Source organism: Selenomonas sp. WCT3 (genome assembly GCA_900100835.1).
Lineage (GTDB): Bacteria > Bacillota > Negativicutes > Selenomonadales > Selenomonadaceae > Selenomonas_A > Selenomonas_A ruminantium_E.
The window spans coordinates 1-51,317 of record FNCM01000016.1; the positions used below are offsets into that span (position 1 = coordinate 1).

A 51,317-nucleotide genomic window follows, 5' to 3' on the forward strand; every position below is an offset into this window, starting at 1 on the left:
GCGCTTCGCGCCCACCGCCCGGGATGTCCACCGGACATCCGCAACTTCGTTGCCCCCAGAGGGGAAGGCAGTTTTGTGACGACTCTAACCGAGGCGGCGGGGGCCCCAGTACCATAAGCGTAGCCTTGACGTTCCGCGTGAAGCAAGAAATTTTTGCCTGCGTTCTCGTTGGAAAAGCAGTTTCGTCCAAACGAAGCGCGTTTAACTGTTTTCCAACTCTTAATTAAAAGGCAAAAATTTCTTGTAGCGGGTTGTCACCGGTGGAGCGTTGGTACTGGGGCCCCCGCCGCCGGCGACTTACCTCGAATACGAACTGGGTACTACTCCCCTGCAAACTGCAATTGGAAAAAGTGTGTGGATCATTTAGCAGACGCCCCCATAAGTCAGACTAATCAATCTAACTTATGGGGGCGTCCGTATTTGTGTCAACGTAAAGGGCTTTTTCACGATCGCTTTTGTTTCTATATAATAGGATCCTAACCGACAACCCAGCTGACAAAGTAGATAACCAGTGGAATCGTTACGCAGGCGATGCCGACGACATCGATAATGACGCCGGTATGAATCATTTTGGTAATGGGGATATATCCCGATGCATAGACGATGGCATTTGGCGGCGTCGATACCGGCAGCATGAAGCCCAAGGATGCGGAAAGGGCAATGCCCACGGAGACTGGAATCGGGCTGAGGCCGGCAGATACTGCCGCGGTAATGGCCAGTGGGCCAATCATGTTGGTGGCAGCCGTGTGACTGGTAAGTTCAGAGAGCAGCAGTGCCATAACCGAGAAGATGGCCACCATGCCAATTTGGGACGGTGCGCCGCCCATAGAACTGACGATAAGGTCGCCAACCCATTGGGAAAGGCCGGTTTTATACATCATACCGCCCATGGCGAGGCCGCCGCCGAAGAGAATCAGCGTGCCCCATTCGATGCCCTCCATGGCTTCCTGCCATTTGAGGGTAAACTGGCGTTTTTCAAAATTGACTGGCAGGATGAAGAGAATCAGTGCGCCAGCCATAGCGGCAACTGCCTCTGGGAACAGTTTGTTGTAGAGTTTCAGCGTTGGGTCCGTACTGCCCAGCGTGATGGAAAGAATACCCGGTGTTACCCAGAGGGTAACGGCGACGATGAAGCAGAACAGCGTGTTTTTCTGTGCCAGCGTCCAGCCGCCGAGCTCTTTGAGTTTGTTCTTGATGAAGGTATCCGCCCCGTCGATGCGTTCCACATCGGCCGGGAACATACGCGACAGGACAAAGGCCGCAATGAGGAAGTAAATGACCATGGCGATGAAGCCCCAGGTCATCCATTCGAAGAAGGATACGTGGATGTCACACATTTGGTCGAGAAAGCCGAGCATGATGAGGTTCGGCGGAGTGCCGATTGGCGTCAATACGCCGCCAATCGAGCAGGAGTAGGCAGTCATAAGCATAAGTCCTGTGGCATATTTGTATTCATGCAGGTCGATCTCACGGCCATTGGCGGCAAACATCTCCTTGATGGAGGTCAATAGGCCAAGGCAGATGGGGAACATCATGGCGGCGGTGGCCGTATTGCTGACCCAGCCAGAGCAGAGGGCAGCGGCAAGGCCAACGGCCAGGAAGATGCGTTTGGGGTTTGAACCTACCCAGGAGCGCGACAGCAGCCAATAAGCGAATCGTTTGTCCAGCCCGTGGGTCATCATGGCCTTAGCCAGGATAAAACCGCCCATGAACAGGAAAATCATCGGATTGGCAAACGCGGCAAAGGCGGTGCCTACTGGCACAACGCCGGTTACTACGGCAAGTGTCGGTCCAATCAGTGAGGTTACCGGTATTGGCACCGGCTCTGTGATCCACCAGAGAGCAACAAGTACCATGATAGCCAGTAGTTTATGGGCCGCTAAGGTAAGTCCTGCAATCGGGGTGAGAAATACCAGCAGAGCTAGTATCGGACCACCGAAGAGGCCAATCGTGCGGCGTTTGCGGTCAAAGGCTTGTTCCGCTCGTTTGACGGCAAGTGCTTCTTTACTCATCTTGTCCAAAATAAATGCGCCTCCTTTTATTGAAGTGGGTAAAAGCATAATTACTATAAATTATATCTACAATTTACTCTATTCCTATCATAAATAATATTCTGTCATTTTTCAATAGCTATTGAGAGGATTTACGATTCTATTTAGGAATGGTAGAAAAATTGTCGTAATTGAGTGGAAAATAATTTTAAACAAAAAAGAAGTCCGCAGCATTACGTCCAAGCTGCGGACCCCTAGGGAAGGGATGATAAAAAATTGAGAAATGGGAAGCAAGAAGGGTGGGATTAAATCCTTCTTGTTTAGGGATATCGATAAAAGCCTGCGACCTGGGGGATTGACCAGGCCCATCTCCTATCGACAACTTTATTATAGGGGAGATTTATGAAAACAGTATGTAACTTGGGTTACAAAAGGACAAAAAGTTAAAGAAAAGTGCCGATTCTCACGAAATTTTCAAGGGGGATATGGTAAAATACATATAGTTTTCTAACTCAAGTAAATGAGGTGATTCCTTTGAAATATAACAATCGATGGAAAAAGCGCATGCTGGCGCTGGCATTATCCGGCGCGTTGATGACTGGTGCGGTGCAGGCATCCATGCCCCGAGCCGAAGCCGTGGATGCCTGGGCGGCGGCTGCCCAGGCGCTGGGAGTCCTGGGGGCTTATAAATCCAGTCTGGCCAGTATCCTGGCCATGGGCAATAACGTCAGTGCCCAGTTGCAGAGTCAGCAGCAGGATATCAAACAAAATGGCATCGACCCGAATCAGAACGATGTACAGGTTGTCGATTTCGTTATGAATCAATTGGTAAATCACAGCGACTATGTGCTGAAGGTCAACAGCCTGCCCTTTTGCTGGACGGTCAACAACAGTTCGGATTTTAATGCGGCCTGCTATCCGACTAACTACGTGAGCATCAACAGGGCATTGGTGCGTGGACTCAATCTTGATCCCGATGAATTGGCGGCTGTTCTCGCCCATGAGATGACCCATGGCATCGAGCAGCACAGTGCCCACAACTATGCCAAAGCCGTAGCACAGTATTATGGAATGAGTTTCCTCAATATGGATACAGGTGTTATGGATTGGAACAAGCTCAATGCCTTGGCTAACTATTCCATTGCCAAGAATGTCACTTTGCCTACCGAGTACGATGCCGACGAAGGCGGTTTTTATCTCATGACAAGTGCTGGGTTCAATCCTGGCGGCGGGGCAGCAGCGATGGCCCGCATGTCCTACTATCTGACCTATCAAACCAAAAACGTCCTCGAATATCAGGATCTGGACCCGAAGAAAAAAGATCAGGAAAATTACAACGATCACCCGGATACGGAACTGCGGGAGCAAAAATTGGCCAAGATGATGTCGGATTACGGCTGTGGTCATGTGACGGTCAAGGATCGCCGGGACGTCTATATCGATGGGCAAAAACTATTAAGTGTGGATTGGACAGAGGATGACTACGACAATACGACAGAAAACGCCTATTACGTTGCCGGGGCAATTGCCAAGGCCTTCCATGACTTTGATTCCATAGGCGACTGGAATTTCCGCACCAAGCGAAATGGTGTTGTGACTTGCCTTGAGAATTCGCGGGTAAATGCAGTGCTCCAGGCCTTCTTGGATTCGGAACAGGCAGGGGCTCGGTTGCAGGAACTGGTGGCCAAAGCCTATGCAGAGGAAGCGTCCAGTGGTGCACGGGACAAGATGAAAGCGGCGGAGCAAAAACGGCAGAAGCAATTGCAACAGGCGCGGGATGCCGTAATCCAAAGCGATGCCAAAGCCGTCAAGAAGATGCGGGAAAATGCCGATGCCTATAGCGACTATGGGCAGGCCGCCAAAGCACTGTTCGAAATAAATCGCGTCTTTGCGGCTAAAAATCCCGAAAATGAAGCCGAAAATTACGCTGTCCGCGGCCGGGCCAAAGCCGTCAGCGGTGATTTTTCCGGCGCCTTGCAAGACTGCGATAAAGCCGTCGCCATGGATGCTAAGAATGTGTTCAACTTCCTCAATCGTGCCGATACCTATCGGATGATGGGGGAAAATGACAAAGCCCTGGCAGATTTGGATACCGCCAAGAAAATCAAGGCGGACAATCCCTATGGTTGGTTAATCAGCGCCGAAATATACGATGAACTAGGTCAGAGGGATAAAGCGCAGGAAAATTACCAGAAATTATACGCCTTGGATAACAAATACGTTCGTGCAATTCCCGATGATTATTTGCCAGCTATCAGTGATAAGGAATACAAGAAGCGCTTGAAGGATAAAGCCGAAGCCAAGAAACAGTATGAGAAAAAATGGAAAGAAGAGAAGAAAAATGCCGACAAAAAATCCGCAGTCAAAAAGACTGCGGATAAGAAGGACATAAAGAAAAATTAAGCCGATTCGATGACTTCGATGACCTCCACACCATGGGTGCGGAGGTTTTTTATTTCGTCGGGGCTGGCCCCGGGGCAGGTGATAAGCGTATCAATCTTGTCGATGGTGCCCGAGAGGAAGTTGTGTTCGCGGCCGATTTTTTGGCGGGCGGCTAGTACGTAGCAGCTGCCCTGACAGCGGCGCATCATCATTTCGTTGATGGCAGTTTCAGGCAGGACTGAGGTGGTGATACCGCTGGCAACGCTGATGCCACCGACGCCGATAAAGGCCTTGTCAGCATTGATTTTGGTCAGGGTCTGCAAGGCAAATTCTCCCACCAGGGATTTGCGGCGCTGATAGATTTCGCCACCGGTCAGGATAATGGTGACCTGTGGATCATGGGGGTAGTAGATGGCATTGCTGTTGTTGGTGACGAGGATGACGCGCTTATCTTTTATGTAGTCGAGCATCATGAGGGTGGTGGAACTCGAATTCATAAAGATGGTATCCCCATCCTCAATCAGCGAAGCAGCATATTGGGCGATGGCTTGTTTTTGCTCCACATCCACGCGGCTTTTGGGGTCGGCGGTGGGGGTATCTTCTTCCTTTAAGGTGCCTTCAATGAGTTTTGCTCCACCATGAAAGCGGGTGACCAGATGCTGCTGTTCAAACATCACAAGGTCGCGGCGAATGGTGGTGGCCGATACTGCCAGCTGCTCCGCTGCGGAATCGACATCGATGCTCTTGTTTTCTTTTAACAACTTGAGTAACGCCTGCTGGCGGCGGAAGACAACGCTTTTACTGTTTTTCATAATAATGGAATCCTTTCAAATGGGAGTGTGCGAAATAGGCAAAACAGATGTAATACGAGTATAGTTTTGATTCATAATAATCATATCCATATGATTTATGATTATATGGATATTATAACGAACTGCATAGGAAAAATCAAGCGTTAAATAATCATAAAGTGAGCGTAAAAAATATTACAAATGTCATTTTTTGATTATTTTATGAAAAAATGCTTGAAATGAGCATAACGCTGTGATATGATAAGAATGTCGATAGGAAATACGGCAAAACAATCATAAACGAAACATAAATATTTGTTTTAGGGGGATTATCATGAGTAAGATTTCCGAAATGACCCGCGAAAGCTGGATCATGAGCACCTTCCCGGAATGGGGAACCTGGTTGGTAGAGGACATCGAAAGCTACGAAGTACCGGAAGGCCAGGTCGCCATGTGGTGGCTCGGCTGCACGGGCACCTGGTTCAAGACGCCGGGGGGTGCCAATGTGACTGTGGACTTGTGGTGTGGAAACGGCAAGCGTACCCACGGCGATGGCAAGATGAAGGTTGGTCATCAGATGGCTAACATGTGCGGTTGCCGCTCGATGCAGCCAAACCTGCGCAACGTACCCTTTGTCATCGATCCATTCGCTTTCAAGCAGGTCGATGCGGTACTGGCAACCCATTACCATCAGGACCACATGTCAGCGGAGTGGGCAGCCCATGTGCTGCACAGCGGCATGACGACGACGGATGAGAAAGGCAAGGAGATCCCGGTTCCCTTCATCGGACCGCAGAAATCGGTAGATACCTGGGTCAAATGGGGCGTTCCGGTTGAGCGCTGCAAGGTTGTGAAACCAGGGGATGTCATCAAGATCAAGGACATCGAGATTGTCTGCCTCGACAGTTTCGACCGCACCTGCATCACGACGACGGATTCCACGGGCCCGGACCGTGAGGAACTCACTGGCAAATGCCCGACGGATATGGATGAGAAAGCAGTCAACTACCTGCTCAAGACGCCGGGCGGCAATATCTACCACTCCGGTGACTCCCATTTTTCCATTTACTTTGCGAAACACGGCAAGGATTACGACATCGATGTGGCCTTCGGCTCCTTTGGCGAGAACCCGATTGGCATGCAGGACAAGATGACCTCCATCGATATCCTGCGCATGGCAGAGAATCTTCAGTGCAAGGTGGTCGTACCCATCCACTGGGATGTCTGGACGAACTTCCAGGCCGACTGTAACGAGATCGAGCTCTTGTACAATTTCAAGAAGGACCGCAACGAGTACAAGTTCCATCCCTTCTTCTGGCAGGTTGGCGGCCGTTATGTCTACCCAATGGATAAGGATAAGATTTACTACCATCATCGCCGTGGTTTTGAGGATTGCTTCGAGCATCCGCAGAACATTCCATTCCGTTCCTGCCTGTAATCAGAGGGGAGAGCCAAGATGTTTAAAGAATTTGTCGAGTCAAAACACTATTCGTTCCATGAAGGCTTTGCTGATTGGCGGGATGCCGTGCGGGCAGCCTGTGCACCACTGCTGGCTGATGGCACCATCGAAAAGGAATATCCGGAAATCATCATTGAGAAGGTGGAGGAGCTGGGCCCCTACATCGTCATTGCCCCGAATATCTGCATTCCGCATGCAGAGCGTGGCCGCGGCGTCAATGGCACGGCCATGTGCTTTATGAAGACGGAAAAGCCCGTAAGCTTTGATAAGAGCGACCCGGATAAAGATGCCCGCATTTTTGTGGTGTTGGCAGCTACCGATGACGAAGTCCATCTGAACAATCTGATGGCCCTGTCCGAGACGCTTTCCGATGAGGACATCGTGGCCAAGGTTTTGGCAGCTAAGACGCCGGAAGACCTGTTGCAAATCGAAGCATAAGGAGAGCTTTAGTGAGGGAGTCTGGGGAGGCTCCCATAGGGAAAAAACGAAAGTGGGGAAAATCAAGTTATGGAAATGTTATTGTCCGTTTGGGAGTTCTTCCAGAACAATATCCTGACGAAACCGGCCTTCTTTATCGGTTTTATCGTCCTGGCTGGTTATGCACTTTTAGGGAAAAAATGGTATGAATGTCTGGCTGGCTTTATCAAAGGTACTGTCGGCTATATGATTTTGAACGTTGCATCTGGCGGACTCGTCGGCAACTTCCGTCCAGTGCTGGCAGGTCTCAAGGACCGATTCGAGTTGTCGGCTGCCGTTATTGACCCGTACTTCGGTCAGGCAGCAGCCCAGGCCTCAGTAGAGAATATCGGCCGTTCCTTCTCCATGATGATGATGGTCCTGCTGATTGCCTTTACCATGAACATCCTTTTGGTACTATTCCGTAAGTATACGAAGATTCGCACCTTGTTCATCACGGGTCATGTCATGGTACAGCAGTCTTCGACGGCATTGTGGCTCGTCCTCTTCTGCTTCCCAGGCCTTATGGACCCGCAGGTTGTGGTAATGCTCGGTATCCTCCTTGGTACCTATTGGGCAGTGGCCTCGAACCTCACCGTTGAGCCGGTGGCAAAGCTCACCGAGGGCGGCGGTTTCGCTACTGGTCATCAGCAGATGTTTGGTATCTTCCTGGTATCCAAGATTGCCAAGAAGATCGGCGATCCGAAAAAATCTTTGGAAACCCTCAAACTGCCGGGCTTCCTTTCCATCTTCAATGAGAACATGGTGGCAACCGGCGTGCTCATGACCATCTTCTTCGGTACGATCATCACGATTCTGGGCCCGGACCTCATGCATCAGATCGATAAGGGCTTTGGCAAGAATCAGAACTTCCTGTTCTATATCCTTGAGAAATCCTTAAACTTCGCTGTTTACCTGACTATCCTGCAGCTTGGTGTCCGTACCTTCGTATCGGAGCTCACGAACTCCTTCCAGGGTATCTCGGAAAAACTCCTGCCGGGTTCCGTTCCGGCCGTCGACTGCGCCGCAACGTATGGCTTTGGTCATCCGAACGCCGTAACCTTCGGCTTCTTGTTCGGTGCTTTTGGCCAGTTCCTGGCCATCATGGGTCTTATCGTTTTCAACAGCCCAATCCTCATCATCTCGGGATTCGTTCCGCTGTTCTTCGATAATGCAACCTTTGCTGTCTTTGCCAACCGTCTCGGCGGTATCCGCGCCGCAGCAATCATCCCATTCTGCAGTGGTATCATCCAGGTACTGGGTGGTGGTTTTGCCGCTTATCATTTCACGACGGGTAACTTCGGTGGCTGGCATGGCAACTTTGACTGGGATGCTGTCTGGCCCTTTATCGGCGTCATCATGGAGAACTTGCAATACGTTGGTGTGGTCGCTGTAGTCGTCCTGCTGCTGGCTATCCCGCAGATTCTCTACCAGCGCAACAAGGATACTTACTTCGTCATTGCCGAGGACTTTGATAAATACAAGGAAATCCTCGCCAAGAAACAGGGCGTACCTGTGGATGAAGTCGTCATTGATTGATTGTAGAAATTCGTTTTGTGATTATAAAGGAGTGCTTCAAAATGGCTAAATTGAAAGTTATCGCTGCATGTGGTTCGGGTATGGGTTCTTCTCAGATCATCAAGATGAAACTCGAGAAGGTCTTCAAGAAACTGGGCCTTGATGCAGAAATCTATCATACGAATGTTGGTGATGCCAAATCCCAGGCCAACAACTACGATGTGGTGTTCTGCTCCGAGTCGCTGGTGGGCACCTTCACGGGAACCAAGGCTACGGTCATCGGCCTCAAGAATCTGCTGGCCGAAAAGGAAATGGAAGAGAAAATCCAGGCAAATATCGTCAATGGCTAATAGCTGAGAATCAGCAGGGCTGCTGCAAAGTGCAGCAGCCCTTTTTATGCCTTTTTTGTGACTGGGGGAAGGAAAAATGAGCAAATATCAGTTAGGGCTTTACGAAAAATCCATGCCCGGTGATCTGACCTGGGCGGAAAAATTACAGGCGGCTAAGAACGCTGGCTTTGACTATGTGGAAATGAGTATTGATGAGACCGATGCGAAACTGGCACGGCTGGATATGACCGATGGGGAGATTGACGAAGTTCGCGCCGCCATGCGGGCAACAGGGGTGCCCTTCCGTTCCATCTGCTTAAGTGGTCACCGCAAGTTCCCGCTGGGTTGTCCTGACATGCAGAAACAGGACCGCAGCCTCGATATCATGCAGAAGGCGGTGGCCCTGGCGGCAAAGCTGGGCATCCGCACGATTCAGCTGGCTGGCTATGATGTCTACTATGAGGAAGGCACGGACAAGACGCGGGCAGACTTCCTGCAGAATTTGCGCAAGGCTGCCGACATGGCGGCGGCCGAAGGCATCCAGATGGGCTTTGAGACCATGGAGACGCCGTTTATGGACACAGTGGAAAAGGCCATGGATTACGTGCGGCAGGTGGATTCGCCCTATCTCGGCGTTTATCCGGATTCGGGTAACATCACCAATGCCGCCCTGCTCTACGATGGCGATGTGGCCGCTGACCTAGAGACGGGCCGCGGCCATATCGTGGCCGTCCATCTAAAGGAAACCGTACCGGGCAAATATCGTGAGATTCCCTTTGGCACCGGCCATGTGGACTTCCGGAAAATCGTCAATAAATCCTGGCAGCTAGGGGTCAGACGCTTCGTCGGCGAGTTCTGGTATGACCCGCAGACAGACTGGCGCGAAGAACTGCAGAAAGCCAACGATTTCCTGCGTTCGTATTTGGATAAGGCAGAATGAGAAAGAAGGATAATTATGTTCAATGTCAATAAAAAAGTAATCGGGGAACTGGAAAAATGCTATTCGCTGGCCATGCTCCACTATCAGGGCAAGGACCATTTCCTCTGCGCGGCGGAAAAGGTCAACAACTGCTATCTGATAAGCCTGGAGGGGGAAATCGAGGAGACGGTTTGGGAAGGCCCCGGCGGCGTCATGACCATGGTACAAGTGCCGGGCACCGATGGCCAGTTCCTGGCTACGCGCAAGTTCTACTCGCCGAATGATTCCAAAGAGGCCTCGATTGTCGTGGTCACGCCGAAGGGCAAGAATGACTGGGAAGTGCGCACCCTCTGCGATCTGCCCTTTGTCCATCGCTTCGACATCCTGCAGGCTGGCGGCAAGAACTACATCCTTGCCTGTGCTCTAAAATCCGACCATGAGTACAAGGAAGACTGGCGCTTCCCGGGCAAGCTCTTTGTGGCGGAGCTTCCTGATGACCTGTCGGCCTATAATGATGACAACCAGCTCCAACTGACGCCGATCAAGGATAATATGCTCAAGAACCATGGCTACTACCGCCATGTGGAAAAGGACGGCTCCACGAGCGGTATCGTATCCTTCGATGGCGGCGTGCTGCAGGTCTTCCCGCCCCAGACGGCAGGGGATGAGTGGCGCATTGAGGAGCTCATCACCGATGCGGCCAGTGATGCGGTACTCATGGATCTTAACGGCGATGGCGAGGAGGAACTTTGCGCCATTGCGCCCTTCCATGGCGACACTGTCAACATCTACGAGAAAAAGGATGGCAAATTCGAGCTGGCCTACACCCATCCGGAAAAACTCGAATTCCTCCATGCAATTTTCGGCGGCGCTATCTGCGGCAAGCCGACCTGGATTATCGGCAACCGCAAGGGCGACCGTCTGCTGCTGGCCTTCACCCATGGTGCTGATGGCTATGAGGCCCAGGAACTCGACCGTGGCCGCGGCTCGGCGAATGTGCTACACTATGTCTATGAAGGCAAGGACATCATCATTGGCGCGAACCGCGAGACCAATGAAATCGCGCGCTACGAGCTGACGGAATAATACCACCTTGGGAGGAAACACAATGCTAGAAGAACTCAAACAAAAAGTCTACGAAGCCAATATGCTGCTGCCAAAGCACCATTTAATTACCTTTACCTGGGGCAATGTCTCGGGCATCGACCGCGAGAAGGGCCTGTTTGTCATCAAGCCGTCGGGCGTCGAATACGACGTGCTAAAGCCAGAGGATATGGTTGTCGTTGACCTTGAGGGCAACAAGGTTGAAGGCGAGCTCAACCCGTCATCGGATACGGAGACCCATCGCATCTTCTATAAAGAATTCCCGCATATCGGTGGTGTCGTGCATACCCATTCCCGCTGGGCGACGATTTTTGCCCAGGCAGGACAGGGGGTGCGCGCCTATGGCACGACGCAGGGGGACTACTTCTACGGCGAGATTCCCTGCACCCGGGATATGACCGAGGAGGAAATCCAAGGCGAATATGAATACAACACCGGCGTGGTAGCGGTAGAGCGCTTCAAGAAGTACGGCATCAACCCCGACTACGTGCCCGCCGTTCTCGTCAAGAACCATGGCCCCTTCTGTTGGGGAACGGACTGCATGAATGCCGTCCACAATGCCGTCGTGCTCGAAGAAGTCGCCATGATGGCCTTCCACACGCAAATGCTTACCGGCGACCGCGACCCCATGCCGCAGGCCCTGCTCGACAAGCACTTCCTGCGTAAGCACGGCCCAAACGCCTACTATGGGCAGACAAAAAAATAAGCCTTCCCCTTTGGGGAAGGTGCCCCGTTAGGGGCGGATGAGGTAAAAAAGCCTCATCCTTTTTTTATTGTTCCATGATAGCCTCAATCGACTTCACGCAGGCATTGCGGAAGCCGTTTTCTTCCAGTGCGGTGACGCCGCGGATGGTGGTGCCGGCTGGAGAGCAGACGTTGTCTTTGAGTACGCCCGGATGCTCTCCGGTGGCAAGCTGCAGCTTGGCCGAGCCGAGAATCATCTGGGAAATCAGCCGGTAGGCGTCGGCGCGTTTCATGCCGTATTTTACGGCAGCATCGCCATAGGCTTCGATCATGAGGTCGACGAAGGCTGGGCCGCAGCCTGTGACAGCACCACCGATACCCATTTGGGAAGAGGGCAGTTCCTGGACGAGGCCGACGGACTCGAAGAGCTTCATGATTTCCGCGCGTTCTTCCGGTTCTAAGGAGTTGGTTTCTTCAAAGAGCAGGACACCTTCGCCCACCATGGCCGGGGTATTAGGCATGACGAACTGGATACGGGTATTCGTCTGGATGTGCTGTTGATATTTGGCATGATCCCAGCCGGCAGCCACGGAAATCAAGGTTTTTCCCTCAAGACAGCTGCCGAGGTCCTTGAGGACGGCTTCGATTTGGTAGGGTTTGCAGGCCATGACCAGTGTGTCAGCTGCTTCAGCCAGTGTTCTTACGGACTCACAGGGAGTAAAGCCGATGCGCTGGCTGTTTTTTTTCAATTTATCCTGATTCGGGGCAAAGGCGAAAACCTTTGACCGGTCAATATTGCCGGATTGGATAAAACCGGCGGCAAGTGCCTGGGCCATGTTTCCCATCCCAATAAAACCTAGCTTGTTCATGGTAGAATCCTCCTGATTGTAATGGTGATGTTTTATGTAAATAGACAAATATGCATTAAACGATTCCTATTTTACACTATTTTTCCAGGTTGCGCCACTATTGCTTGTTGCATCATGAAGTGGGGAAAGATACAGGAAGCAGGAATATTCTTTCGAAATGTAGAATTAATGGGCAGGGAAAGGGAAAAGGGGAAATGGTGGCTATCAGAAGGAAGAGAAAATATACGCATGAGGAGGCTGGCTATATGATTCCATGGGAAGAGAAGCTTAGTATTTGGCGTGGGATGCCAACGGAAACCGCCGAAGAAATCCTTTGGGCGGACAATTACTACCGGGAAGAGTTAGTGCCGCTGGCGTTGAAGCGTTTTGCCAAACGGTATGAAAATAAGCAGTTTCCGGATTATTACGGTATGATTCTGCTTTTGGGCAGCAGTTGGGAGGATCTGGCCTTTAATGTTGGCCTGTTGAGTCCCCAGAATATCCATGTGATTTGCCGGAAAGAGGATATGCCGGCTTATCGTCATTTGGTGGATAATCTCCAGCTTGAGGAGGATCGCTGTCTCTGTACGACGATTCCGGAAGATGGTGTTTCTGTGCTTTATCACGTGATAAAGAAACAGCATGATATTTGGGATTCCATGGGAAAAAGTGCCGTGGATATCACGGGGGGTGATGCCGTAATGCTTCCTGCGGCTGCTATGGCGGCAGCGGTATTCGATATGGACGTATATCGTTTATCCTTTGAACGGGAGGCGAAAAGCCGGAAGCACAAGCCGGGAACCGAGCGGATGATCCGCATCGAATCGGTGCAGCCATTCCTGGCGCCGTGACCAAAGACAAAGGTTGACACTCATGGATTACGGTGTTACACTTAAGAAGATATGTAAACCGTTGAGGCGAGGATAACGTCAGTAACGCTTCTCCAGAGAGTCCGGGATGCTGCAATCCGGATGAAAAACGAGCTGGCAAATGGGTCGCTGAGGGCACACTGAAAGGCTGAGGCTGATTAGGCTGTGACGTCTGGCACGCGTGAGAGGCCGGGAGTATGATTGTACTCCGCTAAGCGCATGGCAATGATGCCATGAATCAGGGTGGCACCGCGAAAGATTTCGTCCCTGGCAGTTTTCACTGCCGGGGACTTTTTTAGTGCTCCGGCACAAAAGGAGCGTATTTAGATATGGAACAGAATCAGGAAGCAAAAAAAATCATTCTCTCGGGCATTCAGCCAACGGGCGTATTTACGCTGGGCAATTATCTGGGGGCTGTCAAGAACTGGCAGAAGATGCAGGAAGAGTATCAGTGCTATTACTTTATCGCGGACCTTCATTCGCTGACCATCCAGATTGACCCGGTAAAACGCCGTCAGCAGACCTTGCAGGCCTTTGCCCTGCTGTTGGCCTGCGGCATTGACCCGGAAAAAAGTCTGGTGTTCGTCCAGAGCCACAATAAATGCCATGCGGAAATGGGCTGGATTATGGACTGCGTATCCCAGTTCGGCGAGCTTTCCCGCATGACCCAGTTCAAGGATAAATCCACCAAGCATCCGGAAAACATCAATGCGGGTCTCTTTACTTATCCGGCCCTGATGGCTGGCGATATCCTGCTCTATCAGGCTGATTATGTACCAGTCGGCGCTGATCAGACCCAGCATCTGGAATTTACCCGGGATGTGGCGGCTCGTTTTAACCATAACTACGGGGAAATCTTCAAACTGCCGGAGGGCTATTTCCCGAAAGCCGGTGCCCGTGTCATGAGCCTGCAGGATCCGACCAGCAAGATGAGCAAATCCGACGAGAATCCGAAGGCGACGATTTCGATTCTTGACGATGAGAAAACCATCCTCAAGAAATTTAAGAGTGCCGTAACGGATAGCGAGGCTAAAGTATGCTTCCGGGAGGATAAACCGGGAGTCAGCAACCTCATGACCATTTACTCGGCGATTACGGGCAAGACCATGGAGGAGATTGAAGCTGAATTTGAGGGCAAGGGCTATGGCGATTTCAAAGCAGTTGTTGGCCAGGCCGTATCCGATGAGTTGAAGCCAATCCGCGAGAAATACGCTGAGCTTATGAACAATCGCCCCTATTTGGAAGAAAAGATGCGGGAAGGCGCAGAACGCGCTACATATATCGCCCGCAAAACCCTTACGAAAGTCAAAAAACGCGTTGGTTTGTTGATGGAAAAATAAGGAGAATGCTATGTATCGCCTGACTTCAAAGCTTATCATTTATCGCAAGATAGAAAAGGACAGCATTCTGTTCAAATTGGCCGATATTTGTCGTCAGTTTGAGACGGGAACGTATAATCCGGAAACGCTGTCCGAGGAAGTCCTGACGGAAATCACGCGGTTGCTGGATGTGGCTACCCGCTATGGTTTCAATGGCAACCTTTGGCATAATTATTTGGCGTTCCTGCTGGCGACAACGGAAACTCCCTTTACCCTTGTCTGTGAAAAGCATGGTGCCAGTGAAGGCAGTGTGCAGAAATTTGCCCGCAGTGATTTAGAGATTTTCCGCAAGCTCTTGCATTATGATTTTGGCATGTTGGAGCGGGCCTTGGGTCTCGATTGTTTCCGCATTATCGCAAACTATCAGGCGGTGGAGAAAAAAGAGCAGATTTACAATAAGAGTGTCAGTGAAAAGGTTCGGGAGCTCAGCACTCAGATAGAGGAAGCCCAAGATGGGGCCGATATGTACCGTATCGTTACGGATTTCTATAAACGCTATGGTGTGGGCATGTTCGGCCTCAATAAGGCCTTCCGCGTATCCCCTGATATTGAGGTGACCGGGGAATTGTTGGAACCCATCACGACCACAGGGGATATGCAGCTGGACGATTTGATTGGCTATGAGAATCAGAAAAAGCGACTCAAGGACAACACCGAGGCCTTTGTGGCCGGACGCAAGGCCAATAATGTCCTGCTCTATGGCGATGCCGGTACCGGTAAATCCACGAGCATCAAGGCTATTCTCAATCAGTATTACGATCGCGGCCTGCGCATGATTGAGGTCTATAAACACGAATTCAAATACCTTCAGCGCATCATTGCCCAGATAAAGAACCGCAACTATAAGTTCATCATCTACATGGATGACCTTTCCTTTGAGGAGTTTGAAATCGAGTACAAATACCTTAAAGCAGTTATCGAAGGCGGTCTTGAGGTTAAGCCGGACAATGTGCTGATTTACGCCACCAGCAACCGCCGTCATTTGATTCGCGAGACTTGGAATGACCGTCCCGATGTGGTGGATTCGGACATGCATCAGACCGATACAGTTCAGGAGAAGTTGTCCCTGTCGGCACGCTTTGGTCTGTCGATTGGCTATTTCAGTCCCAGTCGTCAGGAATTCTACGATATGGTCATCGAGCTGGCGCATCGTCATCCCGAAATCACACTTTCGGATGAAGAACTCCGGGCTGGTGCCATTAAATGGGAAATGGCTCATAGTGCCATTTCGGGACGCACGGCCCAGCAGTATATCAATTCACTGCTCAGTGCGGATAAAATAGAAAAATAACAGCAAAGAATCTAAGAGAATATCCATAAGGGTAAATTCATGAGGGATGTAGTTTATTCTAGGGATGGGAGTGGATTTTTGCATGACGGGATTTAGGGGATTCAATCGGAAGAAAGTTACGATTGTGGATGTAGCCGAGCGGGCAGGGGTGTCCAAAACAACGGTTTCCCGTTATCTTAACGGCAAGTATGAATACATGTCGGAGCAGTCCCGGAGGCGGATTGCCGAAGCCATCGAGGAATTGGGGTATCGCCCCAGTTCCTTGGCTCGCAGTTTAAAATCCAGATACCGGTATGTGCTGGGTGTAGTGGTAGCCGACATCACGGACCCTTACTGTGCCAAACTCATAAAGGGCATTGCTGAAAGGTGTGCCCAGGCTGGTTATCGGCTTTTATTTGGCGATTCTGCCGGGGATGAGAGCCGGGAACTCGAGTACATTCAGGATATGCTGGACCAGAGCGTGGATGGCATTCTGCTTGACCCGCTGGATCGAAAGACTGGGCTGCTCTGGGAATTGGATGACAGCGAGGTGGAGCTCATGGTCATGGAGCGCACCGATTCGGCGGAGTCCATTGTTGAGATGGGACGCCTTTATGTGGAGGAACTGCTGCGCTGTTTGGGACAAAAGCAAGAGAACAGGAATATTTGAAATAGCAAAAGGCATCCCCGCTGACTCAATAACGAGTCGGCGGGGATGCCTTTTTATCAGTCAAATTCGTAGGGCTTGGCCACTTTATGGTAAGTGGTATGCAGGAGTTCATGGGCCCGCGGGCTCAGCGGTTCTCCTAGGAACTCACGGTAAAGGGTCTGAATTTCCGGGTTTTCGTGGGATTTGCGCAGTGGCAGGCCGCGGTCGATTTCGTAGAGGGCGGCCATGCGCTTTTTGCGAATGGCATTGGTGGTGCCAATGGGCTGGCCGCCGCCACCGATGCAGCCGCCGGGGCAGGCCATGATTTCAATGAAATCGTAGGGGCTGGTGCCCTTTTTGACCTGTTCCATGATGCGGCGGGCATTTTGGAGGGTGTGGGCTACGCAGACGCGGACTTCCCGGTCTTTGATATGGATAACAGCCTCTTTGATGCCTTCAAAGCCACGGATTTCGCTGAATTCGATTTTCTCCAGGGTTTCGCCGGTAACTTTTTCGTAGACGGTGCGCAGGGCCGCTTCCATGACGCCGCCAGTGGCGCCAAAGATTGCGCCAGCCCCGGTTCCGAGTCCCAGCGGATTGTCGAATTCGCTTTCGGGCAGGTTCTTGAAGGAAAGGCCGACGTATTTGATGAGTTTGATGAGCTCACGGGTGGTGAGGACAACATCCACGTCGGGGATGCCATTGCGGCCCATTTCGGGGCGGGCGGCTTCGAATTTCTTGGCGGTGCAGGGCATGACTGATACCGTGACGATGTCCTTTACATCAATGCCGGCGTTTTCCGGATAATAGGTCTTGGCAATGGCCCCGAACATGCTCATAGGGGATTTGGCTGAAGAAAGATGTCCAATGCAGTTGGGGAAATGTTTCTCCATATAGTTGACCCAGCCTGGGCTGCAGGAGGTCATCATCGGCAGGGGGCCGCCATTTTGCAGGCGATGAAGGAACTCGGCGCCCTCTTCCATAATGGTGAGGTCAGCGCCGAAATTGGTGTCGAATACCTTGTCAAAGCCCAATAGTTTCAGGGCTGTGACCATCTGCCCGGTGACGATGGCGCCGGGCTCCATGCCAAAGGCATCGCCTAGGGCTACCCGGACCGAGGGGGCAACCTGTACGATAACGTGTTTCTGCGGGTCCTGCAGGGCATCGAGCACCTTATTGGTATCGTCTTTTTCAACGATGGCACCGGTGGGGCAGACAAGGCTGCACTGTCCGCAGAGAATGCAGTCAGTGGCTTCCATCGGCTTGTTGAAGGCTGTGGTGACCACGATGTCGCTGCTGCGTCCGGCATAGGTCAGAGCGGCAATGCCCTGAACATCCTTGCAGGCGCGGATGCAGCGGCCGCAGCGGATACATTTTGACGGGTCGCGGACAATGGACGGATTGGTTTCGATGCGGGGCTCGTCTTTGAGCACGCTGGGCAGTGGCGAATGCTGGATGTTAAACCGGCTGCAGAGACGTTGCAGGTCGCAGTTCTGGTTGCGCGGGCAGCTCAGGCAGTCCTTGTTGTGATTGGCCAGCATGAGCTGCAGGATGGATACCTGCGTATCCCGGACAATCTGGGTGTCGGTATGGACTTCCATTCCCTCCCAGACTTCGGTGGAGCAGGCAGCCAGCAGGCGGCGCTTGCCCACGACTTCTACGGCGCAAAGGCGGCAGTGGGCTTTGATTCGCTGGTCCTCATGATAGCAGAGGTGCGGAATGTCAATGCCGAGGGTTTGGGCGGCCTGCATGATTTTGGTGCCCTTGGGCACTTCGATGGGGATATTGTTGATGGTCAGGTGAACCATCGGGATATCTTTTACTTCGTTTGCTGTGGTCATGATTCAGTACCTCCGACTTCAAATACCTCTGGGAATGTCAGCATGGCGGACTGCAGGGTGTTCTGAGCCGTCTCGCCAAGGCCGCAAAGGGAGGACATGCTCATAACCCGGGCAATGGTGGACATGATACGGATGTCTTCCTGGGTGGCGGTGTGGCAGGCAATCTTGTCGAGGATAATCTTGATGTGGAGATTGCCCTCACGGCAGGGGGTGCACTGACCGCAGCTTTCCTCGGAGAAAAATTCCTGATTCATGCGCAGAAAGTCAATGACGCTGGTGCGCTCGTCGATGACCAGAATGCCGCCGGAACCCACCATGACTCCGGCGTTGCGCAGGTCGTCATAGGTATAGGGCGTATCGAGAATGGAGGCGTCGGCAATCTTACCCGAAGCACCGCCAAACTGAATGAGCTGGATTTCGCGGTCATGCTGGATGCCGCCAGCCAGATTGTAGATGATTTCCCGGACGGTAGTGCCGAAGGGGATTTCAAAGACGCCGGGATTGTTGACGTTGCCAGCGACGGAAATCATTTTGGTGCCGATGGATTCACCGGAACCGCAGGAGGCGTAGACCTTATCCTTGTCGGTGAGCAGATGCGGTACGATGGACAGGCTTTCGACGTTGTTGAGACAGGTGGGACGGGCAAAGAGACCGCTTACTTTGATGAAAGGCGGTTTCATGCGCGGGCGTCCAGCTTTTCCCTCGATGGAGCGGATTAGTGCCGTGCCTTCGCCGCAGACATAGGCGCCGCCGCCTGAGTAGAGGTGCAAGTTGAAATTAAAGCCCTTGCCGAGGATGTTTTCCCCCAGAAAGCCGTAGTTTTTGGCCTGGCGGATAGCATTGAGCAGCAGCGGGCGGAGGCAGGCGTATTCGGCGCGCATGTAGATATAGCCATCGGTGGCGCCGCAGACATAACCAGCGATAATCAAGGCCTCGATGAGATTGAAGGGGTCCTTTTTGATGAGTTCCCGGTCTTTGAAGGTGGTGGTTTCCCCTTCGTCAGCGTTGCAGACGACGACTTTATTTTCGCCGATAACAGCGCGGGCCTGGGACCATTTGCGGCCCAGTGGATATTCAGCGCCGCCGCGTCCGCGTACCTTGACTTCGGTAATCATGTCGCAGATTTTTTCGGGGTCCATGGTCACAGCCTTGCGTAGGGCCTCGAAGCCGCCGATATCCATATAAGACCCGATGGATGATGTATCGTACTGACCAAAATTCTTGGTCAGGAACTTAACTTGGTTGCTCATAACATTTCCTCCTCAGCTTACGTCAGGGAACGAAGCAGAGCTTCAATCTTTTCCTGGGTGTCCAGATGGTCGTAAATCTGACCATTGATGCGCACCGATGGCGCCCGGTCGCAGGCACCATAGCAGGTGGTGGTCTCGAGGGTAAAGCGCCCGTCGTAGGTGGTTTCGCCAATCTTGATATCCAGCAGGCGCTGGAGGGTTTCTAACAGGCGCTTCGTGTCGATGACGTTTACGCGGCAGGCCGGAGAACTGCAGACCTGAATGGGGTATTTTGCCCGTGGCTTGGAGGAGAGTTCGCTATAGAAGTTAAGGCAGTCAAATATATTGGTGACCGGCAGTGAAAGGCGGTCGGCCAGATAATAGGCAACGGGCTCGGAAATGTAGTGACGCTCATGGAGCTCCTGCACTTCGAGCAGGATGCCGACAATCTGGGTCGGGTCGTTATCGTGGGATTCGAGGACAAGGTCTATCTTTGCCTGAAGCTCAGCAGGCAGCGGATATTCTTTCGTTTGTGCAGTGAGCATAGATAAGCCTCCTATATTTTTAATACATATATAACAATATTATTATATAATAAAATATTATAGATTGACAGTGTTTGGATAAAAAAACAAGAAGAATAAAGAAGTGAAAATTTGACATAATGGGTCAAAATAAATAACATCCACAAGATATAGTGTACAATGTTACAAATTTATGCTATAATGTAGTTGCCATTAAGGGAGCATGTAAATAGACTCATACATAATACTATGGGGGGATTATTTATGGCTATCAAGAACATTGAAATGGACCGTCGTGACAGTGCGAGTTATCGCAAAATCTTGAAACGAGGAGGTTTCCTTTCTGCAAGTTACTTGTCTGTCAATGGCTTTGACGTCAACCGGCTTCGCAAGCTGGCGCTGGCAGGAGAACTTGATGCAGTGCGCTGCGCTATTGGCAACTCAATCCGCTGGTATTACCGGGAACGGCAGGCGGAAAATGCTCACCTTCGTGGACTGGCATGAATATGCTGGTAATGTAATGCTGTTATTTTTGTGAATGTTGGAATCGGCCTTGCCGGTTCTCTTTTTTTGCATTTTTCCGGGAGACTTATATGATACATTATTTTTGGCCAATTGTAATCAGTTTCTTGTTATTGGTGTTTATCGTAATCCCTGCTGTCGTGATTTGGCGGCTTAGCCTGAAGGTTCCTGAGGATGCGGGGAGGCGCCGGTTCTTGAAGAAGGCGGCTCTCTATCCCGTGGGACTGGCTGCAGCAATCGGGTATGGCTATGGCTATGAGCGCAGTCATACGGTGGACCATCGCTATGGAATTTCGGTGCCAGCCGGGGCTTTCCCCGAAGGATACCGCTTGGCGCAAATCAGCGATGTGCATCTGGGAAAATTCTTTTCGGTGGCAGAGCTACGTCGGCTATTGGAACGGATTGTTGCCGATGGGCCAGATATGCTGGCAATCACCGGGGACCTTTTCGATGATGAAAGCCAGAATCTTGCGGCGGCACAGCTGCTGGATGAATATGTGGATAGATTCCCCGATGGCATTTGGTACTGCCTGGGAAATCATGAACATTTCCGCGGCATAACCGAAATAAAGCGGTTTCTGTCCGCCACAAGGGTTCATGCCCTCTATAATCATGCCGAGCAGGTACCGGGCAAATCCTTCTGGGTAGCGGGGACAGACCATCCCATGATCCGGGAAACGGAGAAGTTCCGCCAGCTCAAGGAGGAATACTTTGCCAAAACCATAGAGGATATTCCTGAAAAAGAACGAAAAAGTACAATAGTATTAGCGCATCATCCCGAGTTTATCGATAACGCTGCCGCGGCAGGGATACCTCTTACATTGACTGGTCATACCCATGGCGGTCAGTTTGGCATCTTTGGGCTGCCGCTTTTTCCGGTGTTTAAATACACCCGCGGTATGGTGCGGCTGGGAGATAGTTATGGTTATGTCCACGTTGGTAATGGCAGCTGGTTCCCCTGCCGGATTGGCTGCCCGCCGGAAGTGGCCTATTTTGAATTTCGAGGTTGAAGATGGTGGATTGGCAAGCAAAACTGGATAGGATTTGTTCGCTGTTGGCACAGGGGAAAACCGCTGCGGCCAGAAAGGTTCTAGATGAGCTGCGGGGCGCGGGGGAAGTTCCCACTGAGGAAATGTGGCGGGTTCACGAACTTTACGGAGCGATGTTTCATGATTTAGCTGATGCTGAGGGGGCGGCTGCTGCTTATAGCAATGCGGCCCAGTCGGATCGCTTTCTGCGGAGCCAGCGGGAACATTTTTCTAACTACCTATTTGCCCTTCACTACCTGCCGGGACTTGCGCCGGAGGATTTATATCAGCAGCATGTGGTATACCAAGGCCTGTATCGGGACACCGTGGAACTGCCAACTTGCCCTAAGTATCAGCATGACCGCATTCGAATTGGTTTTCTGGCCCGGGATTTTTGTGAATCCTCTTCGGCCAGGTTTTATGAATGCTTGCTGACGAGGCTTGATGTGCGCTCCTTTGAAGTGTATGCCTACGCTTTGGAAAACGATGAAGACAACTTCACCCGTCACCTGCAGGCATCGGGGCTGACCTATCGTTGTTTGACCGGTCAAAATCTTGAGCAGATGGCAAAGACCATTCGCTGGGATGAAATTGACGTATTGATGGATTTGAGCGGTCATGCCGATGGGGGCATGACCTTGATGGTAATGGCCCAGCGTCCGGCACCGGTACAGCTTTGCGGCATTGGCTGGTTTGATACCACGGGCCTAGCGGCTATGGATTATTTTTTGACGGATGGCGATATGGACCCTGTAGGGGGGCAGGCAGAAACGCGATTCAAGGAACAGCTGCTGCGGCTTCCCCATGGTTTTTGTTTCCAGCCATCAGCGGCAATGGGGCGGCTGAGGCGAAAACCGCGAGGGGGGAATGGCATCACCTTTGGCAGCTTCCAGAATTTCATGAAGATATCGCGGCCAGTCATGGATTGCTGGCGGGAAATCCTGAACAATCTGCCGGACAGCCGGTTGGTGGTGCAGGATACGACGCGGCTTTTTGAGCGGCGGGCGGTCATGCAAAAGCGGCTGGAAAACGCGGGACTGCCCATGGAACGGGTTGAGGTGCGTCTAGGCAGTGATGCGTATCTGGAGCAATACCAGCAAATCGATATTATGCTGGATACCTTCCCCTATCCCGGCGGGGCGGCCACGGCGACAGCTCTTTATATGGGGGTGCCGGTAATTGCCATGGAGGGAGACCATCACAGCGCACGCCTTAGCAGCAGTATCTTAAGAGCTGCCGGCTTTTCGGAATGGCTGGCCGAAAGTACCGATGGGTATATCAAGCTGGCTTTGCAGTTGGCCGTAGATAAGGAAGGCCTGGCAAGGACGCAGTTGATGCTGCGGACGGAATTAGAGCATTCGGCGTTGCTGGATGCCACGGCTTATGTAAGGAATTTTGAGCAGGCGGTAAGAGGCTGCCTTAGATAGGGAAGTTTTGAGAGGGAGATGGATTTTGCGATATACCCTGATGGATTTTATCGTTGGCGGCCCAGAGGCTGGCCGATGGCTGGTGATTGAGAGTGCCCAGTATCTAAAACCGCTGCGGCTGGCTTATCCCAATGCGGCGATTACCGCTGTCACACGTTTTGCGGAAATAGCGGCATTGGCCGAATTCCGGGAGCTGGGAATAGATTGGCATATCTTTGACTATCGCCGGGAGGAGCTGCCCTTTGCCGAGGAATCCTTTGACTATGTCATTGCCGAATCCTGCCTGGAGGAGGCGTTTCAGCCCTACGAGACCATGATGGACATCAGCCGGAAGCTGACTGACGTGGGGACGCTTTATACTTCCTATGGGAACATCCGTTATCATGGCGTGCTGTCTCAGCTGCGTGAAGGAATCTTTCCTGTGCGGGAACAGCATCTCTATGCGAAAGGCGAGGTTGTCCGTCTGCTAGATGACACCTTGTATAAGGAAATCGATTTCTTGCCGGGACAGCAGGACGATGATTTTTCGTCAGGGGATGCCTGGGAAGCCCAGGGCTTTGATAATTTCAGCCATGATCTCAGCACGAGCTGTTGGCTGGTGGAGGCCAAGCGCAGTACTGCCACGGTGGCCAACCTCAAGAGCCTCTACGATAAAGCGACGCGAAAGCAGCTGGCGCGGATTATCCATCGCATCGAATACGATGTGGAGCGCGAAAAAAACCTCGCCGAATTGAAAAAATTCTGCGAGGCCAACATGATTTTTGATGATTATTTAGCAGACTTTATCCAAGAGATATGTGTCCACCCATTAAAATTAACCGAATGCCTAAAGCAAACATAGCCAGCGACAGGAGTCCAAGGATAACCTTGGACTTTGTTTTTTTTGAAATCCTAGCACCAATCTGTGCTCCGATGGCAGCGCCAACTGAAATGCAGAGGGCTGGCAGCCAAATGATGTGGTCCAGCAGGAAATGAGAAACAACACCGAAGATGGATGAACAGGCGAGAATAAAGTGTGAAGTCGCCGTGGCGACATGTACGGGGAAGCCCAGCAGATAAATCATAAGGGGCACATGGATGATGCCGCCGCCGACGCCGAAGATGCTGGAGACAAAGCCGACGCCAAAGCTGGCGGTAATGCCAATCCATTGATTGAATTGGAAGCCGGCGGGAAGATCCATGACATCCGTAGGCGGTTTGTGCATGGTGTTCCAGAACATGATGCAGGCCATGCAGAGCACGAAGAGGCCATAGTAGAAATCCAGTTGCGGTGCGCTGAATTCATTTACGATATAGGAGCCGATAAAAGCCCCCGGCAGGGTGGCCAGGGCGAAGGGAATCGCCGCGCGGAAAAAGACGCGTTTCTGACGAATGTAGGCAATGGTGCCCGATACGGCATTGGAGAGCACTACGACCAGCGAAGTGCCGGTAATCTGTGCTGCCGTATGGAAGTAGGGGTAAAGCCCCCCGTCTGACATAAAGAAGATAAAGACTGGCACACAGATGAGACCGCCGCCGATTCCGACCAGTGTGCCAAAGGTGCCGACAAAAAGTCCCAGCAGCAGGAAAAGAATAATAGCCATGATAATCCTTTCTCAGTAAAACGTGATAAACAAACAATTTCAGTATAACACACCAAGGCAAGCCAATAACCGCAGGCTATCAAGATAATTCTTATTCGGTATATCCAAAGAGTTTGAAAAATATAGACAATTCTGTCTGATTATGATAAGATAATTTACAAGCAATCGTCGCATTTTTCAGTTTTATTATTAATTCTACAAGATGAGGTGAAAAAAATGGTTACATTTCTGGTTGCTTTGCTGGCACTTATTGGTGGTTATTTCATCTACGGAAAAATCGTAGACAACCTTTTCGGTCCGACGGATAAGCCTACACCGGCGTTGGTCCATAATGATGGGGTTGACTACATTCCACTGCCGACTTGGAAGGTCTTCATGATCCAGCTGCTGAATATCGCAGGTCTTGGCCCGATTTTTGGTGCGCTGGGTGGTGCTCTTTGGGGGCCGTCCGTTTACCTCTGGATTGTCTTTGGTACGATTTTCGCTGGTGGTGTTCACGACTATCTGTCCGGTATGATTTCTTTGCGCGAGGATGGCAAGAGTATCTCGGAGGTCGTTGGTCACCACATGGGCAGCACGATGCTGTTCATCATGCGCGTGTTCTCTGTAGTGCTGTTGGTTCTTGTCGGTACGGTTTTCATGACAGGTCCGGCAGGTCTATTGGCGAAGCTCACGGGTGTAGCCGTTACGATTGTTTTGCCCTGCGTTTTAGCTTATTACTTCCTGGCAACGCTGCTGCCGATTGATGCGATTATTGCCCGTTTCTATCCGCTCTTTGGCGCCTGCCTTATCATCATGGCATTGGGCATCATGGGCGGCATGCTCTTCGGTGTCGGTGGTCACACCATGCCGGAACTTCAGCTGGCCAACCTGCATCCCAAAGGGGATGCCATGCCAATCTGGCCACTGATGTTCATCACCGTAGCCTGCGGTGCAGTATCCGGATTCCATTCGACCCAGTCGCCAATCATGGCCCGCTGCCTGCGGGATGAGCGCCTTGGCCGCCCCGTATTCTATGGTGCCATGGTCTCAGAGGGCATCATTGCTCTTATCTGGGCAGCTGCTGGTGTTACCTTCTATGACAGCACGGGCGGTCTTGCCAAGGCAATGGCTGCTGGTGGTGCTGGTTCGGTGGTTTATGATATTTGCGTTGGCTTCATGGGCGGTGCTGGCAGCTGGACTGGATATGTTGGTGCAACGCTGGCAATGCTTGGCGTTATTGCCTGCCCAATCACTTCTGGTGATACGGCTTTCCGCAGTGCCCGTCTGACGTTGGCCGATTGGTTTGGTGTTGATCAGAAGAAAGCTGGTAAACGCCTGCTGTTTGCTGTGCCGTTACTGGCTATTGGCGGCATCCTATCGCAGATGGACTTCAACATCATTTGGCGTTATTTCTCCTGGACGAACCAGACGCTGGCTATGATCGTGCTTTGGACTGGTGCGACGTATCTGTACCGTGTTCATAAGGGCAGTAAAGCTTGGGTTATCCCAGCTGTTCCAGCAACTTTCATGTCGGCAGTCACTTTCACCTATATCCTGCAGGCTCCGGAAGGCTTCAAGCTCGCAACGAGCGTCACCTATCCGGCCGGCATCATTTTCGCTATTGTATGTGTGGCCCTTTACGCCAGCCATACATTGTGGAAAAAGGAATCTTGATATTAGCCGATAAAGGAAGGCTCATTGACAGGAATAGAAGTCAATGAGCCTTTTTGTCATGGTATCTATTTCGTTTGAAGGCGTTTTTACAGGATTTTATGCAGAAAAGGCGAATAAAGAAAGTAAGTAAAGACAATTTTCGCTGGCAAGAATTCCGGCAAAGGGGGAGATTCGCGTGAAGAAATATATACAGGATGATTTCATGCTCCAGACTGAGGCTGCCAAGCGACTTTATCATGATTATGTGGCCAGCCTGCCCATCATCGACTATCGGACCCATTTGCGGGTTGAGGAGATTGCAGGTGATGAACCTTATCGCAATCTCACCCAGCTGATGCTGAAGAATGCACCGGAGAAGTGGCGGCTGATGCGGGCGAATGGTGTGGCAGAGAAGTACATCACTGGTGATGCTCCCGATCGTGAGAAATTCCAGAAATTTGCCGAAACCCTGCCGAAGGCCGTGGGGAATCCGATTTATTTAAACACGCACATCGAGCTAAAAAGATTTTTTGGTTGTGAGGAAATCCTTTGCGGGGAGACGGCGGAAAAAATTTGGAACGATGCCAATGCGAAATTAAAAGACCTTTCGCCACGAAAAATCCTTGAAAGGGAAAAGGTGGAGAGCTTGGGCATTCTGGTTGATCCGTCCGCTGAACTGCAGCGGTTCGGGCAGCTCCGTCAGGATAAAACTTGCTCGTCTGCTATCGTGCCAGTATTTTGCCCGGATAAAGCCCTGCGCATCGAGGATGAGGAATGGGAAAACTACATGAAATACGAGCTGGGAACTTCAGCGGGAATTGAAATCAGCACGATGCGCGATATCTATGATGCCCTATCAGCACGGATGGACTCTTTTGCGGCGTTGGGATGTTGCACGGCTGACCATACTCTAGCGGCCATTGGTTACTACCCGGCGGAAAACTTTGAACTCGATGATATCGTTGGCCGTACGATTAATGGCAAAGGGAGGCCTTCAGAAAAATCCCGTGAGCAGTACCAGACGGCGGTGTTGTTGTTCCTGGCCAGGGAATATGCCCGCCGCGGCTGGATTATGCAGCTGGAATATGCGGTGGTTCGTGACAGCAATACTCTGCGGGCACAGCAGCTGGGCCCCGATAAAGGAGACGACTGCCTGTCGAGCGGCTGCCGTGGCGACAATCTGGCCAGATTCTTCGACCGGCTCAACCGGGAGGAGAAAATCCCCAAGACCATCATCAGTTCCCGCAATCCCTCCGATGGAGCGATGATTGCCTCGGTAATCGGTGCCTTCCAAGGGGGCGAAGTGGTAGGAAAACTGCAACTGGGTGGTTCGTGGACTTTCCAGGGGGATAAGGCAGGCATCAAAGCGCAGCTGGCCAATACAGCCAACTTCCTGCTATTGGGCAATGCCATTCATATGCCCAGCAATGCCCGCAGCCTGCTCTACCTTAATCGGCATGAATATTATCGCCGTATACTCTGCAATTTTGTGGGAAGAATGGTGGAAAAGGGGGAGTATCCCGAGGATTGGGATGCTTTGGGCAAACTGATGGAAGATATATGTTATAATAATGCTAAGCAATACTTCGCAGATTAAAGATGACAAAAGAGAAGTGAGGAAACGATATGCCAAAGAAAACAAAAGGTGTCGAGAGCAATGAGAAGGCACTGAAATTCCAAGAGTTTCTCATTGAGAATAATATTGATGTGTTCAGTACGGAATCGGTGGAGGACGACTACTCCACCGTTATCTTCCGTTCACGCATTGAGGCCAAGGGGCAGATCCTGCCGATGGCCATCTTGATTGACACGAGCATTTTCACGGTCATTCGCACCCAGATCATCACGGGCATTCCCGAAGATAAACGCGGTGACCTCAAAGAGTACCTCAACGAGCTCAACACGCAGTACAAGATTTTCAAATACTATCTGCGCGAAGACGGCACGATTTACCTCGACATCTGCCTGCCCTTTGTCGATGAGACCTTCGACAGCAAGATGATTCAGCTGATGCTCAGTGTTCTCGTCCAGCATCTTGAGGCGGTTTACGAGAATATCATGGCGCATATCTGGCATAAAGATTAAATTTTACAAATCACTTAAGAAAAAAGCTGTATATACGATATAATGAATAGAAAGAAAGAGGTGCCTTTGCGGATAAGGCAATGGTATCATTATGATAGAATCGTATAACAGGGAGGTTTATCCACAATGGCAATGGTAGTAAAAAACAACATGTCAGCAAAGAATACGCTGAATCAGTTGGATAAGAATGACAAGGCACTAGCAAAAAGTCTGAAAAAAGTTTCTTCAGGGATGAGAATTAATAGTGCAGCCGATGACGCCTCGGGATTTTCCATCTCAGAAAAGATGCGCACGCAGATGCGCAGCCTGGACCAAGATATTGATAATGCTCAGACTGGTAACAGTATGCTCAAAGTCGCCGAAGGCGGCCTCCAGAGCACGGTGGATATCCTGAGCACGCTCAAGGAAAAAGTCATCAATGCCGCTAATGATACCAATACTGATGCAGACCGTGCTACGATTCAGAAAGAGCTGGATCAGGCTGTTGACCAGCTCGATGAAAATGCCAATGTGCAGTACAATGGCAAAGTCATGCTGGATGGTTCGCATAATAATCAGGTTGTAGGAAAAGATGGTGCTGGGACGAAGACGACTTTAGTCAATGAAGGTTTGTCGCCCGATACAGTTGAAGATGATCCGGTTACGGATTTAAAAGATAGTTCTGGCCGCAGCCTGGGGATTCAGTCAGACAGCAGGATTGAATTTTCCTATGTTCTCAAAGGAAAAACTTATACCAGGGTGTTGGATCCTGTTGAAGACACGGATTTTCAACATATGTTTTCGGAGAGTTTACCTAAGATTAATACAGATGCCATTGGAATGGGCTTTACAAATCTTGTGGGATACGATCGTATGGGAGAGCCGGTTCCTACTGTGGGTGGCAATAAAGCCATGGTTTTTACGGCAGGTAATCCTGGTATCGATGGACAGATTTCTGGCCTTACGATTAATGTCGTGAATCATGATGGTACGCCAAATCGGACAGCTAATTCCGTTTTGAATAATTTTGAGGAAATGATTCGTGCGGAGGATCCATCGCCAGATAATGCCTTGGTATTCCAGATTGGGACCAAATCGAATCAAACCGTTAAGATTGGCTTCTCGGATATGCGGGCGACAGCGTTGGGGCTTAAAGCGAAGGATGGTTCGACCCTCAATATCGGTACGCAGAAAAATGCCAATGCGGCTATCAGCGTGCTGGATTTGGCGATGCAGAAGGCGTTGAACCAGCAGACGACCGTTGGTTCTATGCAGAGTCGTTTGGAGTATACGGCCTCGAATCTGACGACGGCCAGCGAGAACACGCAGAGCTCGGAGTCGGTAATCCGTGATGCCAATATGGCCAAGGAAATGACCGAGTATACCAAGAACAATGTAATCACGCAGGCTGCCCAGTCGATGCTGGCGCAGGCAAACCAGAATAGCAGCCAGGTATTGAGTTTGCTTCAGTAACGAATGATAGATAAAAAACTCCCTTCAGGCTGAGGGGAGTTTTTCTTTTAATTTGTGGTTTCTTGTTAGATGGCGTACAATGGAAGTAGCAGAAAATACGTGAGACAAGGATAGATAATTCCGAGGGAATGGAGTGTCTGAGATGGGGCAGAAGAAACGAACGGAACAACTAGTACTTAACATAGGCATTGCGCTTACCGCCGGTATGTTCAGCATTGTACCGGTCGCTTATGGTGCGCCGGTTAGCGATGGCGTAAAAACGGCTGGGGTTACAATTGACCCGGTTGCAGCTGCGAATGCTGGCTGTGTGGATACGAATATCACCAGTACGGCGCAGAATAATGTCATCGGTTGGCAGGATTTCTCGGTAGCAAAAGGGGAAAGTGTCAACTTTAATGACAAACATAACTATTTGAATATCGTTTCCGGTCAGAATACTTCCCAAATCGATGGTGCCATCAATTCGCAGGGGGGCAATATCTATTTGGTCAACCCCAACGGCGTCATATTTGGCAAGGGAAGTAGTGTCAATGTTGGTGCTGGCTCGTTTAATGTCTCTACACGTTATCTCGATTCTGCTAAGACTGCGAAAACGGTAACAGATACTACGGCAATTCCTACGGTTATCGATAATGCATCGTCTACAATGGCTTCGGATATTGTCAATATGGGTTCGATTGCGGCTAATTCCGTAGTGCTCGAAGGTAACAATATCCGTTTTATGAACTCGGGAACGACGGATAATACAGTAAATGTAACAAACAATGATATTAGCTTTAATGCCGGCGGCTATGTGCATATTGGCAATACATCAGGGGCGGCTGTTGCAGGTTATAAAGTAAACGGCACGGACATTAGTACAATGACTGATGCGACGGCTAAAGCGAATGCAGAGGCTGATACTTATTATAAATTAATCAATTCCCTGAATAGTATTGCTGATGATGGTACAGGGAGCTACATGCTGTCTAGTAATATTGACCTGAATAATGGTGATGGCTATAGCAAAAATTCAGGTTCTTTTTCTGGTAAGCTGGATGGTATGGGCTTTACTATCAAGAATTTAGTAACTGCACAGGGATTGTTTCCAATTCTTGATGGTGCTGCTGTATATAATCTTGGTATTGTCAACGCAAAAATCAATGCGGATGGTACGGGGATAAAGAATCGCGGGTTTGGTGCTTTAGCTGGTAAGGCACAAAATGGTACGGTTATTGATAGTGTTTATAGTACGGGCGGAACGATTAAAGGGGCTGGCGCTGGCGGTATAGTTGGCCGGGCTGGTGGCGTGACGATTAATAATTCGTATAGTGAAGACAATTTATCAGGAAGTGCTACCGGTGGCTTTGTGGGATATGTAGAGGCTGGCGAAAATGAAATAACAAATAGTTATTTTGTTGGAAGTGCTTCTTATGTCTTTGCGGGAGGCGCTGCTTCGCAGGGCATTGATGGGTTGCCCAAAATTACGATTTCGAATAGTTATTCGAAGACGACAACGGGAGATTATTTTGAAAATACGGCAATAACAGCTAAGAATTCGGTGACATTGACAGCTAGTGGGGTGACCGTTTATGATTCAACGGGAACTTCAAAGAACTCGTCCGTTTATAGCCGGGAGGACATGAACTATCATAATGTTTATGAGTCAATGGGCTGGGATATCACGTCTACCGGTGGCGTAACAATCGACAAGAATACGGGAGCTGTTACTCGTCCTACTTGGCGTATCTATGAGGGGCGGAATACGCCTGTTTTGACTTCGATGCTGAAGGGAATCAAAACGGTATCGTATAACTATGGCTATTTCAAGGCGGATGGTTCCCAGGATACGCAGGTTGCGGTTTATAATAACGTAACGGGGAAAACGGGAATTGGCTCAAATGTCAAAGATGGTAAAAGTAATGATCTTCCGGCGTATGACAAGACTGCAGAACCTGAGGGACTTATCTATAATGGCGATACGCTGAAGATTGTCGATAAGGATGATAATGCGTTAAATGCCAAGGATGTCGCATCGTTCTTTAAGACAACGGGCGCTTCAACGGTGGATGTGGCCGATGTCAACTATGATGTCAATGGCCGGAAGAATTCGACCTATGATGCTTCTTCGAAAACGACAAATAAATTAGCGCTTCTTTGGTCGAACCAGCAGGGCTATGATCTCGTGGGGGGCAATATTAGCATTTCTCCGCGTACCGTAACTGTGAATACAGAAGACTTTTCCAACAAGAAAGTTGAGAAAGATTATGACGGCTCAGCGAGTGCGAACAATGCCTTCAAAAGCTTGATAAGTGGCAGCGGCACTACGTCTACGGGAATTCTCGCGGCGGATGCAGATAATGTTACGGTAGAATTCTCTGGTAATGTTTCGTTCGTTGATGGGAATGGACAGGCTGATTCCTCTGTTGGCACGAATAAAGATGTCAAATTTGAAGATGGCGGCTTTTCTCTGTCGTATAGCGACGATGCAGCAGGCAGGGCCGCCGAGAACAACTACGTCTTGGAGTCAAACTTTCAAGGTGGGCAGACGCTATCCGGAGTTGGTACGATCAATCAGGCAAAGTTGGTAATTGACTTTGCGTCTGGCTATGGCACGGGAATCAATAAGACATATGATGGCACGGCTGATGTAGTCAATGAGACTGATGCGAATAATAATATCACAAAACAAAATTTGCCAACGGCAGATATGTTTACACTGACAGGAATTATTACGCATAAGGATGCGAATAATAAAGATCAGGGAGAGGATGTTCGCATTGACCTTGGCTCGGCAACGGCAAATTATATCAATTCGGATGGAAGCACGACGAAAAATGCCGGCGATCATGCTGTTCGTTATGGCGGTTTGAAGCTCACTGGAACGGCGGCACAAAACTATCGTTTGGTCAATGCCGATGGCGATGTGCTGTACAGCGAGGCTTATAATGGAGTTGGCACTGATGTCAACAAAACGACCGGAGGCCATCTGGATGGTTCGGGAACCATTGCCAAGAAGAATATATCGCTGGGTGGTTTTTCGGTTAACGGTGCGGCGCAGGGTGCAGAGAAAACGTATGACGATACGGAGTTCTATGATGATGCGCTGGGACAGAATGTCTATTCCGATGAAGTCATCCATAACGCGGATAAAACGGTATGGGATGATTTGACCTTTACCGTAACGAAGGATACCAACGGTCATTCGGGCTATTTCACGAAGCAGGAAGGCAGTATGGATACTGTCGCTAATGCAGGTACTGGTTATGGCGTTGGTTATCATGTTACGATTGGTGGCAGTGATGCCGATAACTATCAGATCAACGGTGCCGATATCACGAATGGTTCTACGGCGATAGTGACTGGTTCAGGTGGCACAATCAAGAAGCGCGTGATTACGCTGGCACTGGGCGATAGGACAACTGATATCGACAAGACCTATGATGGCAACAATTCGGTTAAGGTAACGCATAACAACCAGTCGACGAGCGATATTGCGCTGTCGGATGGGCTTGTTCAGTATGCCGATGTCAGCGACCAGCTGATAACCACGGATGGGACGAAGTTATCCATTGTAGGCGAATACGATTCGAAAGATGTTAAAAAGTCGAATACCTATGGCCTTGGTGATGACCAGGGCATCAAGTATACGGTAAGCGTAGTGGATGGTACCATTGCCGGCAAGGCATCAAATTATGTGTTTAAAACGCAGGACGGTGCGGCAACGCAGACTATTACCGGGGCCAAAGGAGCCATCAATCCAGTCCACATCAAAAATATCCAGTTCGGCGATGTGGAAAAGACTTATGATGGCTCGGAAGCGGTGAAGGGCGAGCAGACCACAGATGTTATTTCGGTAGCGGATATCACCGATGGTACCAAGTCGGTGCTGGTCAGTGGCGATACCCTGGGAAGTATCGTTGATACGAATCGGATTATCGGAACTTATGGTTCAGGCAATACCGATGCAACCTTTGCCGAGAATGCCCACGTTCAGCGAGATAACAAAAATGATGTTATCAGCGGCACGGTCAAATACACGGGCAAGAAAGATGATGGGACGGCGCAGAGCCTTAAAAACAGCATCGTTTCGGATAACTATGCCCTCGATATTGACAGTGAGTACGGCAAGGGGACCATCAATCCGCTGACTATCAGTGACATCGATAAATTGAATCTGGACCATAGCACCATCACTAAGGCCTATGATGGAAATGCGTCGGTTGCCTATAAGGATGCTCAGGGAGTAGATCACACGGCGGATGAATTCGTCAACACCCTTCATACGACGGTGGGCAATACCCAGCTTAACCTCAGCTATACAGTTGGTGACGCCTACTATGCCGATGCGAATGTTGCCCGTGATAACAGTGGCAATGCAGCCAAGAAGAATGTAACCTATAAGATCAAGGTTACGGAAAATGGTGACTATGCTATCGATAAAGACCTGAAAGATGGTAATGGCTATATCACAAAGGTATTCCAGACTGTCAATAACGATGGTGGTATCATCACGCCGCGTAAGTTAAAGGCACAGGCTGCGGCTAGTGGCTTTACGAAGACTTACGATGCGACCAATGTCGTTTACGATGGCACCACGGCTCTTTCGGGAAATGGTGTCGTTACCTTTACCGGCTATGACAATGCGGCAGATGGTTTGGTCACTGCTGACCAGGCTGCCAACAACAGTACGGCAGTTTATCAGAATGTCGATGCTGGCACTGGCAAGGCGATTAACTATACGGCCAAAATCGGCACGGGCAGCGATGCGGTTGCCAACAACTACGATATTTATGTAGCTGATAATAATGGCGGCTGGACAAAGGGGACTTCCTTTACGGCGAATAACGGTACGATTAACAAGGCTGGCCTGTATGTGACCTTTGATAATGTCACGAAAACATACGATGGCAATGCCTATGTAAAAGATACCAATAATAATTCGCTCGTATCGCCGAATTATCATAATGGCATCAAGAGCCGGGACAATGTAGCTGATGATGTCCATGTAGCCTTTGCCTCGCAGGATGACTCGATGTTTGACAGTGCTGATGTGGCCCGGGATGCAAGTGGACAGGTGACGACGCAGAATGTTACCTATAAGTTCACGCTGGCTGGGTTGCAGGCAGGAAACTATTTCATTGCCGATGCCAGTGGTGCCGAGGTTACGACAAAAGAGGGTATCAAGACTGTTCTTAATGGCCTGGGTACGATTAAAACAAAGAACCTTACGGATGCTGATGTCACGCTGAACTTTGATACGGTCAATAAAGTCTACGATACCAGTTCGAGCATTACGTATAATCATTCGGCGGCGGACTATGGCGACCAGGCAGGGGCGAAGGATGCAGCAGACTATATCAATACGTTTACCATCGGCGGTGTTGTCCTGAAGAATGGGCAGACGGATACCAAGGGGACGAACTACAGTGCCGCTGGTATCTATCTGAATGCAAGCGGAAATGAGACTGCTGGCGTTGATGCCAATAAGGCGAAATTTACTATTACGCTGACGGATAAGGCAGTTTCGAATTTTGATTTGAGTTCCGTTTCGTTCTATAATTCGACGACTAAGACGCTGACCAAGACTACGGGGGCGAATACGGCCTCTATCACGCCGAAGAATGTCACGGTATCTTTCCATGACCCTGAGGTTACGAAGGTGTATAACGGCAAGACGGACGTGGTGACAGGTTCCACTCAGCAGAATCCGGATGGAACGGCTTTGGCTATCGGCACGAATATCCTCGATGTATCGGGAATTATCAGTGGCGATAAAGCTGAACTGGATCGTGGTAACATCAACGCCCGTTATGCGGATAAGAATGTCGCCTATGACGGTGCTGGCAAAGTAACTTCCAAGGATGTCTATTACGATGCGGTACTGAAGGGAGATAATGCGGCAAACTATAAACTCGTTTATGGTACGCAGACATCGTCACTCAATGCGGCGAATAAACCGCTCTTAACGCTTACGGGCAAAGGTACGATTACGCCAAAAGAGATAACAGCTGACTTTAACTACAATGGCAATGTTGCCGCAGCTGACTACAACAAGAAGACTGGCGATACGATCGCCAATAAGGCCTACGATGGCGAGGATACGGTCAAGTCCCTTTCCAGTAAGACGATCAATGGAGTCAACGGCGAGGTGATCCAGCTCAATGATGGCAGTATCAAGGGAACCTATGGCAAATGGACGGCTGATGCAAGTGGTACCCTGACAGGTATCGGTGCCGGCGGCCAGGCCGAAAAGGGCAGCTTCAAGGCCAATGGTGATGTAAACTGGCTGGGTACGGGCAGTACCGAGGATGAAAAGACTGGCTACAAGGCAGTCAAGTACACGGGACTCCAGCAGGCTTTGGAAAACGCCACGGATAAGAATGGCACCACAGGTTTCTTTGGCAAGAACTATACGATTGCCGATACGGTGTATTTCACCGAAGCAGCCCAGAAGGGCAAGATTCGCCAGCTGGCACTTACGGCCAAGGACATTCATGAAAAATGGACGACACCGATTACTAAGGAATATGATGGAACCGATGTGGTTCAGAATGCCAAGGACCATCTCGGCCTCTATACCGATGTAACGGGCTCCAATATTGATATCAAATACGATTTGAAGTCCGCTGTCTACGATAACGGGCAGGTCAATGTAGTTTCGGGTCATGGGGTAACCTATACCCTTAACGATTTGGAGCCCCAGGAGTTCACGAACTTCAAGATGGATACTGCGATGCTGGATTCGTTCAAGAATAAGACTTATACGAATACCGGCAGCATCACGCCGCGGGTACTTAAAATCAAGACGGATAATCTCAGTGGTTATACCAAGACCTATGATGGTGACACGACGGTCAAGGATGCCAATGGCAATATAATCAACAGCTTTGACTATACCTTTGAAGATGGCCACGGTATCTTGGATAAGGATAACACGGTTAACCTCACGGTAACAGGAGCCTACCAGGATAAAGATGCTAACGTTGACCCGGACAGCACGGCAAAAGCTGGCAAGCAGATCAACTATAAGCTGGAGCTTACGGGCAATACGGCCGGCAACTATACGCTGGACAGCAGCAAAACCACCAAAGGTGACGCTACCGAGACGGATGCGAATACCTATAAGGGTGATGGTGCTATCAAGAAGCGCGTGGTTTATGCCGATTTTGCCGATGGTTATGGCACAGGAATTGATAAGGCTTACGATGGAACGGCTTTGGCTGATGCCGATAAAAACCAGCGCAAGCACATCAATCTGCTGGATGGTACCGATGAAAATACGGGTGTCATTGCGACGGAAAAGAACAGCATTACGCTGCTGGCGGATTCCATCAGCGCGGCCTATGCTGGCAAAGATGTAGCTCGCGATTCCAATGGCAAGGTCACGACCCAGGGGGTATATTTCAGCAATTTCCAGCTTGATGGTGCGACGAAGGACAACTACGTAGTCAAAGCCAAAGGCGGCTCGGATAAACTGGTGGGAAGCGGTACCATAACGCCGTTGACGGTGGGGGTATCAATCAAAGAAGGGCCGGTTAAGGAATACGACCGCGATACTTCCCTTACGGGTAAGTATCTTACTGCGGCGAATATCAATGTCGATAACGCCAATATTATTGGTAGCGATACGGTAGGCGTGTTTATCAAGTCTGGTAACTATGCGGATTGGAATGCTGGGGATAATAAGGACTACACCTATCAGCTCGGCTGGACCAATGGCAACTATGAATTGGCGGGGGCTGCGGCAGGTGAAAGCCTGACCACCGATGGTATGACGGCAGCCCTCACGGGGCATAACGGCAAGATTGAAAAACGTCTGCTGATGGTCAAAGATGTTACGAGAGCCGATAAGGTATACGATGGCACCGATGGTGTGGAAAACGCTGCGGGCAATATCGTTCTCGATGACCGCATCATTGCGGGAGACAATATTGGCCTAAAGGTTTCGGGTACCTATGACAATGAGGATGCCGCCACCGGCGAAGACACCGATGCATTGCTTGACCATAATGTTTCTTATACGCTGAGCGTGGATAATGCCAACTATCAGCTGGATAAGACGTCGGCAGAGGGCAAGGGGACGATTCGCCGCAAAGGTCTGGATATCGTTGCAGATCCGCAGAAAATCAATGTGGGCGAAACGATTCCAACGTTCACAGGCAGTGTGAATGGCCTCGTAGTGAAGGACAGCGGTTTGGCAGATGCCTTTACGTTTGGCCCGAAGGATGAAACAGAACTTTCCAATGCAAATCCGGGCAAGTATGGCGTATATGGCTGGTATAAGGGCAGGTCGGCAGGCAATCTGGGCAAGAACTACACCTTCAGCCAGAATCCGGCCAATGAAGAAGCCTTTGTGGTCAATATGGTAGATCCGGGCCGTGAATATCACGATACGGTCAACCCGAAATCCCAGTTCCGTCCGGACCAGACGGCGTATCAGCAGTCTTCGATGGATGACGTCAGTACCTTCAATGAAATAGCCAAAGCAGCTCTCGAGTACCGTGACAATAATGGCACGGTATTGGGGATCACGACCATCAATAGTGGTGATATCCACGATGTTGAGGCCGGTGGCGATGTTTCGGAGGGCCTTGATGGCGACTTGAAGGTAGTCGGGGATTTGGACAGCCGTGACAGACTGGCTAAAATCGGCATTACGGGCAGTGATGTCGTCAATATGGAAAATGTCGATGCTGGCAGTGTAGCTAGTGTTCAAGTGGACAGCCAGGGTGAGATTGTAAATCTGGAGATTGTGCCGCTTTCCGGTGAAACGTCCAATCGTGATGCCGATGCGGAGATTCAAAACGCCGTATAACGATAAGGGAGAAAGAAGGATGCAGTAAGATGAAGAAACAGTGGAAGAAACAACTCACGGCAAGTGTGACAGCCGTTTCACTTCTCGGTGCGCTTAGTGGCAGTGCCATGGCGGCATCTTCTTTGTCAAAACCGGGAGAAGATGTCAAGCAGCAAATACCGGCACCAAAGGCCGAAGTTCAAGATGAGGCCAAGGGGCAGTCGCAGGTACAGCCTGAGGTGGAATTTACGATTGGGAATTTCACGCTGGATGCCCATGAACTTTATCTGGATAAGGCCGAACTTACGCGTATCCTTCAAAATGGTATGGGCAAGAACCGCACGATGAGTCAGCTCAATGTGACGCTGAACTCCATTACGCGGTATTGCCGACAGCATGGCTATCCAGCTGCCGCTGCTTATGTGCCGGCTCAGGAGAGCAGCGATGGCATGATTATCATCAAGGTGATTCCGGGCCGCTATGGCGAGATAAAACTCGACAACCAGACCCGCATGAAGGAAAAAGTGGCCAGGGGCTTTGTCAATGGTCTTAAACCCGGGGATATCATCCGGACGAAGAATCTAGAGTCAGCCCTGTACTCCCTGTCGGATATCAGCGGCACCCGGGCTGTGGGTGTACTGAGCCCAGGCAAGGAGTTCGGTACCAGTGATTTGACCGTTCGCATCGAAAAGGGCAAGGGGGCCAATACGATTCTCTACGTGGAGAACTACGGCAGCCAGAATTCCGGCCGCTATCGCTATGGCCTCCAGCACAATATCTACGATGTGGGCGGCAATGGCGGCAAGGCCAGTGTTGGTACAATGATTTCCAATGCCGATATGCATAACTACTATGCCAACTATGAGGCCCTTATCGGCCACGGCGGCACAATGCTGGGCTTTGGTTACAGCCGCATGGACTACAAGGTTGGTGGCAGTATGCGAAGCCTTGGCGCCAACGGTGTGGCCAATACCTACAGTGTATTTGGCAGCCGGCCGCTCTATCACTTTACGCGCAGCGGTCTGACGGCAACTTATGGTTACGATTATCGCAAGCTGAAGGATGACATGGATATGTTTAACGACAGCAAGCGGAAGCATTCCCATAGCGTTCATGCCGGCGTCAACGGCTTTGAGCGCCGCGACGGCTTTACGGCCAACTATGGTGCTACGGTTACGACAGGAACTTTGGGCTTTGACAGTGCTGACGCCCGCCGGACTTTAGCAGACAGTCATTCGGAGGGCCGTTTCACCAAGGGGGAGGCCAATGTAACAGCGGTTCAGCGAATCGGCCATCGCGCTGACGTGATGGTTAAGGGGAGCGGCCAGATTGCCAGCCGCAATCTTGACGGTTCCGAGGAGATGTATCTCGGTGGCTCCAGTGGTGTGCGTGCCTATCCGCAGGGCGAAGGCTCTGGTGATGAAGGCATAATGGGAACCGTGGAGACACGGTTCTATACCGATGTTCCAGGACTGGTGTTCAGTACCTATATCGATGGCGGTCACGTCTGGTTCAACAACGACAGATCCTTGGATCGTCAGGGCAGTGCTGGTTCACTGGGGCAGTGGTCTAGCGGCGAAACCCTCTGGGGATGGGGCTTGGGGCTCTCCTATACGAAAGCCAATGATTGGTTCACTCGTTTGGATTATGCCCGCCGTATCGGCGACGACCCGAATCTTTCCAAAGCCGCGCTGGCTAAAGGTCGTACGTGGTTTATGATGGGAAAAATCTGGTAAAATACAAAACAAGAAAAAAGAAATTGTTCGGCAGGGAGGAAATTTGTCCTTCCTGCCGAATTAATTTATATATACTAAAAGTAGTTATGATTGCGATGTAATAGCGGAATGCTTGAATAGGAGTGGAAGATATGGCAGGTAAAATCAAAAATTGTCCGATGTGTGGCAAATTGTTTGCTGATACGGGTCATCGCGTTTGTATGGACTGTTATGAGAAAATCCTTGAAAAAGAGGCAGAAGTGGTGAACTATGTTCGCGATAATCCGGGGTCGAAGATTCCGGAAATCGTTGAGGCTACTGGTGCACCAGAAGGCATGATCAAGAAGATGATCCGTGAGGGTCGCTTCGAGCAGATCGGTGTCAAGATGAGCTATCCCTGCGAGAAGTGTGGCAAGCCAATCATTACGGGCAAGATTTGTTCCAGCTGTCAGGAGGAACTCCATAAGGAGCTCCAGAAAAAGGCATCGGCAATTACTGCCGCCAAACAGGCAGCCAAACCGACCGGTCATGGGCACGGAATGTATTCGAAAAACAACCTTAGTTAATTGTCAAACATGAAATAAGGCGAAAAACAGAGAAAAAGGAAGAAGAACAGCTATAAATGCTATAAATGGCCGAAAAGCAGGAGTTAAGTCTCCTGCTTTTTTTTACGATACTTTAACCAGAAGACATAAAAAGAATCCTTATGGGTCTTAGAAAGTCATAGTTTTAAACAGGTGGTGAAATTATATGCTTATCAACAACAATATTCAGGCAGTGACTGGCGCTTACAATGTAAGCTCGACGGGTGGTGCAAGACGCAATGGAGCTGTAGACCGGGCACATAAAGCGGACGAAGTAGTATTCTCCAGTGAAGCCCAGACCTTCAGCAATATGTTGCAGAAACTTCGGGGGATGGATGAGAATCGCGCCGAAAAGGTAGAAGCACTTCGTCAGCAGGTTGCTGATGGGACCTACGAAGTAGACAGCAAGAGTCTGGCAGACCGTTTACTGGATACGCGTTTCTGATGAAAATCTATTCCTGAGAACGGAGGCAGCCTATGTGGCAGGAAATTGCAGCAATACTTAATGATCTGAATAAAGTTTATCTGCAGCTCATCGAGCTCGGGACAAGAAAGAAGAAGGCACTGGTCACGATTGACATGAAGACCCTTGAGGAACTTGTTAAAGAGGAAGATGCCTTAACGAAGAAAATCAGGGAGTTGGAGCAGAAGCGCCAGAAAGTGTTGATTCACATGGCTGTGGAAAATTGTTCCATCAAACAGGATACCAAGATGGAAGATTTGGTGCGTATGGCACCAACACCACAGTTACAGCAGATCTTGGGCCAACTCCATAGTTCGCTGTCGAAACATACAGCCGAAGCAAAAGAGCTGAGCGAGGGCAACAGCCTGCTTATTCGTGGAGCTATGCAGGCCGTTGCCTTCCATTTGAACCGGATTGGCGGCGCTACCGTTGAGCCTACTTATGGGCAGAGTGGCGGGGAAGTAGTCAGCCATCGGAAAAATTATGAATTCGATGCCTGAAGGCATATCGATAAAACAAGGGTGGGAAGATGATGAATGAAGTCATTAAACTGTTGCGCACGCAGCTAATGCTCTCGACAGAATGCCTGGAAAGACTCCAGGCAATCAAAACAGCACTGAAAGAGAACAGTGCCGGCAAAGGGGTAACAGAGGCTGTGCAGGCAATTGAACCTACCCTTACCAGGATTGGTCAGCTAGAGAAACTCACGCGGGAATTTCTCGAAAAGACAGGAAAGAAGAGAATGACTGCTTATGCAGCCAGCATGCCGGACTCTGTGGAAAGAGATGCGGTTATGCGGCTCTTATCAAGAATCCAGGGATTGGATGAACGCCTGCAGAGGGAACTGGCATCGACGCAGGCACTCCTGAAGCGAAGTAAGGAGTTTGTGGATTTTCACATTAATGTGATGACCCAGACCGCGGCTAATGACACCTATGCACCTCCGGGGACACCTGAGGTGGAGAATCGCCGTGGAATCAAGATGTTTGATGCAAATGTTTGATTCCCTTTGTGGAATGCGAAAAAGATGATAGGGAAATGAAGAAAGAAAAGGTGAGATAAATGCGTTCAACATTTTCTGGACTGAATACGATGGTTCGTGGTGTATTTGCCAATCAGCTGTCGCTGGATACCGTCGGCCATAATATCACAAATGCTTCAACGGAAGGATATTCTCGTCAGAAGGTCAATCTCGCAGCAACGAGAGGCCAGGGAGTATCCTCTCTTTATGGCAATGTTATGGTTGGTACGGGCGTTGATTCGATGTCCATCGAACGTGCCCGCAATATTTATGCCGATAAGCAGTTTTGGCAGGAGACCTCGACCCAGGAGTACTACAAGACGACGCAGGTCAACTACGAAAAGGTCGAGGCTGTGTTTGACGATTCGGATAAAACGGGTATCCTGAACGCTATGGATGAATTCTACAAGGCTTGGCAGAATCTGTCGAAAGACGCTTCTACAGCAAGTGCGCGTGTAGCAGTCATCGAGAAGGGCAATACCCTAGCCGATAGAATCAAGACAGCTGGACAGCAGCTCCAGTCCCAGATTAATTCCCAGTATGATGATATGCGGGTGACGGTAAATAAGATCAACGATACGACCGCTCATATCGTCGAATTAAATAAGAACATTATGCAGCAGGAAGCAACAGGGGCTTCGGCTAACGATTTACGTGACCAGCGCGATTTGCTGGTCGATGAATTGTCGAAATACATGAATCTTAACGTCTATGAAGATGAGAAGGGCATGTATTCAGTAGTATCGAATGGTATTACGATGGTTGGCGGTGTGGAACGGTTGACCTTGGAGATGTCTGATCCTATCAATAACGGGGATTATGGCATTAATGATTATGTCATCAATATCAAAGAATCTGGTATCACTTTCCTGCCGCAGAATGGAAGCCTCAAGGCCCAGCAGGACACCATTGCGGAGGATAAGGCATATATTGATAAGCTGGCTGACATGGCAGGTTTCCTGCTTACGACATTCAATAACATGCATCAGCAGGGCGCTGGTATCAATGGGACGGACAGCTCACTGGGGACTTTTGTCACGCAGCCGGATGGTACGGTAGTCGATGAAAGTGGCAGAGAATATAAAGGGCCGCTCTATGGCATGAATTTCTACGGCGACGATAATACGGTATATGAATGGGATGCCGACAATCATCAGATGAAGGCAACGCTCATGACGGCCGGTACGGTTGAGCGTTCGATTACTTTCACAGAGACGAATAACAGTGATGGTACGGTTACGAGAACGCCTAAAGTTGATATCAGCGGTACGGTAAAATCAACGGATACGGTCCGCGGCATCAATATCATCACGGCGTTGACGGTTAATGGCCAGCTGTCGAAGACTGGCGGTCAGAATAATGTGGCAGCACGTATCTTTGCTGTGGAACAGAAAACGGATGAGAATGGAAAATTACTGGACGGGCAATATGAAATTGTTCCGAATGGTTCCAAAGATGGTACGAACGCGGTTAATCTCAGTGCCCTCATGAACATGAGCGGCTCGGAGGCCCAGAAGTACAATACGGCGAACATTCATCTGAACCACAGCGGCGAGGCAATCTCGACCTCGGCGCGTGCGACTAATGCGGATTCGCTCAACGCCTACTACAATGCGATAACTTCCCGGCTGGGGAGTGATGCAGAATCCTTGAAGGCCAAAGAGAGTTCGCAGGAAGATTTGATTACGCAGATTGTCAATTGGCGTTCATCGACGGCTGGTGTCGACTGGAATGAGGAACTTACGAATATGATTACCTTCCAGAAGGGATACAGCGCATGTTCGCGCTGCTTGACGACCATGGATGAAATGTTGGATCGTTTGATCAACAATACGGGTACCGTTGGCAGATAACATTACGATAATGAGGTGAAATAAAATGTCTATTCGCGTAAGCAGCAACCAAATGGTTTATGGTTATCAGAAACAGCTTAATGATGCCAACAGCCGTCAGTCCAAGCTCTTAGAGCAGGGGGATGGCAGCAAGCTCCATCGTCCTTCTGATGATTCGGTAGCATATTCCAAATATCTTCGTTATACGGTTTCGGAGAATGAAAATGTTCAATACCAGGATAATGTCAGTACGGCACTTTCTTGGATGAAGACCTCTGATGCGGCGCTGGTCAACATGACGAGCATCCAGACCACCTTTAAAGAGAAGACGATTGCGGCGGCTAACAGCACCAATAATGCCAGTGATATGACGGCTATCGCCAAGGAAATGATGGCGGAGATCCAGGAGCTGGTATCGCTGGGGAATACGATGCAGGGGGATAGCTATGTATTTGGCGGTCAAAAGGATTTGACGAAGCCGTTTATCATGTCGATGGAAGAAGTAAGCCGTGGCCTTGCCAAAACGCTGGACGAAAATCAGGCAGCCTTTTTTAGTGGCGATGGCGCTGTCGATGATTCTGGTAGTATGAAGCAGATGCTGACGCTCAAAGGTGATGACGGTAAAAAATATTATCTCAATACGAAGAATGGCAAGGTTTATAGCGAGGACTTTGTGGAAAATGGCTATAAGGATAAAATAGCCAGTGAGTCCCGGAAAGTGGTCAAGGATGGAGACGAAGCTGGTACACTCACTGACTGGGGGGGCAGTACGGATGTCGCAAGGTATTTTGCCAATACGGGAAAGATAACGCCAGATGGAGAGTCGTTTAATCCCACGATAACAGTGAATGGTGCAGCGGTTACGTTGCAATTTGATACAGTTAAACAGCAGATTGTTACCTACCATGGTGACGATAAAGGTGTCTCTATGGTAAAGAAAAATGGTTCGACAGAGCCGGTAGCCGACACGGTCAATGTTACGGGACCAGAAATTTTTGGTACGGATATCTTTGACGATCCGGCTTCAGGCAATAAAGCATCCGGTACAGCGATGCTTAATCAGATGCTTACGGTTCGTGCCAAGGTACAAGAAGGGAATCATAGTTGGTTGACGACGGATGGCCAGACCGTGTCGGATACCGCACACGCTACTACGGTAAATACGGAAACGAAACTTGGTGCTCGCCAGCAGCTTTATCAATCGGTACAGACCATGCTGGAGAATCAGAATGAGTTGATTACGTCGGATATCTCAAAGGTAAGTTCTACGGATGTAGCCAAGCTGGCGGTGCAGCTCATGCAGGAGCAGACAATTTACAATATGAGCTTGTCCCTTGGTGGCAGGATTTTGCCCCAGTCGCTGGCGGATTACCTGCGATAAGAGGATAGCTTAAAGCTTAGAAACATAGTATAATATAGGTAGATAAAGGATTAGCAGGATTTTCCTAGGGAAAGGGTGAAATAATCTATGCTGCGGTTAAATATGCGGACTACGCAGCCCATTATCGGGATGCATACGCAGCTTGGAAAGCTGGAAGCCCATTCGACACCGGCAAAACTGCATACTGAGAATCGGCAGGCCCGGTCTAATGCGCATTGGACGCAGCCGACCGTTGAAATCAATCAATATCCGAGTCGTCATTCCTATGGCTTTACGAATCATACAGATTTTGCCAAGGAACACGGACAGCAGGGATTCAGTGACTTAAAACAAACAACATCCCGTTGGACAGAAGAGGCTTGGGATAATATTGAGAATGGTGGCAAAAAGGGAAAGACGCCGGTCAAAGACCGCTATGATAGCAAGCTGCAGCAGGAAATCCGAAAGCAGCGGCATATTGTGGCCAATCTCATTCCTGATCCGGAAATTCATTTTACGCCTGTGAAGGCGGACGGAGATGTTGATCCTGGTGATGTGACCGTCAAGATTGATACAGACGCCTTTGCCAAGACGCATTTTACGCCGGGAAAAGTCGAGACCTATTTGAAGCAGAAACCGGATTTCAAGCAATGGGTTACGGAAGGCAAATACGATATTTACGCATGAGGTATTAATGCATTGTGCGGATTTGGAGGCGTAACAAATGAAAAAGGTCAACACACTACGGTTTGGCGAAATTGACATCGATGAGGGAAAAATCGTACATTTCGAAGATGGTATTCCAGCCTTCGAAGAGGAACATGAATTTGTCATCATCCCTTATGATGATGAAAGTCCTTATGTATTTCTTCAATCCCTTTCCACACCGGATTTGGCGTTCTTGATGACGATGCCGTTTGTATTCTTCCCTGAGTATGAATTTGAGCTCGATGATGAGAGCCAGGCAAAGCTGGGAATTGAGGAGCAGGAGGAAATGCTCATTTATTCACTGCTGACGATTCCAGGCGGCAAGGTATCTGAGATGACGGCGAACCTTATGGCACCGGTTGTGGTCAATACGACCAATATGCAGGCTCGCCAGTTGGTACTTGATAAGAGCCGCTATACCACGAAGCATAGATTGTTTCCGGAAACGAAGGAGGACAAATAATGCTCGTACTTACTCGTAAACCCCGTCAGCAGATTATGATCGGTGACAACATTGTCATCAATATCGTTGAAGTTCAGGGAGATAATGTTCGCATCGCGATTGATGCACCTCGTGATATCAAGATTTACCGGGGGGAAATCTACCGCGCTATCCAGGAAGAAAATCAAAAGGCTGCAGCACCGGCACCAAAGGATTTGGATCTCAGTGTTGCTTTACCAAATAAATAATTTAAGGAAAGCTAATATATAAATCTACGGAGGGATTACAATGATAGGCAAAGTCCAGGATATGGTGACATCGGCTATTGTTATTGGCGCGATGGACAAGGCTAGTGCAGATAGTTCGGTTGCCACCAGCAAAAATGCTAATGCGGAAGTAGCAACGGCGAATGCGTTCGAAGAGACTTCTGCTGCCGATTATGTAAAGCAGGGAAATGCCGCTCAGGATGCAAAGAATGAGCAGCAGGAAGATGAGCAGAAACTCGATGAGGAAACCGTCAGCTATATGACCGAAGAGCTCAACGAGCTTATGCGTAAAATTGATGCAAATCTCGAATTCCAGTATCATAAGGAAGTCAATACGATGTCCGTAAAGATGCTGGATAAGAAAACGGGTAAAGTGCTCAAGGAAATTCCCCCGGAAGAAATGATCAAGCATATGATTCAGACAAGGGATTGGCTGGGAACCTTCCTGGACAAAAAGGCCTAAGGAGGTGTAGGAAATGGCTGTAAATGGTATATATGGACTCTCGGGTTCGGGTATCGACGTTGACTCCATGGTAAAAGTCGGTATGATGTCCAAACAGAGTGAATATGACCGCATGTATAAAAAAGAGGTCAAAAACGAATGGCTTAAGGAAGCGTATACGAGTGTATATTCGGATTTATCGACATTCAATAACTCCACGATGTCAAAGTATAAGATGTCGGCAACGACCAGTCCGATGAGTGCGGCAAGTTCTTCCTCGACGGTTGCTACTGCGGTAGCAAATGCCGATGCAGCAATTATGTCGCACACGGTAACGGTAGATCAAACTTCCAGTAATGCTTATTTACTTACGAAGACGACTTTGAATCGTGCCAATACAAGTACGGCAGCGGATAAAAGCATTTATCTGAAAGATGTGATTTTTGATTCGGCGAAACAGGCAGAGATCCGGGCAAAATTGGATGATGCAGCAACTGGCGAAGAATTTGCCAAGCAGACAGCTGTCTCGTTCAAGATTGCTGATGGTACGACGACGGAATCTACGGAAAAGACGATTTCGTTTACCTATGAAGATATCTTCAACAGCAATGAGACGCTGAATGACTTAGTATCGAAAATCAATAGTTCTGGTGTAAATATGCGCGCATCTTACGATAGTACGAACGATGCCTTCTCGCTTTACCAGAAAGAGGGCGGTACGGCGAACCAGATTATTCTGTCAGCTGGGACTGATACGTCTATTGCAGAAAACAGCAATGGCCAGACGCTCATAAAGAATTTGCAACTAGCCAGTGTAACCGTTGAGACGGATAGCAATGGCAATAAGGTCAGTAAGCTCTCCAACGTCGTTGACATGTCAACGACTGATGGTATTGGCAGCGTCGCAGCCAATTCGATGCTGGTGGCCAAACTTTCTACCGATTCGTTGGCTGTAACGGAAGAGACGAAGCTTCGTGATATTTTAGGTGCGAATCCCAGCAGTGATACGGCAAACTTTACGATTTCCGTAGGCGATGGGGAGACCAAAACGTTTTCGGTAGAAAACATGGCGACTGCTACCGTCAAAGATTTTGCTGATGCTATCAACAATACAGGTTTAGGCCTTTCGGCTATGGTGGGAAGCGATGGTACCTTTGCAGTTTATGCAAAGGATGGCAGCAAGGTTACGCTGGCAGCAAATAGCTCCAGTGATGCCACCAGTCTGCTGAATAAATTTGGCTTCCAGAACATCGCTGCCAGTGAAAAGAGAATGGCGGCAACGGATAAACTCAGTACGCTCTTCACTTCGGCAGGTGATAGCAATGCGCTGAAGTTTACGATTTCGGATGGAGGAACTCCTAAGGAAATCTCAATTGCCGATGCCAGCACGGCTACCGTACAGGATTTGCTCGATAAGATCAATGCAGCGGGCTTCAATGCTCAGCTCAATGATGCCGGAGAGCTGGAAATCGCAACGGATAGCAGCAAGGTAATCACGTTTGGAGTCATCAACAGTGATGGAACAAGCGAGGCCGCCAATTCCCGTGCTTTCATTAACAGTCTGGGCTTCACGAGCAAAGAGCTTACATCGGACAGTTATGGTATCAGCGCTGCCGGAACGGATGGCAAAATCACGATCGATGGTAAGGAATACACGTCTACTACTGGCAAAGTATCGGTGGGCAACGTGACTTACACCATGCTGGCTAAAGGAACGACTACAGTCAGCGTTACGCAGGATACGGATAAGATTGTTGAAAATGTAAAACAGTTCGTTGAAGATTACAACAAGATGATTGACGAACTCAATAGCAAATACAATGAACCCCAGTACAGGGATTATGGGGTCCTGACCAAAACGCAAGAAAACGGCATGACAAAAGAGCAGATTGAAAAGTGGAATGAAAAGGCTAAATCCGGTCTGCTTTATCATGACCAGACAATTGGCAAGATCATCAGTGCATTGCGTGAGGCTATCTACACCCCAGTGTCATCGGTCGATAGCAGCTATAACACGATGATGTCTATCGGAATTTCTTCCAAAACGGATCGCGGGCATTTGCAGCTTGACGAAGATAAGTTGCGCAAGGCTTTGTCAGAAGATCCGGACTGTGTCCGTCAGATTTTCTCGTCCTCGGGTGATGAAAAGAAGACATTGGCAGATGGAACGGTTACGACGGTTACCAACTATGATAAAGAAGGCGTAGTCAACCGTATCTATGATAAACTCAACGCTTCGATGAAGACGATGAAATCCTATGCAGGAACGTCTACCTCGGCATCGGATGGCAGCACGCTGGGGAATCTGATTCGTGACATGCAGACCAAGATGTCGAACTTCAAGACACTGATGGATGCGTTTGAAAAGACGCTTTACAAGAAGTATGATGCGATGGAATCGTCTATCCAGCAGCTTAGCATGCAGATGAGTTATATCACCGGCGGCAACTAAGCGGATAGCGTTTCAATCTAGAAACCTAGGAGGCACGTAAATGGTAAATAATGCAGCTGAAGCTTATAAACGCCAGCAGATCATGACGGCAACGCCGGAGGCGCTGACGCTCATGCTTTACAATGGCTGCCTGAAATTCATGAATGAAGGCAAGGATGCCATTGAGGCGAAACAATGGGAACAGGCGAATACTTCCCTGCAGAAAGCGCAGAATATCATCTCGGAGTTCCGCATTACGCTTAACATGGAATATGATATCAGCAAGCAGCTTATGCCGCTATACAATTACACCTATGACCGCCTCGTAGAGGGAAATATCAAGAGTGATACTGCTATGGTGCAGGAGGCTATCGATATCATCAAGGAGTTGCGTGATGCTTGGGCACAAGCGATGAAAAAAGCGCGTCAAGACTCCGGCACCAAGAATGTGCAGGGTGATAGCTATGTCGGCTAAATCAGCGATGGAACAGGCAAAGGCGAACTGGGAGATGTATTATACGCTCTCCCAGGAGCTTTTGAAGTTTATTGGCAAAGAGGATATCGATGAGTTCATCGACCTTACGCAACAGCGGGAGAAGCTTGTGGCGCGAATGAAAGGTTTGCCGGAAACAGAAGCGTATCGCAAGACAGCTGAATGCCAGGCGCTTATCGAGCAAATCAAGCCACTGGATATGCAGATCATTTATAAGGCAAAATCGTGGCTCAACAAGTCAAAACGGCAGAATGCTACGGTTCATGCCTATGATTTACAGGGAATCAATCCGCTGGGAAATATTTTGAATAAAAAATACTAAAAAATACTAAAAAACACTTAAGATTTGTGAGGTGTCTATCGATATATATAGTGTAATACAAAATGGTAATACGTAAGCTGCTAAGGAAAGCGGCGGTGGTCAGCTAGCAGCCCCCGAAGTTAACGGAACAGCTTACTATTATATAAGGGAATAACGGGCATGGATGTCCGTTACAAAATAATTTTTCTGTATAATCAGGGAGGAATATTATCATGGGTATGGTAGTTAAAAACAACATGTCGGCAGTATCGACGCTGAACACTCTGAACAAGAACAGCAATGCACTGTCCAAGAGCCTGCAGAAAGTATCTTCGGGCATGAAGATCAACGGCGCAGCCGATGATGCTTCGGGCTATGCGATTTCTGAGCGCATGCGCGTTCAGATCCGTGGCCTCGACCAGGCAAATGCTAACACGCAGAACGGCAGCAGCATGATGAAAGTTGCTGAGGGTGCTGTAAGCTCCACGGTTGACATCCTGAAGACGCTG

The 51,317-nt window shown here is 49.7% G+C and carries 43 protein-coding genes and 1 pseudogene; 36 read left to right on the forward strand and 8 right to left on the reverse strand.

Annotated features, from left to right (window positions below):
* Nucleotides 1-476 precede the first annotated feature (476 nt).
* On the reverse strand, nucleotides 477-2,012 hold the full coding sequence (locus tag BLQ36_RS11520) for a DASS family sodium-coupled anion symporter (RefSeq protein ID WP_180364880.1): 1,536 nt from the start codon (nucleotides 2,010-2,012) through the stop codon (nucleotides 477-479).
* 513 nt (nucleotides 2,013-2,525) lie between these two features.
* On the opposite strand from BLQ36_RS11520, the gene BLQ36_RS11525 reads away from it, so the two are divergent.
* On the forward strand, nucleotides 2,526-4,394 hold the full coding sequence (locus BLQ36_RS11525) for a M48 family metallopeptidase (protein ID WP_318260983.1): 1,869 nt from the start codon (nucleotides 2,526-2,528) through the stop codon (nucleotides 4,392-4,394).
* Here BLQ36_RS11525 and BLQ36_RS11530 read toward each other — a convergent pair.
* On the reverse strand, nucleotides 4,391-5,185 hold the full coding sequence (locus BLQ36_RS11530; RefSeq protein WP_074515733.1) for a DeoR/GlpR family DNA-binding transcription regulator: 795 nt from the start codon (nucleotides 5,183-5,185) through the stop codon (nucleotides 4,391-4,393). The two genes, BLQ36_RS11525 and BLQ36_RS11530, sit on opposite strands and share 4 nt — an antisense overlap.
* A gap of 313 nt (nucleotides 5,186-5,498) precedes the next feature.
* Between BLQ36_RS11530 and ulaG the strand changes: the two genes are divergently transcribed.
* The 7 genes from ulaG to BLQ36_RS11565 all read left to right on the forward strand — a co-directional run bounded on the left by ulaG (nucleotide 5,499) and on the right by BLQ36_RS11565 (nucleotide 11,655).
* Nucleotides 5,499-6,602, forward strand: a complete 1,104-nt coding sequence (gene ulaG, locus BLQ36_RS11535; RefSeq protein ID WP_074515734.1) for an L-ascorbate 6-phosphate lactonase — start codon at nucleotides 5,499-5,501, stop codon at nucleotides 6,600-6,602.
* Between the two features lie 18 nt (nucleotides 6,603-6,620).
* The gene (locus BLQ36_RS11540; protein WP_074515735.1) at nucleotides 6,621-7,061 is read left to right on the forward strand and encodes a PTS sugar transporter subunit IIA; all 441 of its coding nucleotides are present in this window, start codon (nucleotides 6,621-6,623) and stop codon (nucleotides 7,059-7,061) included.
* A gap of 69 nt (nucleotides 7,062-7,130) precedes the next feature.
* Nucleotides 7,131-8,618 (forward strand): PTS ascorbate transporter subunit IIC, encoded by a 1,488-nt coding sequence (locus tag BLQ36_RS11545; protein ID WP_074515736.1) that lies wholly within the window; start codon nucleotides 7,131-7,133, stop codon nucleotides 8,616-8,618.
* A gap of 41 nt (nucleotides 8,619-8,659) precedes the next feature.
* Entirely contained in the window at nucleotides 8,660-8,947 is a 288-nt protein-coding gene (locus BLQ36_RS11550; protein ID WP_033171328.1) for a PTS sugar transporter subunit IIB, read from the forward strand.
* Between the two features lie 76 nt (nucleotides 8,948-9,023).
* A complete protein-coding gene (locus BLQ36_RS11555) occupies nucleotides 9,024-9,866 on the forward strand; it encodes an L-ribulose-5-phosphate 3-epimerase (protein ID WP_074515737.1) in 843 nt (280 codons plus the stop codon).
* 15 nt (nucleotides 9,867-9,881) lie between these two features.
* Nucleotides 9,882-10,931, forward strand: coding sequence for a hypothetical protein (locus BLQ36_RS11560; RefSeq protein ID WP_074515738.1), 1,050 nt, complete (start codon nucleotides 9,882-9,884; stop codon nucleotides 10,929-10,931).
* 22 nt (nucleotides 10,932-10,953) lie between these two features.
* Nucleotides 10,954-11,655 (forward strand): L-ribulose-5-phosphate 4-epimerase, encoded by a 702-nt coding sequence (locus tag BLQ36_RS11565; protein ID WP_074515739.1) that lies wholly within the window; start codon nucleotides 10,954-10,956, stop codon nucleotides 11,653-11,655.
* 64 nt (nucleotides 11,656-11,719) lie between these two features.
* On the opposite strand, the gene proC is transcribed toward BLQ36_RS11565, so the two are convergent.
* Entirely contained in the window at nucleotides 11,720-12,502 is a 783-nt protein-coding gene (gene proC / locus BLQ36_RS11570) for a pyrroline-5-carboxylate reductase (RefSeq protein ID WP_074515740.1), read from the reverse strand.
* A 245-nt stretch (nucleotides 12,503-12,747) separates the two neighbouring features.
* Between proC and BLQ36_RS11575 the strand changes: the two genes are divergently transcribed.
* On the forward strand, nucleotides 12,748-13,332 hold the full coding sequence (locus BLQ36_RS11575) for a hypothetical protein (protein ID WP_074515741.1): 585 nt from the start codon (nucleotides 12,748-12,750) through the stop codon (nucleotides 13,330-13,332).
* Nucleotides 13,333-13,508: 176 nt separating this feature from the next.
* Here the strand turns inward: BLQ36_RS11575 and BLQ36_RS13610 are convergent, their stop codons facing one another.
* Nucleotides 13,509-13,631 (reverse strand): hypothetical protein, encoded by a 123-nt coding sequence (locus tag BLQ36_RS13610; RefSeq protein WP_318260984.1) that lies wholly within the window; start codon nucleotides 13,629-13,631, stop codon nucleotides 13,509-13,511.
* A gap of 48 nt (nucleotides 13,632-13,679) precedes the next feature.
* Here BLQ36_RS13610 and trpS point away from each other — a divergent pair, with 48 nt between their 5' ends.
* The 3 genes from trpS (at nucleotide 13,680) to BLQ36_RS11590 (ending at nucleotide 16,669) form a co-directional block, all read left to right on the forward strand.
* The gene (trpS, locus tag BLQ36_RS11580; RefSeq protein ID WP_074515742.1) at nucleotides 13,680-14,690 is read left to right on the forward strand and encodes a tryptophan--tRNA ligase; all 1,011 of its coding nucleotides are present in this window, start codon (nucleotides 13,680-13,682) and stop codon (nucleotides 14,688-14,690) included.
* A gap of 10 nt (nucleotides 14,691-14,700) precedes the next feature.
* Nucleotides 14,701-16,020, forward strand: a complete 1,320-nt coding sequence (locus tag BLQ36_RS11585) for an ATP-binding protein (protein WP_074515743.1) — start codon at nucleotides 14,701-14,703, stop codon at nucleotides 16,018-16,020.
* Nucleotides 16,021-16,102: 82 nt separating this feature from the next.
* Nucleotides 16,103-16,669 carry a LacI family DNA-binding transcriptional regulator gene (locus BLQ36_RS11590; protein WP_180364879.1) on the forward strand — a complete coding sequence of 189 codons (567 nt, stop codon included), beginning with the start codon at nucleotides 16,103-16,105 and terminating at the stop codon, nucleotides 16,667-16,669.
* A 56-nt stretch (nucleotides 16,670-16,725) separates the two neighbouring features.
* Here the strand turns inward: BLQ36_RS11590 and BLQ36_RS11595 are convergent, their stop codons facing one another.
* Genes BLQ36_RS11595 through BLQ36_RS11605 form a run of 3 tightly spaced genes read right to left on the reverse strand, consistent with a single transcriptional unit; the run spans nucleotide 16,726 to nucleotide 20,263 of the window.
* Nucleotides 16,726-18,489 carry an NADH-dependent [FeFe] hydrogenase, group A6 gene (locus BLQ36_RS11595; RefSeq protein ID WP_074515745.1) on the reverse strand — a complete coding sequence of 588 codons (1,764 nt, stop codon included), beginning with the start codon at nucleotides 18,487-18,489 and terminating at the stop codon, nucleotides 16,726-16,728.
* Nucleotides 18,486-19,739, reverse strand: coding sequence for a complex I 51 kDa subunit family protein (locus BLQ36_RS11600; protein WP_074515746.1), 1,254 nt, complete (start codon nucleotides 19,737-19,739; stop codon nucleotides 18,486-18,488). Before BLQ36_RS11600 ends, BLQ36_RS11595 begins: the two co-directional genes overlap by 4 nt.
* 17 nt (nucleotides 19,740-19,756) lie before the next feature.
* The gene (locus BLQ36_RS11605; RefSeq protein WP_074515747.1) at nucleotides 19,757-20,263 is read right to left on the reverse strand and encodes an NAD(P)H-dependent oxidoreductase subunit E; all 507 of its coding nucleotides are present in this window, start codon (nucleotides 20,261-20,263) and stop codon (nucleotides 19,757-19,759) included.
* Between the two features lie 243 nt (nucleotides 20,264-20,506).
* On the opposite strand from BLQ36_RS11605, the gene BLQ36_RS11610 reads away from it, so the two are divergent.
* The 4 genes from BLQ36_RS11610 to BLQ36_RS11625 all read left to right on the forward strand — a co-directional run bounded on the left by BLQ36_RS11610 (nucleotide 20,507) and on the right by BLQ36_RS11625 (nucleotide 24,060).
* Nucleotides 20,507-20,746: a hypothetical protein gene (locus BLQ36_RS11610; RefSeq protein WP_033171335.1), complete on the forward strand. Its 240-nt coding sequence runs from the start codon at nucleotides 20,507-20,509 to the stop codon at nucleotides 20,744-20,746.
* Between the two features lie 89 nt (nucleotides 20,747-20,835).
* Nucleotides 20,836-21,774, forward strand: a complete 939-nt coding sequence (locus BLQ36_RS11615; protein WP_081342351.1) for a metallophosphoesterase — start codon at nucleotides 20,836-20,838, stop codon at nucleotides 21,772-21,774.
* 2 nt (nucleotides 21,775-21,776) lie between these two features.
* The gene (locus BLQ36_RS11620; protein WP_074515749.1) at nucleotides 21,777-23,219 is read left to right on the forward strand and encodes a hypothetical protein; all 1,443 of its coding nucleotides are present in this window, start codon (nucleotides 21,777-21,779) and stop codon (nucleotides 23,217-23,219) included.
* Between the two features lie 25 nt (nucleotides 23,220-23,244).
* On the forward strand, nucleotides 23,245-24,060 hold the full coding sequence (locus BLQ36_RS11625; protein ID WP_074515750.1) for a methyltransferase domain-containing protein: 816 nt from the start codon (nucleotides 23,245-23,247) through the stop codon (nucleotides 24,058-24,060).
* Here BLQ36_RS11625 and BLQ36_RS11630 read toward each other — a convergent pair.
* Nucleotides 24,002-24,808, reverse strand: a complete 807-nt coding sequence (locus tag BLQ36_RS11630; protein ID WP_074515751.1) for a sulfite exporter TauE/SafE family protein — start codon at nucleotides 24,806-24,808, stop codon at nucleotides 24,002-24,004. The genes BLQ36_RS11625 and BLQ36_RS11630 overlap by 59 nt on opposite strands.
* 210 nt (nucleotides 24,809-25,018) lie before the next feature.
* On the opposite strand from BLQ36_RS11630, the gene BLQ36_RS11635 reads away from it, so the two are divergent.
* From BLQ36_RS11635 to BLQ36_RS11730, 20 genes and pseudogenes are all read left to right on the forward strand, one after another.
* A complete protein-coding gene (locus BLQ36_RS11635) occupies nucleotides 25,019-26,458 on the forward strand; it encodes a carbon starvation protein A (RefSeq protein ID WP_074515752.1) in 1,440 nt (479 codons plus the stop codon).
* Between the two features lie 175 nt (nucleotides 26,459-26,633).
* The gene (uxaC, locus tag BLQ36_RS11640; RefSeq protein ID WP_074515753.1) at nucleotides 26,634-28,034 is read left to right on the forward strand and encodes a glucuronate isomerase; all 1,401 of its coding nucleotides are present in this window, start codon (nucleotides 26,634-26,636) and stop codon (nucleotides 28,032-28,034) included.
* Nucleotides 28,035-28,063: 29 nt separating this feature from the next.
* Nucleotides 28,064-28,522, forward strand: coding sequence for a YbjN domain-containing protein (locus tag BLQ36_RS11645; RefSeq protein WP_074515754.1), 459 nt, complete (start codon nucleotides 28,064-28,066; stop codon nucleotides 28,520-28,522).
* Between the two features lie 126 nt (nucleotides 28,523-28,648).
* The gene (locus tag BLQ36_RS11650; RefSeq protein ID WP_074515755.1) at nucleotides 28,649-29,974 is read left to right on the forward strand and encodes a flagellin; all 1,326 of its coding nucleotides are present in this window, start codon (nucleotides 28,649-28,651) and stop codon (nucleotides 29,972-29,974) included.
* A 142-nt stretch (nucleotides 29,975-30,116) separates the two neighbouring features.
* The gene (locus BLQ36_RS11655; protein WP_074515756.1) at nucleotides 30,117-38,771 is read left to right on the forward strand and encodes a filamentous hemagglutinin N-terminal domain-containing protein; all 8,655 of its coding nucleotides are present in this window, start codon (nucleotides 30,117-30,119) and stop codon (nucleotides 38,769-38,771) included.
* A 29-nt stretch (nucleotides 38,772-38,800) separates the two neighbouring features.
* Complete coding sequence (locus tag BLQ36_RS11660) at nucleotides 38,801-40,486, forward strand: ShlB/FhaC/HecB family hemolysin secretion/activation protein (protein ID WP_074515757.1); 1,686 nt, start codon at nucleotides 38,801-38,803, stop codon at nucleotides 40,484-40,486.
* 131 nt (nucleotides 40,487-40,617) lie between these two features.
* Complete coding sequence (locus BLQ36_RS11665) at nucleotides 40,618-41,031, forward strand: flagellar protein (RefSeq protein WP_074515758.1); 414 nt, start codon at nucleotides 40,618-40,620, stop codon at nucleotides 41,029-41,031.
* A gap of 184 nt (nucleotides 41,032-41,215) precedes the next feature.
* The gene (flgM, locus tag BLQ36_RS11670; RefSeq protein WP_074515759.1) at nucleotides 41,216-41,494 is read left to right on the forward strand and encodes a flagellar biosynthesis anti-sigma factor FlgM; all 279 of its coding nucleotides are present in this window, start codon (nucleotides 41,216-41,218) and stop codon (nucleotides 41,492-41,494) included.
* A 32-nt stretch (nucleotides 41,495-41,526) separates the two neighbouring features.
* A complete protein-coding gene (locus tag BLQ36_RS11675; RefSeq protein WP_074515760.1) occupies nucleotides 41,527-42,012 on the forward strand; it encodes a flagellar protein FlgN in 486 nt (161 codons plus the stop codon).
* 32 nt (nucleotides 42,013-42,044) lie between these two features.
* Entirely contained in the window at nucleotides 42,045-42,515 is a 471-nt protein-coding gene (gene flgN / locus BLQ36_RS11680; RefSeq protein WP_074515761.1) for a flagellar export chaperone FlgN, read from the forward strand.
* Nucleotides 42,516-42,574: 59 nt separating this feature from the next.
* A complete protein-coding gene (flgK, locus tag BLQ36_RS11685; protein ID WP_074515762.1) occupies nucleotides 42,575-44,386 on the forward strand; it encodes a flagellar hook-associated protein FlgK in 1,812 nt (603 codons plus the stop codon).
* Nucleotides 44,387-44,411: 25 nt separating this feature from the next.
* A complete protein-coding gene (flgL, locus tag BLQ36_RS11690; RefSeq protein WP_074515763.1) occupies nucleotides 44,412-45,746 on the forward strand; it encodes a flagellar hook-associated protein FlgL in 1,335 nt (444 codons plus the stop codon).
* An 87-nt stretch (nucleotides 45,747-45,833) separates the two neighbouring features.
* Nucleotides 45,834-46,412 (forward strand): DUF6470 family protein, encoded by a 579-nt coding sequence (locus BLQ36_RS11695; protein ID WP_074515764.1) that lies wholly within the window; start codon nucleotides 45,834-45,836, stop codon nucleotides 46,410-46,412.
* A 37-nt stretch (nucleotides 46,413-46,449) separates the two neighbouring features.
* Nucleotides 46,450-46,896 (forward strand): flagellar assembly protein FliW, encoded by a 447-nt coding sequence (fliW, locus tag BLQ36_RS11700; RefSeq protein ID WP_074515765.1) that lies wholly within the window; start codon nucleotides 46,450-46,452, stop codon nucleotides 46,894-46,896.
* Nucleotides 46,896-47,123 carry a carbon storage regulator CsrA gene (csrA, locus tag BLQ36_RS11705; protein ID WP_074515766.1) on the forward strand — a complete coding sequence of 76 codons (228 nt, stop codon included), beginning with the start codon at nucleotides 46,896-46,898 and terminating at the stop codon, nucleotides 47,121-47,123. The genes fliW and csrA overlap by 1 nt, the downstream gene beginning before the upstream one ends.
* Nucleotides 47,124-47,163: 40 nt before the next feature.
* Nucleotides 47,164-47,604, forward strand: a complete 441-nt coding sequence (locus BLQ36_RS11710; RefSeq protein ID WP_074515767.1) for a flagellar protein FlaG — start codon at nucleotides 47,164-47,166, stop codon at nucleotides 47,602-47,604.
* 13 nt (nucleotides 47,605-47,617) lie between these two features.
* On the forward strand, nucleotides 47,618-50,035 hold the full coding sequence (gene fliD / locus BLQ36_RS11715) for a flagellar filament capping protein FliD (RefSeq protein ID WP_074515768.1): 2,418 nt from the start codon (nucleotides 47,618-47,620) through the stop codon (nucleotides 50,033-50,035).
* Between the two features lie 40 nt (nucleotides 50,036-50,075).
* Nucleotides 50,076-50,489 carry a flagellar export chaperone FliS gene (gene fliS / locus BLQ36_RS11720; protein WP_074515769.1) on the forward strand — a complete coding sequence of 138 codons (414 nt, stop codon included), beginning with the start codon at nucleotides 50,076-50,078 and terminating at the stop codon, nucleotides 50,487-50,489.
* Nucleotides 50,479-50,829, forward strand: coding sequence for a flagellar protein FliT (locus tag BLQ36_RS11725; protein ID WP_074515770.1), 351 nt, complete (start codon nucleotides 50,479-50,481; stop codon nucleotides 50,827-50,829). The genes fliS and BLQ36_RS11725 overlap by 11 nt, the downstream gene beginning before the upstream one ends.
* Nucleotides 50,830-51,041: 212 nt before the next feature.
* A pseudogene (locus BLQ36_RS11730) lies at nucleotides 51,042-51,317 on the forward strand (flagellin); the annotation flags it as partial.

Excerpts from the sequence above, each read along its gene's own strand:
- BLQ36_RS11520 (WP_180364880.1), bottom strand. The coding sequence starts at position 2,012 with ATGAGTAAAGAAGCACTTGCCGTCAAACGAGCGGAACAAGCCTTTGAC.
- BLQ36_RS11530 (WP_074515733.1), bottom strand. The coding sequence starts at position 5,185 with ATGAAAAACAGTAAAAGCGTTGTCTTCCGCCGCCAGCAGGCGTTACTC.
- ulaG (WP_074515734.1), top strand. The coding sequence starts at position 5,499 with ATGAGTAAGATTTCCGAAATGACCCGCGAAAGCTGGATCATGAGCACC.
- BLQ36_RS11540 (WP_074515735.1), top strand. The coding sequence starts at position 6,621 with ATGTTTAAAGAATTTGTCGAGTCAAAACACTATTCGTTCCATGAAGGC.
- BLQ36_RS11545 (WP_074515736.1), top strand. The coding sequence starts at position 7,131 with ATGGAAATGTTATTGTCCGTTTGGGAGTTCTTCCAGAACAATATCCTG.
- BLQ36_RS11550 (WP_033171328.1), top strand. The coding sequence starts at position 8,660 with ATGGCTAAATTGAAAGTTATCGCTGCATGTGGTTCGGGTATGGGTTCT.
- BLQ36_RS11555 (WP_074515737.1), top strand. The coding sequence starts at position 9,024 with ATGAGCAAATATCAGTTAGGGCTTTACGAAAAATCCATGCCCGGTGAT.
- BLQ36_RS11560 (WP_074515738.1), top strand. The coding sequence starts at position 9,882 with ATGTTCAATGTCAATAAAAAAGTAATCGGGGAACTGGAAAAATGCTAT.
- BLQ36_RS11565 (WP_074515739.1), top strand. The coding sequence starts at position 10,954 with ATGCTAGAAGAACTCAAACAAAAAGTCTACGAAGCCAATATGCTGCTG.
- proC (WP_074515740.1), bottom strand. The coding sequence starts at position 12,502 with ATGAACAAGCTAGGTTTTATTGGGATGGGAAACATGGCCCAGGCACTT.
- BLQ36_RS11575 (WP_074515741.1), top strand. The coding sequence starts at position 12,748 with ATGATTCCATGGGAAGAGAAGCTTAGTATTTGGCGTGGGATGCCAACG.
- trpS (WP_074515742.1), top strand. The coding sequence starts at position 13,680 with ATGGAACAGAATCAGGAAGCAAAAAAAATCATTCTCTCGGGCATTCAG.
- BLQ36_RS11585 (WP_074515743.1), top strand. The coding sequence starts at position 14,701 with ATGTATCGCCTGACTTCAAAGCTTATCATTTATCGCAAGATAGAAAAG.
- BLQ36_RS11590 (WP_180364879.1), top strand. The coding sequence starts at position 16,103 with ATGACGGGATTTAGGGGATTCAATCGGAAGAAAGTTACGATTGTGGAT.
- BLQ36_RS11595 (WP_074515745.1), bottom strand. The coding sequence starts at position 18,489 with ATGACCACAGCAAACGAAGTAAAAGATATCCCGATGGTTCACCTGACC.
- BLQ36_RS11600 (WP_074515746.1), bottom strand. The coding sequence starts at position 19,739 with ATGAGCAACCAAGTTAAGTTCCTGACCAAGAATTTTGGTCAGTACGAT.
- BLQ36_RS11605 (WP_074515747.1), bottom strand. The coding sequence starts at position 20,263 with ATGCTCACTGCACAAACGAAAGAATATCCGCTGCCTGCTGAGCTTCAG.
- BLQ36_RS11610 (WP_033171335.1), top strand. The coding sequence starts at position 20,507 with ATGGCTATCAAGAACATTGAAATGGACCGTCGTGACAGTGCGAGTTAT.
- BLQ36_RS11615 (WP_081342351.1), top strand. The coding sequence starts at position 20,836 with ATGATACATTATTTTTGGCCAATTGTAATCAGTTTCTTGTTATTGGTG.
- BLQ36_RS11620 (WP_074515749.1), top strand. The coding sequence starts at position 21,777 with ATGGTGGATTGGCAAGCAAAACTGGATAGGATTTGTTCGCTGTTGGCA.
- BLQ36_RS11635 (WP_074515752.1), top strand. The coding sequence starts at position 25,019 with ATGGTTACATTTCTGGTTGCTTTGCTGGCACTTATTGGTGGTTATTTC.
- BLQ36_RS11645 (WP_074515754.1), top strand. The coding sequence starts at position 28,064 with ATGCCAAAGAAAACAAAAGGTGTCGAGAGCAATGAGAAGGCACTGAAA.
- BLQ36_RS11650 (WP_074515755.1), top strand. The coding sequence starts at position 28,649 with ATGGCAATGGTAGTAAAAAACAACATGTCAGCAAAGAATACGCTGAAT.
- BLQ36_RS11655 (WP_074515756.1), top strand. The coding sequence starts at position 30,117 with ATGGGGCAGAAGAAACGAACGGAACAACTAGTACTTAACATAGGCATT.
- BLQ36_RS11660 (WP_074515757.1), top strand. The coding sequence starts at position 38,801 with ATGAAGAAACAGTGGAAGAAACAACTCACGGCAAGTGTGACAGCCGTT.
- BLQ36_RS11665 (WP_074515758.1), top strand. The coding sequence starts at position 40,618 with ATGGCAGGTAAAATCAAAAATTGTCCGATGTGTGGCAAATTGTTTGCT.
- flgM (WP_074515759.1), top strand. The coding sequence starts at position 41,216 with ATGCTTATCAACAACAATATTCAGGCAGTGACTGGCGCTTACAATGTA.
- BLQ36_RS11675 (WP_074515760.1), top strand. The coding sequence starts at position 41,527 with ATGTGGCAGGAAATTGCAGCAATACTTAATGATCTGAATAAAGTTTAT.
- flgN (WP_074515761.1), top strand. The coding sequence starts at position 42,045 with ATGAATGAAGTCATTAAACTGTTGCGCACGCAGCTAATGCTCTCGACA.
- flgK (WP_074515762.1), top strand. The coding sequence starts at position 42,575 with ATGCGTTCAACATTTTCTGGACTGAATACGATGGTTCGTGGTGTATTT.
- flgL (WP_074515763.1), top strand. The coding sequence starts at position 44,412 with ATGTCTATTCGCGTAAGCAGCAACCAAATGGTTTATGGTTATCAGAAA.
- BLQ36_RS11695 (WP_074515764.1), top strand. The coding sequence starts at position 45,834 with ATGCTGCGGTTAAATATGCGGACTACGCAGCCCATTATCGGGATGCAT.
- fliW (WP_074515765.1), top strand. The coding sequence starts at position 46,450 with ATGAAAAAGGTCAACACACTACGGTTTGGCGAAATTGACATCGATGAG.
- csrA (WP_074515766.1), top strand. The coding sequence starts at position 46,896 with ATGCTCGTACTTACTCGTAAACCCCGTCAGCAGATTATGATCGGTGAC.
- BLQ36_RS11710 (WP_074515767.1), top strand. The coding sequence starts at position 47,164 with ATGATAGGCAAAGTCCAGGATATGGTGACATCGGCTATTGTTATTGGC.
- fliD (WP_074515768.1), top strand. The coding sequence starts at position 47,618 with ATGGCTGTAAATGGTATATATGGACTCTCGGGTTCGGGTATCGACGTT.
- fliS (WP_074515769.1), top strand. The coding sequence starts at position 50,076 with ATGGTAAATAATGCAGCTGAAGCTTATAAACGCCAGCAGATCATGACG.
- BLQ36_RS11725 (WP_074515770.1), top strand. The coding sequence starts at position 50,479 with ATGTCGGCTAAATCAGCGATGGAACAGGCAAAGGCGAACTGGGAGATG.